General features: G+C 64.9%; 29 protein-coding genes. 25 read left to right on the plus strand and 4 right to left on the minus strand.

The features are described from left to right. Positions 1–45: 45 nt before the first annotated feature. Positions 46–873 (plus strand): MFS transporter, encoded by an 828-nt coding sequence (locus ACEN88_RS02200; RefSeq protein ID WP_413337184.1) that lies wholly within the window; start codon positions 46–48, stop codon positions 871–873. A gap of 69 nt (positions 874–942) precedes the next feature. Here ACEN88_RS02200 and ACEN88_RS02205 read toward each other — a convergent pair whose 3' ends face one another. After that, a complete protein-coding gene (locus ACEN88_RS02205) occupies positions 943–3,390 on the minus strand; it encodes a TonB-dependent receptor (RefSeq protein ID WP_413337185.1) in 2,448 nt (815 codons plus the stop codon). A gap of 255 nt (positions 3,391–3,645) precedes the next feature. Here ACEN88_RS02205 and ACEN88_RS02210 point away from each other — a divergent pair, with 255 nt between their 5' ends. From ACEN88_RS02210 to ACEN88_RS02230, 5 genes are all read left to right on the plus strand, one after another. Further along, complete coding sequence (locus ACEN88_RS02210) at positions 3,646–4,653, plus strand: LacI family DNA-binding transcriptional regulator (protein ID WP_413337186.1); 1,008 nt, start codon at positions 3,646–3,648, stop codon at positions 4,651–4,653. Between the two features lie 61 nt (positions 4,654–4,714). After that, positions 4,715–7,072: a glycoside hydrolase family 65 protein gene (locus tag ACEN88_RS02215; protein ID WP_413337187.1), complete on the plus strand. Its 2,358-nt coding sequence runs from the start codon at positions 4,715–4,717 to the stop codon at positions 7,070–7,072. After that, positions 7,069–7,713 carry a beta-phosphoglucomutase gene (gene pgmB, locus ACEN88_RS02220; protein WP_413337188.1) on the plus strand — a complete coding sequence of 215 codons (645 nt, stop codon included), beginning with the start codon at positions 7,069–7,071 and terminating at the stop codon, positions 7,711–7,713. Before ACEN88_RS02215 ends, pgmB begins: the two co-directional genes overlap by 4 nt. Before the next feature lie 33 nt (positions 7,714–7,746). Continuing rightward, positions 7,747–9,012: an MFS transporter gene (locus ACEN88_RS02225; RefSeq protein ID WP_413337189.1), complete on the plus strand. Its 1,266-nt coding sequence runs from the start codon at positions 7,747–7,749 to the stop codon at positions 9,010–9,012. 354 nt (positions 9,013–9,366) lie between these two features. After that, a complete protein-coding gene (locus ACEN88_RS02230) occupies positions 9,367–12,225 on the plus strand; it encodes a TonB-dependent receptor (protein WP_413337190.1) in 2,859 nt (952 codons plus the stop codon). Positions 12,226–12,302: 77 nt separating this feature from the next. Here the strand turns inward: ACEN88_RS02230 and ACEN88_RS02235 are convergent, their stop codons facing one another. Beyond that, the gene (locus ACEN88_RS02235; protein WP_413337191.1) at positions 12,303–14,414 is read right to left on the minus strand and encodes an EAL domain-containing protein; all 2,112 of its coding nucleotides are present in this window, start codon (positions 14,412–14,414) and stop codon (positions 12,303–12,305) included. Positions 14,415–14,523: 109 nt separating this feature from the next. Beyond that, on the minus strand, positions 14,524–15,309 hold the full coding sequence (locus ACEN88_RS02240) for a hypothetical protein (protein ID WP_413337192.1): 786 nt from the start codon (positions 15,307–15,309) through the stop codon (positions 14,524–14,526). Between the two features lie 407 nt (positions 15,310–15,716). On the opposite strand from ACEN88_RS02240, the gene ACEN88_RS02245 reads away from it, so the two are divergent. The 12 genes from ACEN88_RS02245 (at position 15,717) to ACEN88_RS02300 (ending at position 31,929) form a co-directional block, all read left to right on the plus strand. Then, a complete protein-coding gene (locus ACEN88_RS02245; RefSeq protein WP_413337193.1) occupies positions 15,717–17,069 on the plus strand; it encodes an MFS transporter in 1,353 nt (450 codons plus the stop codon). A gap of 138 nt (positions 17,070–17,207) precedes the next feature. Continuing rightward, on the plus strand, positions 17,208–18,155 hold the full coding sequence (locus ACEN88_RS02250; protein ID WP_413337194.1) for a glycoside hydrolase family 43 protein: 948 nt from the start codon (positions 17,208–17,210) through the stop codon (positions 18,153–18,155). 12 nt (positions 18,156–18,167) lie between these two features. Then, positions 18,168–19,226: an aldose epimerase family protein gene (locus ACEN88_RS02255; RefSeq protein WP_413337195.1), complete on the plus strand. Its 1,059-nt coding sequence runs from the start codon at positions 18,168–18,170 to the stop codon at positions 19,224–19,226. Between the two features lie 21 nt (positions 19,227–19,247). Next, positions 19,248–20,135, plus strand: a complete 888-nt coding sequence (locus ACEN88_RS02260; protein ID WP_413337196.1) for an SMP-30/gluconolactonase/LRE family protein — start codon at positions 19,248–19,250, stop codon at positions 20,133–20,135. Positions 20,136–20,275: 140 nt separating this feature from the next. Next, positions 20,276–22,018 (plus strand): IlvD/Edd family dehydratase, encoded by a 1,743-nt coding sequence (locus ACEN88_RS02265; RefSeq protein ID WP_371765825.1) that lies wholly within the window; start codon positions 20,276–20,278, stop codon positions 22,016–22,018. A gap of 73 nt (positions 22,019–22,091) precedes the next feature. After that, positions 22,092–23,084: an AraD1 family protein gene (araD1, locus tag ACEN88_RS02270; protein WP_413337197.1), complete on the plus strand. Its 993-nt coding sequence runs from the start codon at positions 22,092–22,094 to the stop codon at positions 23,082–23,084. After that, on the plus strand, positions 23,081–24,661 hold the full coding sequence (locus tag ACEN88_RS02275) for an aldehyde dehydrogenase (NADP(+)) (protein ID WP_413337198.1): 1,581 nt from the start codon (positions 23,081–23,083) through the stop codon (positions 24,659–24,661). The genes araD1 and ACEN88_RS02275 overlap by 4 nt, the downstream gene beginning before the upstream one ends. Positions 24,662–24,725: 64 nt before the next feature. Next, positions 24,726–25,493 carry an SDR family NAD(P)-dependent oxidoreductase gene (locus ACEN88_RS02280; RefSeq protein WP_413337199.1) on the plus strand — a complete coding sequence of 256 codons (768 nt, stop codon included), beginning with the start codon at positions 24,726–24,728 and terminating at the stop codon, positions 25,491–25,493. 170 nt (positions 25,494–25,663) lie between these two features. Continuing rightward, positions 25,664–27,217 (plus strand): alpha-N-arabinofuranosidase, encoded by a 1,554-nt coding sequence (locus ACEN88_RS02285; RefSeq protein ID WP_413337200.1) that lies wholly within the window; start codon positions 25,664–25,666, stop codon positions 27,215–27,217. 3 nt (positions 27,218–27,220) lie between these two features. Then, a complete protein-coding gene (locus ACEN88_RS02290) occupies positions 27,221–28,549 on the plus strand; it encodes a glycoside hydrolase family 43 protein (protein ID WP_413337201.1) in 1,329 nt (442 codons plus the stop codon). Between the two features lie 15 nt (positions 28,550–28,564). After that, positions 28,565–29,581, plus strand: coding sequence for an arabinan endo-1,5-alpha-L-arabinosidase (locus ACEN88_RS02295; RefSeq protein ID WP_413337202.1), 1,017 nt, complete (start codon positions 28,565–28,567; stop codon positions 29,579–29,581). Beyond that, complete coding sequence (locus ACEN88_RS02300; RefSeq protein ID WP_413337203.1) at positions 29,578–31,929, plus strand: beta-L-arabinofuranosidase domain-containing protein; 2,352 nt, start codon at positions 29,578–29,580, stop codon at positions 31,927–31,929. Before ACEN88_RS02295 ends, ACEN88_RS02300 begins: the two co-directional genes overlap by 4 nt. Positions 31,930–32,054: 125 nt before the next feature. On the opposite strand, the gene rsgA is transcribed toward ACEN88_RS02300, so the two are convergent. Then, positions 32,055–33,083, minus strand: a complete 1,029-nt coding sequence (gene rsgA / locus ACEN88_RS02305) for a ribosome small subunit-dependent GTPase A (protein ID WP_413337204.1) — start codon at positions 33,081–33,083, stop codon at positions 32,055–32,057. A gap of 371 nt (positions 33,084–33,454) precedes the next feature. Here rsgA and ACEN88_RS02310 point away from each other — a divergent pair, with 371 nt between their 5' ends. The 7 genes from ACEN88_RS02310 to ACEN88_RS02340 form a co-directional block, all read left to right on the plus strand. Continuing rightward, positions 33,455–34,417, plus strand: coding sequence for an ABC transporter substrate-binding protein (locus tag ACEN88_RS02310; protein ID WP_413337205.1), 963 nt, complete (start codon positions 33,455–33,457; stop codon positions 34,415–34,417). Between the two features lie 11 nt (positions 34,418–34,428). Continuing rightward, positions 34,429–35,946: a sugar ABC transporter ATP-binding protein gene (locus tag ACEN88_RS02315; RefSeq protein WP_413337206.1), complete on the plus strand. Its 1,518-nt coding sequence runs from the start codon at positions 34,429–34,431 to the stop codon at positions 35,944–35,946. After that, positions 35,943–36,977 carry an ABC transporter permease gene (locus ACEN88_RS02320; protein ID WP_413337207.1) on the plus strand — a complete coding sequence of 345 codons (1,035 nt, stop codon included), beginning with the start codon at positions 35,943–35,945 and terminating at the stop codon, positions 36,975–36,977. The genes ACEN88_RS02315 and ACEN88_RS02320 overlap by 4 nt, the downstream gene beginning before the upstream one ends. Further along, positions 36,974–37,957: a galactofuranose ABC transporter, permease protein YjfF gene (gene yjfF / locus ACEN88_RS02325; protein ID WP_413337208.1), complete on the plus strand. Its 984-nt coding sequence runs from the start codon at positions 36,974–36,976 to the stop codon at positions 37,955–37,957. The genes ACEN88_RS02320 and yjfF overlap by 4 nt, the downstream gene beginning before the upstream one ends. Positions 37,958–38,054: 97 nt before the next feature. Next, positions 38,055–39,008, plus strand: coding sequence for a glycoside hydrolase family 43 protein (locus ACEN88_RS02330; protein ID WP_413337209.1), 954 nt, complete (start codon positions 38,055–38,057; stop codon positions 39,006–39,008). Positions 39,009–39,061: 53 nt separating this feature from the next. After that, complete coding sequence (locus tag ACEN88_RS02335; protein WP_413337210.1) at positions 39,062–40,003, plus strand: LysR family transcriptional regulator; 942 nt, start codon at positions 39,062–39,064, stop codon at positions 40,001–40,003. Between the two features lie 154 nt (positions 40,004–40,157). Beyond that, positions 40,158–40,971 (plus strand): MCP four helix bundle domain-containing protein (locus ACEN88_RS02340; RefSeq protein WP_413337211.1); only part of this gene is annotated, 814 nt, incomplete at its 3' end.

Below are 40,971 nucleotides of genomic sequence, written 5' to 3' on the forward strand. Positions count from 1 at the left end.
GCCGGGTTTAGCCTCGGCGTTCCGGGGGGAAGATTCGGGCCCTTTTTGGTTTTTGGCCCACACACCCCGGGCCCCGCCTACGGGGGGCGGGGGTGCGCCACGCTCGGCGCCGCGGGCGGCCTTGGCTTCATGGTGGGGCCCGTCCTGGGCGGTGCCCTCGGCCAGGTGTCGCTGTCGGCGCCGCTGTATGGCGCGGCCGCCGTGGCGCTGCTGAATTGCGTGCTGGTCTGGTTCTGCATGCCGGAAAGCCATCCGCACGCGCGCCGCAGCGTACGCCTGCATTGGGGCCAGTTCAACGCCGTGGGCCAGCTGCTGCGCGCGCTGCGCGAACCGCGCCTGCGACTGCTGTTCGCGGTCGTGTTCTGCTTCGCCCTGGGCGGCACCGTGCTGCAGGCGAACCTGACGGTGCTGCTGAAGGACTTGCTGGCCTTCCAGCCGGGCAGCATCGGGCTGGTGCTGGCAGGCGTAGGCGTGATGGACATCGTCAGCCAGGGCTTCGCCGCGCCGCGGCTGCAAACCCGTTTCGGCGAGCGCCGCGTCGCCGCTGCCGGCCTCGCGATCAATGGACTCGGCCTTGCCATCGTCGCGCTGCTGCCGCTGCACGCCATCGTGCCGCTGCTCGTGGCCGGGATCGCGGTCTTTACATTCGGCGACGGCCTGTTCCAGCCATCCGCGAGCGCGTTGATCGCCAATGCCGCGCCGCCGGAACGGCAGGGCGAAGTGCAGGGCGCAAACCAGGCGCAGCAGGCCATCGCCCGGACGGTGGGACCGCTGGCGTCGGCCTGGCTGTACGGCATCGCGGCGAGTGCGCCGTATGCGGTGGCCGCGATCGTCGTGCTGGCGGCGGCTGTGGCGCTGTCGCGCGAATCCTGAAAAAAAAAGCGGGACCGAAGTCCCGCCAAGAGGGTACAGCAGAAGAGGAGGGTAAAGCTTTACGTCGATTTAAAAGCGGTAGGTCAGCGACGCCTCCCACGCGCGGCCGAAGATTGGACGCGCGTTGATCGGGCCGGTGCTGGCGCCCACGAGGCGCGAGTTACCCTCGGTCAGGCCGAGCGAATTGTTGACGTTGGTGCCCGTGACGCGGAATTCCAGCTTGTCGGACAGCTCGGCCAGGATGCCCAGGTCCAGCGTGTTATACGACGGCAGGTACTGGGTGTTCTGCTGGTCCGCCCAGCGCGCGCCGATGTGCGAGTAGGTGCCGTAGAAGCGCAGGGCATAGTCGCCGATCGGCAGGCGGTAGCTCGGCGAGAAGCGGTACTGGAACTTCGGCTGGCGCTGCACCTGGTTGCCGGCGATGGTCGGATTGTCCTTGTACGTCGAATCCTGCCAGTCGCCCGTCAGCTGCAGTTGCAGGCCCGCGATCGGACGCACCGCCAGTTCGAATTCCACGCCCTTGCCGTGCGAGCCGCTCACCGAATACAGCACGCCCGACGTCGTGATCTGCTGGAACGAGATGCCCGTGAAGTCCGTGAAGAACGCGTTCACGTAGGCGCTGTACAGCGGCGTCGCCGTCTTGTAGCCGATCTCGTACTGCGTGACTTTCGGCGTCGGGACGCGATTGCGGTCGTTCACGACATCCTGCGTGCCGGCGTTGCGCAGGTCGTCGAAGTAGATGAACGTGTGGCCCTGGTTGGCGCGCACGAACACGCTGGAATCCTTGGTCAGCTTGTACAGGCCGCCCGCGGTGAACGAGTTCGCGGTGTCGTCGCGCGACAGGCCCGTGAAGCTGCCGCTCGGCGTCGACGTGCCGTTGTTGTAGACCGTCAGCGGATTGTTGTCCGGATCGACCGAGGTCAGGTTCGAGATCGAGCCCGAGATGTGCTGCTTCTCGTGGCGCATGCCGGCGTCGACCTTGATGCGGTCGTTGATGCGCCATTCGTCGGCGATGAACACCGCCGTGTTGCGGCCGTCGTACGAGGCGATCGGGGCGTAGAACACGTTGCCGTCCGTGCCGTTCCTGGAGACGACGGCACCGTTGTTCAGCTTGACGTCGATGAGGCGCGCGTTCGGCGTCGCGGTCATCAGGTGGCTGTTGCCCAGGTACCAGACGTCGTGCGACGAATAGTTCGCGATGTAGGCGCCCGCCGTGATCGTGTTGTCATTGCCGATGTCTTTCGAGACGCGGAACTCGTCCGTGAACGAGCGCAGCTTCTTCTCGACGGCCCACAGGCCCGCCTGCACCACCTGCTGGTTCGGTGCGACCGTGCCGCCGCCGTTCGTGTACGTAATTGCGCCGCCGGTGGCAGCGACGCCGCCCGCCGCGGCCAGCACTGCTGAATTGCCGTTGGCGGAGGAGACGGCCTGGCTCACGTAGTCGGCCGCGCTCAGCGGGTTGTTACCCGTGAACATGGCGATGGTGTTCAGGTCGCCCTTGAAGTAGTTGAACTTGTTCGACACGTCCCAGCCGTTCAGCTTTTGCTGGAAGTCCGCGCCGACCAGGTTCGACGAGAGGCCGCGGCCGTCGCCCAGGTCGTACGTCAGGGTCTTGCCCGGACCGGCTTCCACCGTGAAGTTGCGCATCTCGTTGCTCATCAGCGTCCCGCGCAGCGGATCGAAGCCGGGGAACGACGAGATCGTGTGGCCGTTGTTCGACGAGATCAGCGGCACGCCCGTGTAGAACGCGTTCTTGTCCGACGTCGAGCGGGCGTAGACCGTCAATTCTCCCTGGTCCAGCTTGCGGGTCAGCGAGGCGGACAGCTGGCCGCCGTCGTCGGCCGGGAAGCCGGCGTCGCGCACGCCGTTCGTCGTGCGGTAGAAGCCGCCGATCATGCCGTACCAGCCGTCGGCGATCTTGCCGCTGTAGACGCCGTCGAAGCGGCGCAGGCTGCCGGTACCGGTCGTGAAGCGCAGGCTGCCTTCGGGCTCGTCGCCGCCTTTCTTCATGATGAAGTTCATCGTGGCGCCCGGCTGGCCGCTCGAGTAGATCGTGCTCGGACCGCCGCGCAGCACTTCCACGCGCTCGATCGTGTCATCGAGGCGGAACGCGGACGAGCCTTCGAAGAACGACAGCACGGGCACGGGGAAGATCGGGTTGCCGTTCATCTGCACGGAGACGAACGGCGAGTCGCTGCCCGACGGGAAGCCGCGCACTTCGATGTTGGCGCCGGACTGGCCGCCCGTCGCTTCGGCATACACGCCCGGGACGATCTTCAGCACGTCGGCGGTCGACGACGGTGCGGCCTGCTTCAGTTGCTCTTCGGTCGCGGTCGTGATCGAGAAGCTCGTGTCGATCTTGCGCGTGCCGGAGGCCGATGCCGTACCGGTCACGACGACTTGCTGGATTTCTTGCTGGACATTGTCCTGAGCGGCCGCATGGGACTGGGCAACGAGGGCGAGGACAGCGAGGGCAACTGCCGACAGTTGCGGGAACTGCATGGTGGTTTTCAGCATTGTTTTATTCATCTTACGCTCTCAGTGATTGGGAACCGGCTGCGGGGCGTCTCCTCCCCGATTTACTTGTCGATTGATGGTTCGACAAGGAAAGTCTGGCCATTGAAACATCGGATTGACATCGATGTCAATCAAAATGCTATCGATGTCATTTTTTGTCGACACGACAAAAAAATCTGTCATAATCCATCCCGCTCAAGTAATCTGTTACCGCTACCCCAAGCTTATTTCTCACGACCTATTGCTTACAAGACTATGGCGCAAGCGAAGAAACCCCTGGCCGGCGATACCGCCGTGACGATGGAAGACCTGGCGAAGATCGCCGGGGTCTCCACGATCACGGTGTCGCGGGCATTGCGCGACAGTCCGCTCGTGACGGAAAACACGCGGGAAAAGATTCGCAAGATCGCGCAGGAGCAGGGCTATCGCTTCAACATCAGCGCGCGCAACCTGCGCATGCGCCGGTCGTATTCCGTCGCCGTCGTCGTCGAGATGACGCCCGTGAAGGGCCGGCCGATGTCCGACCCGTATCCGCTCGAACTGTTGGGCGGCATCACGCAGGAACTCACCACCGCCGGCTACAGCGTCGTGCTCACGTCCAAGCAGCTGCTCGACACGGCCCCGGTGCAGGGCGCCGACGGCCTGATCCTGCTGGGCCAGGGCTCGCACGGCGAGGCCGTGAAAGCCTTGCAGCAGACCACGTTGCCGCTCGTCGTGTGGGGCGCGCCGGAAGAGGGCGCCACGTACACGGTCGTCGGTTCCGACAACCGCAAGGGCGGCGCCAGCGTCGCCGAGCGCTTCCTGGAGCAGGGCCGGCGCAAGCTGATCTTCGTCGGCGACGTCGACCACGCCGAGGTGCAGGAACGCTGTGCCGGCTTCATCGACGCGCTGTCCGGCCGCGCCACCGTGCACATCCTGCGCCCGAAGGCGTTCACGTTCGAAGCGGGCTTCGATTGCGTCACGTCGATCCTGAAAAAGAAGAACGGCCACAGCATCGACGGCCTGTTCGCCGCCAGCGACCTGCTGGCGATGGGCGCCATCCGCGCGCTGACGGAAGCGGGCCTGCGCGTGCCCGACGATATTTCCGTGATCGGCTACGACGACACGCCGGGCGCCGCCAGCTTCGTGCCGCCGCTCACGAGCGTCCACCAATACCTGCGCGACGGCGGTGTGCTGCTCGCGAAAAAAATGCTGGCCATGATCGAAGGCCAGCCGGCGCATTCGGAAATGCTGCCCACCACGCTGATCGTACGCCACACCTGATCACGCTACATCACCCATAAGCTTGAAGAACGCGCCCCGCGCACGAGACGAGGAAACTGAAGTGAAAGATGACATCGATAACACCAATGACATCGATAACAATAGCGCCATCGCGGCCGAGTCGTGGCGCATCCGCGAAGACGCGCTGGACCCGGCGCGTGCGTTCCTGCACGAGACCCTGTTCACCCTGGGGAATGGCTGGATCGGCATGCGCGGCACGCCGGACGAAGGCACCGTCGGCGCTGCCGGCCAGACGCTGGAAGGCACGTACCTGAACGGCTTCCACGACACCGAAGCGATCCGCTACCCGGAAAACGCGTACGGTCTCGCCCGCATCAACGAATTCATGCTGAACGTGCCGAACGCGAAGCGCATCGCGGCCGTCATCGATGGCGAACGCTTTGCGCTGGACGCCGGCAACGTGCTCGCGTGGGACCGCACGCTGGACTTCCGCACCGGCCTGCTCGAGCGCACGGTCGAGTGGGAGACCGCCACGGGCAAGCGCGTGCGCATCGCCAGCCGCCGCCTCGTGTCCCTCGCACGCAAGCACGTCGCCGCGATCGAATACGCCGTCACGCCGCTGAATTTTTCGGGGGGCGTGCGCATCGTCGCGGACATCGATGCGGACGTGACGAATCTGCAGGCCGGCGACGACCCGCGCGTCGGTTCCGCGCTGACTGGGGCGTCGCTGATCGAGACGCAGCGCGAGGTGGGCGGCGAGCCCGGCGCACACGACGTGCTGCTGCTGCAGCGCACGCGCCACAGCGGTTTTACGCTGGCCACGGCGACGGATACCGTGCCGTCCAGCGCCGCCCGCGTCGGGCAGGTCGGACTGGGCCACGCGTTCGATGCCGACGTCGCGCAGGGCGCCACGTTCACCGTGCACAAGTACGTCGCCTACGCGAGCTCGCGCGACATGGCGCAGGACGCCGTCGGCCCGCACGCGCGCGCCGAGCTGGCGCAGGCCCGCGCGGCCGGCTTCGATGCCCTGGCCGCCGAGCAGGCCGACTATCTGTCCCGCTTCTGGGAAGACGCCGACGTGGCGATCTCCGGCGACGACGCCCTGCAGCAGGGCGTGCACTTCAACCAGTTCCACCTGCTGCAATCGGTCGGCCGCGACGGCAAGACGAATATCGCGGCCAAGGGCGTGACGGGCGAAGGCTACGAAGGCCACTATTTCTGGGACACGGAAATCTACGTGTTCCCGTTCTTCCTGTATTCCCGTCCCGAGATTGCGCGCGCGCTGCTGCAGTACCGCTACAACGGCCTGCCGAAGGCACGCGAGCGCGCCCGCCAGATGGCCCATGCGAAAGGCGCGCTGTACCCGTGGCGCACGATCGCCGGCGAGGAATGCTCGGCCTACTTCCCGGCCGGGACGGCGCAATACCACATCAACGCGGACGTCGCGTACTCGATCCGTTTATACCTGCTGGCGACCGGCGACTTCGACTTCATGGCGGAGCAGGGCGCCGAGATCGTGCTGGAAACGGCGCGCATCTGGACGGGCATCGGCAGCTACGACCGCGCGCAGCGCTTCTGCATCAACGCGGTGACGGGACCGGACGAATACACGGCCATCGTCAACAACAACTACTACACGAACGCGATGGCGCGCATGCACATGACGTTCGCGGCGGACGTCGCGGAGCGCCTGCGTGCCGAACGCCCGGCGGACTACGCGCGCGTGGCGCAAGCCATCGGCCTCGAGGACGCCGAGATCCGGGCGTGGCGCGCCGCCAGCGCCGCGATGCGCCTGCCGTACGACGACGCGCTCGGCATCCACGAGCAGGACGACAGCTTCCTGTCCAAGAAACCGTGGGACTTCGCGAACACGCCGAAGGAGAATTACCCGCTGCTGCTGCACTACCACCCGCTCGTGATCTATCGCCACCAGGTGTGCAAGCAGGCGGACGTCGTGCTGGCGCTGCTGCTGCTGTCGAACCAGTTCTCGCTCGACGACAAGCGCCGCGACTTCGATTTCTATGAGCGTGTGACGACGCACGATTCCTCGCTGTCCTCGTGCATCTTCAGCATCGTCGCGAGCGAGATCGGCTACCGCGACAAGGCGTACGGCTACTTCATGGAGACGGCGCGCCTGGATCTCGACAACACGCACGCGAACACGCAATACGGCGTACACACGGCCGCGATGGCCGGCACGTGGCTCGGTGTCGCCTACGGCTTCGCCGGCATGCGCCTCGACGACGCGGGCCTGCGCTTCGCGCCGACGCTTCCCGACCGGTGGACGGGCTACCGCTTCAAGGCGCAGGTGCGCGGCGCGCTGCTGGAAGTCGCGGTCGACGGCGCCGGCACCGACTACCGCCTGCTGCGCGGCGCCAGCCTCACCTTCGCGCACGCTGGAACCACGATCGCCCTGGACGCGCAGCGCGCCCACATCCGCATGGAGAACCCACAATGACTTCAAGATTCAAAGCCGTCATCTTCGACCTCGACGGCGTCATCACCGACACGGCGCACTACCACTACCTGGCGTGGAAGCGCCTCGCGGACAGCGTCGATGCGCCGTTCGACGCAGCGTTCAACGAACAACTGAAGGGCGTCGACCGCATGGGTTCCCTGGACCTGATCCTCGCACGCGCGCCGCGCACGTACACGCTTGAAGAAAAGCGCGCGTTGGCCGATGCGAAGAACACGCATTACCAGGAACTGATCGCGACCATGACCCCGGACGATCTGCTGCCGGGCGCCCTGCGCGCGCTGGAAGAGGTGCGCGCGGCGGGACTCCGGATCGGCCTCGCGTCGGTCAGCCGCAACGCGTTCACGGTGCTGGACCGCCTGGGCATCCGCGACCGCTTCGACGACGTCGTCGACGCCGCGACCATCGTCAACGGCAAGCCCGATCCCGAGATTTTCCTGACGGCGGCCGCGCACCTGGGCGTCGATCCCAAGGATTGCCTGGGCGTGGAAGATGCCGCGGCGGGCGTCGCGTCGATCAAGGATGCGGGCATGTTCGCCGTCGGTGTCGGCAGTCCCGAGGTGCTGCATCGCGCCGACCGTGTGATACCGTCGATGGACGCGTTCCGGCTGCAGGACTACTAAAAAACATAAAACATAAAACACATTGGAGACAACATGAACCAACGACGCATCCTGCTCGCCCTGTTCATGATTTATTTCGTGTTCGCCATCCTGCTCAACAGCGTGGGGACGGTGATCCTGCAGGTCATCCACACCTACGGCGTCGACAAGGGCGCGGCGAGCGTGCTGGAAGGGTTCAAGGACCTGCCGATCGCGATCGTGTCGTTCTTCGTCGCGTCGACCCTGCCGCGCTTCGGCTACACGAAGGCGATGCTGGTGGCGCTGGCGATCGTCACCATCGCCACGCTGGCGATGCCGCTGATCCCGGCCTTCGCGACGGCGAAACTGCTGTTCCTGTGCGTGGGCGTCGCGTTCGCGCTGGTGAAGGTGTCCGTGTACTCGACCATCGGCCTCGTCGCGCGCGACCGCAAGCACCATGCCGGCATCACGAACATGCTGGAAGGCTTCTTCATGGTCGGCGTGCTGTCGGCGTACTGGATCTTCGGCTTCTTCATCGATGCCGATCATCCCGCGTCGACGAGCTGGCTGAACGTCTACTGGCTGTTGTCCGTGCTTTGCGCGGCCACGTTCGTGCTCGTGCTGGCGACGACGTTCGACGAAGCCGGCGCCGCGCCGCCGGACAGCCGCGGGCCGGCGGCCGACTTCCTGCAGATGCTGCGCCTGTTCGTGCGGCCGCTCGTGTACGTGTTCGTGCTGACGGCGTTCCTGTCCGTCCTCGTCGAGCAGGCGATCGGTTCGTGGCTCCCCACGTTCAACAACGAGATCCTGATGCTGCCCGCCACGATGAGCGTGCAGGTGACGAGCATCTTCGCGGGCTGCCTCGCGGTGGGACGCCTGCTGGCCGGCGTCGTGATGCGCCGCCTGAACTGGTATCCCGTGCTGACCGTGTGCATGCTGGCGATGGGCGCGACGGTGCTCCTTACGCTGCCGCTCACGCACGGCGTCAATCACGATCCGAACGTGACGTGGTCGACGGCGCCTGTCGCCGCGTTCCTGTTCCCGCTCATCGGCCTGTTCATGGCGCCGATCTACCCGGGCATCAATTCCGTGATGCTGAGTTCCCTGCCGCGGCACCAGCACGCACCGATGACGGGCCTGCTCGTGATCTTCTCGGCGCTCGGCGGCACCACGGGGTCATTGATCACGGGGTATGTGTTCGGCCACGTGAACGGGCACTTCGCGTTCTACCTGACGCTCGTGCCGATCGTGTTGATGGTGGTAAGCCTGTACGCGTTCAAGCGGCAGGTGGAAAAAACCGCCGGCGCCGCGTGGACGGCCCGGCCGCACGAGTTGATTTGACCCGCGTGACGGATCCGCAAGGACATGTTTGTTGCTGATCCGCTACGTTCCCACATGCATGACCCTGCTGGCGGACTCCCTCGCGCCGCCTCCTGATCGCTGCCCCATGTGCGGCTGATCGTCCCCGTTTTCCCCGCCCATTTCACTACGTTTTCCCTCTACGGAACCGGCTTTGCGCCATTTAATGGCGCGCAAAGTCGGCTCCTGATTTGTTGTCAAAAAGTTTGGTTCGATATCAAAACCGATATGGGAAACCCAGAAAAAATCATTGGATCGATCATTGCCGCGTCTCTAACATTCAAAACATGCCAGTCGAGAAGTCAATATTTCTATAACTAGAAACACAGGAGACGTATGAAATCGCAATTATCTGCACGTCCTTTGGCCCTGAAGATGTCGGTTACCGCGTTGATGGGCGCCGGACTGCTCACCAGCGCCTCCGTATGGGCGCAAGCGGCCCCCGAAAAGACCGAGCCGGTCGAGACCGTGGTCGTCACGGGCGTCAAGGCATCGCTGATCAAGAGCCTGGCCATCAAGCGCACCAACGACCAGGTCGTGGAATCGGTCGTCGCCGACGACATCGGCAAGCTGCCAGATAACAATGTCGTCGAAGCGCTGCAGCGCGTGACGGGCATCCAGGTCACCGACCGCGCCGGCGGCGAAGTCGGCACGCTGTCCATCCGTGGCATGCCCGACGTGCAGACCACCTGGAACGGCCGCACCATTTTTACCGCCTCCGGCACGCAGGTCGCGCTGCAGGACATTCCGTCGACCCTGGTGCGCCAGATCGACGTCTACAAGACACGCGACGCCAGCCAGCTGGAAACCGGGATCGCAGGCCAGATTGACGTCAAGTCGCTGCGGCCGTTCGATTTCAAGGGTTCGAAAATCTCGCTGTCGGCGCGTGAAACCTATCTCGATCCCGCGAAGAAGGGGAACCCGCAGCTCAGCGGCATGTTGAGCAACCGCTGGCAAACCGGCTTCGGCGAATTCGGCGCCCTGGTCAATCTGTCGGATACCAAGACGAAATACCGCAACGAAAGCGTGGCGCCGGGTGCGATGGTGCCGTTCGTCAGCCCCAATGCCGCGGAAGACCCCGCAGGTTATACGCCCTTGCAGCGCATCTTCGACAACAGTGTCTGGACGCCCGGTACGCGTACCGGCTTGCCGACGGCTGCGGGTTCGACGCTGAATTTCAACGGCAAGGCGTATCCGTACTACCTGTCGCGTGACGCTATTTTCCAGAACGACCTCCAGGGCGAGCGGGAGCGTCCTTCCGCCAACATCGCCTTGCAGTGGAAACCGAACAGCGATTCGATCTACACCTTCGAATCGATGTACAACGGCTATCGTAACAAGACCTTCAACAAGTTGTTGTTCAGCTTCGTCGACTGGTGGGGCGATCTCGGCGCCAACCCCGCGGGGTCGATCACGACGTTCCCGGGAACGAATATCATCCAGAGCCGTACGGTCAATAACGTCTATGGCTTCAACAGCGGCGATTACACCACCTCGGCAACCGACTCGTACGTGTATGCCCTGAACGGCAAATGGGATATTGGCGACCGCCTGAAGCTGGAAGGTGACGTGTCGTACCAGACGAGTACCTTCCACTCGGAATTCACCGCCACCCGCATCGATCGCGTTGCGCCGTCCATCAACGTCAAGTTCAATGACGGCAACAACAACACGGCGTTCCATTTCAACAACGATGCCGACCTGACCGACCCGAGCAAGTGGAATGTCGCGCAGTTCTACGATAACGCCAACCGCAACAAGGGGAGCGCCGCGACGGCCAGCCTGGCGGGCGTCTTCGATGCCGACTGGGGTGCGCTGCAGACGCTCCAGTTCGGCGCGCGCTTCGACGACCGCAAGGCGTCGGAGGCCAACCGGGCGCAATCGGCCTTCCTGGGCCGCAGCCTCGCCTCCCTGGGGCCGGAGTATTCCTCCGTCAATTCGGGCTTCGGCACGGGCATCTCGGACGTTCCGCGCTCATGGGTGGAGGCCAATGCCTACTACATCCGTGACCATATCGATGACTGGCGCAAGCTTTATAACTCGGTCGATGCGAACTTCCAGACGACGGATAAACTGAGCCTGCAGAAGACGTTCGACGTCGATGAAAAGACGACCAACCTGTTCCTGATGGGGAATACCCAGAACGACCTGTTCGGCCATAGCCTGCGCGGCAATTTCGGCGTGCGCTACGTCAAGGTCAAGACCGACATGAACTTCTACAAGGTCGATGCCACCACCAAGGCGGTCACGGCGTCCAGCGCCAGCAAGTCGACCAGCAAGTTCCTGCCGAGCATGACCCTGATTTACGACCCATCCAAGGACGTCGTGCTGCGCTTCAACTATGGTGAAACCCTGCGCCGCCCGAGCTTCGGTGATCTGAATCCCGTCTATCAACTCGGTGATGACGTCTCGAGGGTCGGTTATGGCTCGGGCAGCGGCGGCAATCCCGACCTGAAACCGACACACTCCAAGAACCTCGATCTGACGGCTGAGTGGTATTTCCAGAAGGACAGTGCAATCTACGGCACGCTGTTCAAGCGCAAGATCGACGGCCTGATCGTGAATACGCGTCGCAAGGTCCACGTCGATCCGGCGGACGACCCGTTCCGCAACTCGACCGGAGGCGGCGACCATACGAACGGCTATGACTACGTCATCAGCTCGCCGGCGAATGCATCCAACGGCACCATGAAGGGCGCCGAGCTCGGCCTGATCTACTTCCCGAAGTGGCTGCCGAGCGCGCTGGACGGCTTCGGCATCCAGGCCAGCTATACGCGACTCACCTCGTCGCAGAACGTGCCCGAGGTTAATGATGCCGGCGAAATCGTCTCGCAGCTCGAGACACCGTTCTTCGGCGTCTCCAACAAGTCCTACAACGCCACGCTGGCGTACGAAAAGGGCCCGGTCAGCGCGCGCTTGTCCCAGGTCTGGCGCTCGGGCTTCCTGGCCTCCAACGAAGCCGCGTTGTTTGCCAATCCGATCGGTATCTGGCGTCATCCGGAGAAGAGCGTCGACATGCAGATCTCCTACAAGATCAACGACAACACGACGCTCGATATCAGTGGTGTCAACCTGACCAACGAAGTGCAGCAGGCGTACTACCACTTCGGCACCGCGGGTAACGCGCAGCTGACCAATTTCGGTACGCTCCAGATCGGACGTTCGGTCGCGGTCGGCCTGCGCTGGAAGCTGTAAGGCCCTGGGGTCGAACGACCCCGCCAGCCAGACAGGGCGTTGCTTGGTTCACACCAGCAACGCCCTTTTCCATGGTCCTACGGCTTGCATCCTGGATCGGCCTGGTCTGGCGCCGCGGTCTGCGCCAGCAGCAGCGCCCGGAAATCGTCCGACCGCATCGGCTTGCCGATCAAATAGCCCTGCAGCACGTCGCATCCGGTCGAGCGGATCGCTTCCTTCTGCAGCTCCGTCTCGATTCCCTCGCAGATCACGTCCAGCTTGAGCGACTTGGCAAAGGCGATGACGCCGTTGACGATGTCCAGGCAGCGCCGGTCCTGTTCGATCTCGCGCACGAACGAGCGGTCGATCTTGATCGCGGTGATCGGCAAGGTGCGCAAGTAAGACAGGTTCGAATAGCCGGTGCCGAAGTCGTCGAGGGCGATGCGGAAACCGTCGCGCTGCAGTGAGCGCAGCACCGACGCCGCCTTGTCGATGTCCTGCATCAGCATGCTCTCGGTGACTTCGAGCTTGATGCACTCGGGGTCCAGGTCGTAGCGGTTGACGAGGTTCTTCAGCAGCGGCGGCAGGTTTTCGTCCGTCAGCTGGCGCGGCGAGACGTTCACCGCCATGCGCAGCCGGTAGCCCAGCAATTCCCATTCGCGCGCCTGGCGGCACGCTTCTTCGCACACCCAGGCGCCGACGGACGTGATGGCGGGCGAGCCTTCCAGCATCGGCAGGAACAGGTCGGGGGCGAGCAGCCCGAGGCGCGGATGTTCCCAGCGCAGCAGCGCCTCCGCACCGACGACGGCGCCGTTCACGGCGCTCACCTGCGGCTGGTAGAACAGCACGAACTGGCGGCGTTCGAGGGCGGAGAACACGTCCTGGCGCAGTTCCAGGCGCTGCTTGAGCAGGTGGCGCGCGGCCGTCGAGAAGATGGCGTACGTGTGGCGGCCATTGTCCTTGGCCTCGTACATCGCGGCGTCCGCGTTGTTGAGCAGCTCGTCGGCCGAATACTCGCGGCCGTTGCCGATCGCGATGCCGATGCTGCCGCCCACCGTCACGTAATGGCCGTCGACGGCGATGGGGGTCGCGAGGTGCCGCAGGACGGCCGCGGCCACACCCTTCGCGCCGTCGGCGTTCATGCCTTCGAGGACGACCACGAACTCGTCGCCGCTGATGCGCGCGACCGTGATGCCGGCGCCGGCGAGGCTGCCCAGGCGCCGTCCGATTTCCTGCAAGGCCATGTCGCCCGCGCTGTGGCCGTGGGCGTCGTTGACTTCCTTGAAGTGGTCGAGGTCGACGAACAGGACGCCGACCGGGCGCTCGTCCTCGACCGAACGTGCCAGGGCCTCGTCGAGCGCGCGCAGGCAACTGAGGCGGTTGTGCAGGCCCGTCAGGCTGTCGTGCGTGGCCAGGTGCAGCAGCCGCGTCTCCGCTTCCTTGCGCTCGGTGACGTCGGCGAAGAATGCGGTGACGCCTTCGCGCGACGGGTACACGCGCAATTCGAGCCAGATGCCCAGCGGCGCGTAGAAGTTCTCGCAACGGGCGACTTCGCGGTCGTGCATCGCGTGCTGGTAGGCGTCGTAGAACGGGCCGCCGACGGATTCCGGGAACTCGTCCCACATGTTCTTGCCGATGAGGTCGTCCTGGCTACGGTCGATCCAGGCCGCGCCGCGCGCGTTGATGTACGTGAAGCGCCATTCGCGGTCGAGCGATACGCAGCCGTCGGAGATGCTCTCCAGGACGGTGCTCAGGCGTTCGCGCGCCTGCACGGCGGCCTGCTGGGCTTCGACGACTTCCGTCACATCCTGCAGGAAGGCGACGAAGTGGGTGGGCGTGTTCCCGTTCTCGCGCACGGGAAACAGGTGCATGCGGCACCAGAACGGGGTGCTGTCCTTGCGGTAGTTGCGCAGCAGCGCCGTGCAGATCTCGGCGCGCTCGACGCAGTGGCGGATCAGCGCGATCTCGGGCTGGTCGCGGTCGTCGCGCTGCAGGAAGCGGCAGTTGCGGCCGACGACTTCGTACAGCGCGTAACCCGTCATCCGTTCGAACGCGGGGTTGACGTACGCGATGGGATTGTCCGGCAGGCTGGCGTCGGAAATGATGATGCCCGTGTTGCTCGCCTCGATCAGTCGCTTGAAGAACGGCACCGGCAACTGTTCGATCTTGTCGAGGAGGGAGCGGACTTCTTCAGGAGAACAATTCTGCATGATCGTCTACCTTGGCGCTGGACGTTATCAGTGTAACGCCGCCTGAGGCCGGCATGCAGCACGAAAGACAGCGGTGTCCGCATCGAGTTGCCTGGCGGACGCAGCCGGTTCAATCCACGCCCAGCGCCGCCATTTTCGCCCGCAGCGCCAGCCGGTCCGCATCGATCTGCGCGCCGTTCGTCTGGCGCGACAGGGCGGCCTTGTCCTTGCGGCCGAGGAAGTAGGCGATGCGCTCGGCGTTGGCGCCGGACGGGTGCGGGATGCCGTGCAGGATCCGGTCCGCATCCAGCACGCCGCGCGCCGCCAGCCAGTCGAGCGCGAGGCCGACTTTCGGGCCCAGCGGTACGTACACCGCATCGGGCAGCGACGCCGCTTCGGCCGCGAAATAGTCGAGGAGCTGGGCCTGCAGCAGCGGCGTCGTCAGCATGTTCGGCGCCGCGCCGTTGTAATTCTTGTCATTAACGAAGACGGGATGGCGCAGCACGGCCGTCACGTGCATCAGGTGCGCGTGCGCGCCGAACAGCGACGCGCAACTGGCGATGCCGAGCCAGCGCTGCAGGCCCACGTGGTCGAGCAGGGCGACGAGGTTCGGCCGGATCGCGCCGGAAAACGCGCCGGTGTACTTGGCCGCGCGCAGAATCTCATCCTCTGCGGCACCTTGCGCCAGCAGGCGCCGCGCCTCGCGCACGGCGTTCTTCCATTGCACGAAGCCGGGCGAGATGCCGACGAGGACGAGCCGGGCCCCGTGGTTCACGTAATCGAACGGGATGTAGTGCGCGCTGATGTTGCCCGTGCGCGCCAGCAGGAAGCCGGCCGGGATCTGCGCGGGCGTGCCTGCGAGGTCCGGATCGGTGTCCAGGATGAGGTCGCGGAACGTGGAAAAGGTCGCCTGCATGAAATTGCAAAAAGTTCGGATGCCTCGCATTGTGCCACGTGAATCGTTCTCACTTCCTTTTAATGCGGCTTACCCATACGAAAAACGATATTGAAGTTGCCGAAAAATTGATTGGATCGTTCTCGATGTTGCGCCTAACATTACCGATAAGCATGCCAGTTCAGAAGGCTTCCCCAGCTTTCAGAAACATAACAATACTTACAAAGTCATAGGAGACGTATGGAACCCATCGCATCGGGCCGATCGGCGCCCGCTACCCGCGCGGCTGCCGTGCGCCGTCATGACCGTGTCGTCGGCTTTGCCCTCCGTTGGAAACACTGATTCAGGTTTCTAATCACTAGGCAATAATCAGGGTGCTGCGCGGAAGGAATCCGGGTAGCACCTTCGTCGTTTGGAAAGAGGTCCGTATGCATACCCAGAAACTCTCCACGCTCGAAAAAGTGGGCTTTGGCGCCGGTGACATGGCGCTCAACGTGGTGATCTCATCGATGATGCTGATCATCACTTTTTTCTATACGGACGTCTATGGACTCAAGACGACCGACCTCGCGCTGCTGTTCGTGCTCGTCAAGATCGTGGGCGCGATTTCCGACCTGATCGTCGGCCAGATGACGGACAGTTTCCTGTCCCGCTGGGGCCGCTACCGGCCGTATTTCCTGTTCCTCGCGATCCCGTACGGCCTATCCGTGTACGCCGTGTTCAGCACGCCGGACTGGAATTACGACGCCAAGCTCGTGTGGGCCTATTCCACCTACATCATCATGACGCTGATGACGTCGGGCGTGGGCGTGCCGTACATCTCGCTGATCAGCGGCCTGACGAGCGACCCGCAGGAGCGCCTGTCGGCCAACGGCTACCGCCTGTTCCTCGCGAAGGTCGGCGCGTTCATGGTCACGATCGTCGTGCCGATCCTCGCGCAGCGCTGGGGCAACGGCAACCAGGCCGCCGGCTACCAGGCGGCGATGGCCCTGATGGCGGTGCTGGGCGTCGTGCTGTTCCTGTTCACGTTCTTCACGACGACCGAACGCGTCGTCTACAAGACGAAGCGCCAGCCGCTGCTGGAACAGATCGCGGTGCTGGCGCAGAACGACCAGTGGCTGATCCTGTGCGCGGTCTGCGTGACGGGCACCATCGGCTACGTGATCCGCGGCTCCGTCGCCATTTATTACGCCAAGTATTATCTGCACGGCGACACGGAGACCGTGTCCGCCTTCCTGTCGACGGGTGTCGCGGCCGCGATCATTGCGATGGTCGTGTCGACGTGGGTGACCAAGTTCTATTGCAAGGTCAAACTGTTCCGCTACACGCAGCTGATGGTGGCGGTGCTGTCGGTGATGATTTATTTCCTGGTCAAGCCGGGCGACACGGCACTGGCCTTCTTCCTGTACTTCCTGCTGTCGCTCGTCGTCGACCTGCACGCACCGGTGTTCTGGTCCGCGATCGCCGAGACCATCGACTATGGCCAAGTGAAAACGGGCAAGCGCGTGTCGGGCTTCGCGTTCGGCGGCATCTCGGTCGCGCAGAAGGCCGGCATGGGACTCGCGGGCGGCATGGTGGGCCTGCTGCTGAATTATTTCCACTACCAGCCGAACCAGGAACAGAGCGCGCTGGCGCTGCAGGGCATCGCCCTGATGCTGTCCGTGATTCCCGGCTTCTTCCATTTCCTGATGGGGGCGCTGATGTTCAAGTACCGCATCAGTGATGAGTATTACTCTACCGTCAAGGAAGATTTGCGGGCGAGCCAGGCCGCGGCGGGCTGATTTTTTGAACGTCATCCCCGCGAAAGCGGGGATCCATGCTGAGTGTGCGATTGAGCCATCCTCGGCGATTCTGCGAAGTCTCCATGGATTCCCGCCTTCGCGGGAATGACGGTTTTTAATGTAAAGATGAGAATTGCTATGGAAACCGTTCTTAAACCTCTGATCGAACAACGCGCCGACCCATATATCTACAAGCACACGGACGGCTATTACTACTTCACCGCCTCGGTCCCGCAATACGACCGCATCGAACTGCGCCGCGCAAGGACGATCGCGGAACTGGCCGCCGCACCCACCGTCGACGCGTGGGTCAAGCCGGACACGGGCCCGTACAGCGAGCTGATCTGGGCGCCCGAGCTGCACTTCAACATGGGCGCGTGGTACGTCTATTTCGCCGCCGCGCCGAGCCGCGAGATCAAGTACAAGCTGTTCCAGCACCGCATGTACGCGATCCGCAATACCAACGCGAATCCGCTCGAAGGCACGTGGGAATTCATGGGCCAGGTCGACACGGGCATCGACACGTTCTGCCTGGACGCGACCACGTTCAACCACAACGGCGTGTTGTACTACCTGTGGGCGCAGAAGGATAACGAGATCGAAGGCAATTCGAACCTGTACATCGCGAAGATGAAGACGCCGTGGCAGATCGAAGGCAAGCCCGTGCTGCTGTCGAAGCCCGAACACGATTGGGAAATCCGCGGTTTCTGGGTCAACGAAGGCCCGTCCGTCCTGCGCCGCAACGGCAAGATTTTTATTTCGTATTCGGCCAGCGCCACCGACGAGAATTACGCGATGGGCCTGTTGTGGGCCGACGAGAATGCGGACCTGCTCGATCCGGCCGTATGGACAAAGTCGCGCGAGCCCGTGTTCCGTACATGCTACGATCACGGCATCTACGGACCCGGCCACAATAGCTTTACCTATGCTGAAGATGGCGACACCGTCATGCTCGTCTACCACGCGCGCACTTATACGGAAATCGTCGGCGATCCGTTGTGGAACCCGGACCGCCATACCTTCGTCAAACCGCTGCGTTGGGACGAGAACGGCATGCCGGTATTCGGGCGGCCATCTACCCTCTGAGGAAACAACAACGTGCAAAACGGAATTACCCAAGCGCCGTTCGGGACCTTGCCCGACGGTCGGCAAGTCAACCAGTACACGCTCAAGAACAATAACGGCATGGTCGTCAAGGTGCTGGACTTCGGCGGCATCATCACCGAGATCCACGTCCCGGACCGCGACGGCGTCTTTGCCGACGTCGCCCTCGGCTTCGAAACGCTCGAGCCCTATGTCAAGGACAGCCCGTATTTCGGCGCGCTGATCGGCCGCTACGGCAACCGCATCGGCAAGGGCCGCTTCACGCTCGACGGCAAGGAGGTCCAGCTGACGACCAACAACGGCAACAACCACCTGCATGGCGGCGATCCGGGCTACGACAAGGTGTTGTGGACGGCCGCTGTCGAAGGCGACAGCCTCGTCCTGCGCTACCACAGCCCGGACGGCGAGCAGGGTTATCCCGGCAATCTCGACGCCATCGCCACGTATGTGCTGACCGACGACAACGAGATCGTCGTGCGCTTCCACGCCGTGACCGACCAGCCGACGCCCGTCAACCTCACCCAGCACAGCTATTTCAACCTGGCCGGAGCAGGGCAGGGCGACATCCTCGCCCATGAGATCACGATCGACGCGGATAAATTCGTGCCCATCGATGCGGAATCGATCCCGTTCGGCGAACTGGCCCCCGTGACGGGCACGCCGTTCGATTTCCGCAAGCCGCGCGCGATCGGCGAGCGCATCACGCAACCGGACAAGCAACTGCGCCACGGTACCGGCTACGACCATTGCTGGGTGCTGAACAAGCACCTGGGCGACAAGAGCCTGAAGCGCGCCGTCCACGTGGTCGAGCCCACGACGGGCCGCGTGCTCGAACTGTTCACGCAGGAACCGGGCGTGCAGTTCTACAGCGGTAACTTCCTCGACGGCTCGCTGAGCGGCAAGGGCCATCCCTGGATTTTCCGCAGCGGCTTCTGCATCGAGCCGGAACACTACCCGGATTCGCCGAACCAGCCGACGTACCCGAACACGATCCTGCGTCCGGGCGAGGTCTATGAAACGGAATCGCGCTTCCGCTTCTCGGTGGCGCAATAAGTCAATCAGGAGAGACGCTACATGATGGAACTGGTGGTGGATGGCCGGAACGTACTCGGCGAGGGAATCATCTGGGACGACAAGGACGCGCGCCTGTTCTGGACCGATATCGAAGGCAGCGAACTGTGGTCGCACGCCCCCGCGACGGGCGCGTTGCAGCGCTGGCCGCTGCCCGAGCGCCTGTGCTCGATGGCGCTGACGCACGACGACGGCCGCCTGCTGCTGGGCCTCGCCTCCGGCCTGGCGTTCTTCGATCTCGCCAGCGGAGAACTCGACCGCATCTGCGACGTCGAGGCAGACCTGCCCACCACGCGTCTCAATGACGGCCGCACCGACCGCCAGGGCCGCTTCGTTTTCGGCGTGTTCAACCAGGCCGAGAACCCGAAGGAGCCGATCGGCGGCTTCTACCGGCTGAACCACGACCTGTCGCTGGAGCGCCTGCCGCTGGGCGGCGTCGCCATCGCCAACAGCATCTGCTTCAGCCCGGACGGCCGCACGATGTATTACGCGGACTCGGGCACGCGCGAGATCCGTTGCTGCGACTACGACCCGGACACCGGCGCAGTGGCTAACCTGCGCGAATTCGCGGCGGCCGACGCGGCCCCGGGCGATCCGGACGGCTCGACGATCGATGCGGACGGCTATCTGTGGAGCACGCGCTGGGGCGCGGGGCAGGTCGTGCGCTTCGCCCCGGATGGTACCGTCGATCGCGTATTGACGTTGCCGGCGCCGCAACCGACGTGTCCGGCGTTCGGCGGCCGCAACCTGGACGTCTTGTATGTCACTTCCGCAACAGTTGGCCTGCGCGCCGGCCAACTGGCGGATGCACCAAAATCGGGCGGTGTGTTTGCAAAATCGCTAACAATTAAGGGCTTGGCAGAGGTTAAATTCGCTGGCCGGAGCCGATAGCGGTAACAGCGATGTCGATAACGATATCGATTGCTGCTAAAAATTGATTGGAAAGTTATCTTAGCGGCCTTTAGACTTCCTTCATCGCTGAGCTGGACGACGACAAGGGTCGCTCAGATTACAAAAACGACGGAGGAAGAATGTCCGAGACAAAAAAGAAGCCCACCCTGCGTTCAGCAGCGTGGTTCGGTACCCAGGACAAGAACGGCTTCATGTACCGGAGCTGGATGAAGAACCAGGGTATCCCCGATCATGAATTCCAGGGCAAGCCGATCATCGGCATCTGTAACACCTGGTCCGAACTCACGCCCTGCAACGCCCATTTCCGCAAGCTGGCCGAGCACGTCAAGCGCGGCATCCTGGAGGCGGGCGGCTTCCCGGTCGAATTCCCCGTCTTCTCGAACGGCGAGTCGAACCTGCGCCCGACCGCCATGCTGACCCGTAACCTGGCCAGCATGGACGTCGAAGAATCCATTCGCGGCAACCCGATGGACGGCGTCGTCCTCCTGGTCGGCTGCGACAAGACCACGCCGGCCCTGCTGATGGGCGCCGCGAGCGTCGACATTCCGGCCATCGTCGTCACCGGCGGCCCGATGCTGAACGGTAAGCTGAACGGACAGGACATCGGCTCCGGCACCGCCGTCTGGAAACTGCACGAGCAGGCCAAGGGCGGCCAGATCTCGATGCACGACTTCCTCGCCGCCGAAGCCGGCCATGCGCGCTCGGCCGGCACCTGCAACACGATGGGCACCGCGTCGACGATGGCCTGCATGGCCGAATCGCTCGGCGTCTCGCTGCCGCACAATGCCGCGATCCCCGCCGTCGACGCGCGCCGCTACGTGCTGGCGCACATGTCGGGCATGCGCATCGTCGAGATGGTCAACGAAGACCTCAAGCTGTCGAAGATCCTCAAGCGCGAGAACTTCGAGAACGCGATCCGCACGAACGCCGCGATCGGCGGCTCGACCAACGCCGTGATCCACCTGAAAGCCATCGCCGGCCGCATGGGCGTGCCGCTGGAACTGGAAGACTGGACCGCCGTCGGCAAGGGCACCCCGACCATCGTCGACCTGCAGCCGTCCGGCCGCTTCCTGATGGAAGAGTTCTATTACGCCGGCGGCCTGCCGGGCGTGCTGCGCCGCCTGGGCGAAAGCAACCTGCTGCCGCACAAGGACGCGCTGACCGTGAACGGCAAGACGATCTGGGAAAACGTCCAGGACGCGCCGATCTACAACGACGAAGTGATCCGCAAGATCGACAACCCGCTGATCGACGACGGCGGCATCTGCATCCTGCGCGGCAACCTGGCCCCGCGCGGCGCCGTGCTGAAACCGTCGGCCGCCTCGCCGCACCTGATGAAGCACCGCGGCAAGGCCGTCGTGTTCGAGGACTTCGATCACTACAAGGCGCGCATCGTCGATCCGGACCTGGACGTCGACGAGAACTCGATCCTCGTGATGAAGAACTGCGGTCCGAAGGGTTACCCGGGCATGGCCGAAGTGGGCAACATGGGGCTGCCGCCGAAGCTGCTGGCGAAGGGCATCACCGACATGGTCCGCATCTCCGACGCGCGCATGAGCGGCACCGCCTACGGCACCGTCGTGCTGCACGTGGCGCCGGAAGCGATGGCCGGCGGTCCGCTGGGCATCGTCAAGGACGGCGACTTCATCGAACTCGATTGCAAGGCCGGCCGCCTGCACCTGGACGTGCCGGAAGACGAGATCAAGACCCGTCTCGCCGACCGCGCCGAGAACCAGAAGGAAGCGCCGCGCACCGGTTACGCGGGCCTGTACCTGGATCACGTGCTGCAGGCGGACGAGGGCTGCGACTTCGACTTCCTCGTCGGCTGCCGCGGTTCGGCCGTGCCCAAGCATTCCCATTGATTGATCGACGTTGGACGCGTGAACGGTTTGGCCGTTCCCGCGTCCTGTTCATTCTGAACGAACGGATTCCACCATGCTGCTCATCCAATACAAATCCGCCACCGGCGACCGCCGCGTCGGCATCCTGAACGGCGACGCCGTCACCGCCATCACCGGCTACGCCACCACGCTGGAACTCGCCAAGGCCGCGATCGCGCAAGGCAAGTCGCTCGCCGCGCTGGCCGACGCATCCGCCACCGGCGACAAAGAATCCTATGAAGCGATCGCGCAGGCAGGCCGCGTGCTGGCCCCGATCGACCACCCGGACGCCGCGCACACCTACGTCACCGGCACGGGCCTGACGCACCTGGGCAGCGCCGACGCGCGCGACGCCATGCACAAGAAGATCGGCGGCGACGTCGAGTCGCTGTCGGACTCCATGAAGATGTTCCGCATGGGCGTCGAAGGCGGCAAGCCGGAAGCGGGCAAGGCCGGCGTGCAGCCGGAATGGTTCTACAAAGGCGACGGCTCGATCGTGCGCGCCAGCGGCCAGGACATGGAAATGCCGGACTTCTCTCTGGACGGCGGCGAAGAGCCGGAGATCGCCGGCCTGTACGTGATCGGCGACGACGGCCAGCCGTACCGCGTCGGTTTCGCGATCGGCAACGAGTTCTCGGACCACGTGACGGAACGCCAGAACTACCTGTACCTCGCGCACTCGAAGCTGCGCAACTGCGGCGTCGGCCCGGCGCTGCTGGTCGGCGAACTGCCGGCCCACGTCGAAGGCGTGTCGCGCATCCGCGCCGCCGACGGTTCCGTGCGCTGGGAAAAAGCGTTCGTGTCGGGTGAGCAGAACATGTCGCACACCATCGGCAACCTGGAATACCATCACTTCAAGTACGGCCTGTTCAACCGCCCGGGCGACGTGCACATCCACTTCTTCGGCACCGCGACCCTGAGCTTCGCCGACAATATCAGCGTGCAGGCCGGCGAGACGTTCGAAGTCGAGTCGCCGCAATTCGGCCCTGCGCTGCGCAACAAGCTCGCCGTCCAGTCCACCCAATTCGCGAAAGTAAAGACCTTATGACCATCGCACAGATCACGGGCGAAGCCCTCATCGGCGGCGTCGCCCAGCGCGGCGCCGGCGGCTCGTTCAAAGCCTGGAACCCGGGCGCGCGCACGCATATCGAACCCGCATTCAACATGGTCGACATCGCCCAGATCGACCAGGCCTGCGGCCTGGCCGGCAAGGCGTTCGACATCTTCCGCAACACGACCGACGAAGAGCGTGCCGCGTTCCTCGACACGGTCGCCGAGCAGATCATGGCCCTGGGCGATGCCCTGGTCGAGCGCGCGATGGCGGAAACCGGCCTGCCGCGCGGCCGCATCGAAGGCGAGCGTGGCCGCACCTGCACCCAGCTGAAACTGTTCGCCAGCCTGCTGCGCGAAGGTTCGTGGCAGGATCCGCGCATCGACCCGGCCCTGCCGCAGCGCACGCCGCCGCGTCCCGACCTGCGCAGCCGCCTGATCGGCGTCGGTCCCGTCGCCGTGTTTGCCGCATCGAACTTCCCGCTCGCGTTCTCCGTCGCCGGCGGCGACACGGCATCGGCCTTCGCGGCCGGCTGCCCGGTCGTGCTGAAGGCCCACTCGGCCCACCCGGGCACGTCGGAACTGGTGGCGCGCGCCGTCGTGAAAGCCGTCGAACTGTGCGGCCTGCCGGCCGGCACGTTCGCGCTGCTGACCGGCACGGGCAACGGCATCGGCCAGGCGCTCGTCGCGCATCCGGCCATCCAGGCCGTCGGCTTCACCGGTTCGCGTTCGGGCGGCACCGCACTGATGGCCGTCGCAGCCGGCCGCCAGCAGCCGATCCCGGTCTACGCCGAGATGAGCAGCATCAACCCGGTGTTCCTGCTGCCGCAGGCGCTGGAACAGCACGCCGAGCGCATCGGCCGCGAATTCGCCGCGTCGCTCACGCTGGGCGTCGGCCAGTTCTGCACCAACCCTGGCCTCGTGCTGGCGATCGACGGTCCGGGCCTGTCCACGTTCTGCGCATCGGCGACGGCCGCGCTGAACGACACGCAGCCCGCCACGATGCTGTCGGCCGGTATCGCGTCGAGCTTCCGCCGCGGCGTGGGCGCGTTGGCCAGCAACGAAGCGGTGACCACGCTGCTGCGCCTGGAGCACGAGGAGAACCAGGGCCACGCCGCGCTGTTCCGCGTGGAAGGCGACGCCTTCCTGGCCCGCAAGGAGCTGCACGAAGAAGTGTTCGGCCCGGCCTCGCTGCTGGTCGTGTGCAAGGACGTCGAGCAGATGCGCGCCATCGTCGAGCACCTGGAAGGCCAGCTGACGGCCGCGATCCACCTGGAAGAGGGCGACATCGCGGCGGCGCGGGTCCTGCTGCCGACGCTGGAGCGCAAGGTCGGCCGCATCCTGGCCAACGGCTTCGGCACCGGCGTGGAAGTGGCGCATGCGATGGTGCACGGCGGTCCGTTCCCGGCCACGGCCGACGGCCGCAGCACCTCGGTGGGCACGGGCGCGATCTTCCGCTTCCTGCGCCCCGTGGCGTACCAGAACCTGCCGCAGGCACTGCTGCCGGCGGTGCTGCGCGACGAGAACCCGCGCGGCATCTGGCGCCGCCGCGACGGCGCGCTGGGCAAGGAATAAGTACGAAAGATGGCGGCGCCGGGGGTATCCTGGCGCCGCTTACAATAAGATTTAGGAGACGACGATGGGTACTTTAGCCAAGTACGGTAGCCTCGAAGGCAAACGGGTATTCGTGACGGGCGGCGGCAGCGGGATCGGTGAAGCGATCGTCGCCGCGCTGGTGGAGCAGGGCGCGCTGGTCGGCTTCGTCGACATCATGCGCGACGCCAGCGAGGCGCTGGTGGCGCGACTCGCTGCGGCGGGCCACAAGGCGCCGATCTACCGTTACTGCGACATCACCGACATCCCGAGCCTGCAGGCCGTGATGGCCGAGATGGCCGCCAAGCTGGGCGACTTCGACGTCATCGTCAACAACGCCGCCAACGACCAGCGCCACCAGATCGGCGAGGTGTCGGTCGAGTACTGGGACGAGCGCATCGCCATCAACCAGCGTCCGATGTTCTTCACCGTGCAGGCGGCGCTGGAAGGCATGAAGCGCCGCGGCGGCGGCTCCGTCATCAACTTCAGTTCGATGTCGTGGCACGCCAAGAACCCGAACTACCCGATTTATGCGACCACGAAGGCATCCGTGATCGGCCTGACGCGCTGCCTCGCGCGCGACCTCGGACAATTCAACATCCGCGTCAACACCGTGACGCCGGGCTGGGTGATGACCCAGCGCCAGATCGACCTGTGGCTGGACGAGGCGGGCGAGGCCGAGATCGCCCGCTCGCAATGCCTGCCGGGCAAGCTGATGCCCGAGGATATCGCCGCGATGGTGCTGTTCCTGTCCGCCGACGACAGCAAGATGTGCACGGGGCAGGAATTCATCGTCGATGCCGGGTGGGTGTGACGGATATACCGTCGCATTTCCGATCCCGCCGCTACCTTCAAGACCGTCATTCCCGCGCACGCGGGAATCCATACTGGGACTCTCCGGCACGTGTCCTATGGATTCCCGCTTCCGCGGGAATGACGGCTGTTAATGCAATCACCTTAACGACCAAAACAAACGGAGACCACATGAAGGCATTCCAACCCAAAGTCCTCGCCCTCGGCCTTGCCGCCGCATTCTGCGCCGGCGCCGCGTTCGCCCAGGTGAACGTCACCGTCGACGCGTCCAAGCCGGGCGCGGTGATCGACAAGGACGTCTACGGCCAGTTCGCCGAGCACCTCGGCACCGGCATCTACGGCGGCCTGTGGGTTGGCCCGGATTCGAAGATCCCGAACACCAAAGGGTGGCGCAACGACGTCGTGGGCGCGCTGAAGGACATGCACGTGCCGCTGGTCCGCTGGCCGGGCGGCTGCTTCGCCGACGAATACCACTGGCGCGAAGGCATCGGCCCGCGCAACAAGCGTCCGGTGAAGGTCAACACGAACTGGGGCGGCGTCCCGGAAAACAATGCGGTCGGTACGCATGAATTCTTCGACCTCGTCGAGATGCTGGGCGCGGACGCCTACGTCAACGGCAACCTGGGCACCGGTACCCCGCAGGAAGCGGCCGAGTGGATCGAATACATGACGTCGGAAGGCAAGTCGACGCTGGCCGAACTGCGCGCGAAGAACGGCCACCCGGCGCCGTTCAAGGTCGCCTATTTCGCGATCGGCAACGAGTCGTGGGGCTGCGGCGGCAACATGCGTCCCGAGTACTACGCCGACCTGTACCGCCAATGGAATACCTTCCTGAAGGCGCCGCAGCACCTGCGTCCGAAGATGATCGCCAGCGGCGGCACCGGCGACGACACGGCATGGACCGACGTCCTGTCGCGCGACCTGAAGGGCCGCACGGACGGCATCAGCTTCCACTACTACACGCTGCCGACCGGTAAATGGGAAGTGAAGGGCGCCGCCACCGGCTTCCCGGAATCGGAATGGTTCTCGACGATGTCGCAGACGCTGCGCATGGATGACTTCATCCGCAAGAACGTCGCGATCCTCGACAAGAACGACCCGGAGAAGAAGATCGGCTTCGACGTGGACGAGTGGGGCACCTGGTACGACGTCGAGAAGGGCACCAACCCGGGCTTCCTGTTCCAGCGTAATACGATCCGCGACGCCGTCGTGGCCGCGCTCAACTTCAACATCTTCCATGCCCACGCCGACCGCGTACGCATGACGAACATCGCGCAGATGGTCAACGTGCTGCAGGCCATGATCATCACCGACAACGAGAAGATGCTGCTGACGCCGACGTACTACGCCTTCAAGATGTACGTGCCGTTCCAGGGCGCGACGTCGCTGCCGGTGTCGCTGTCGAACAACACGACCTACGGCTCGAACGGCCAGGGCGTGCCGGGCATCAGCGCGTCGGCCGCGAAGGCCAAGGACGGCAAGACCTACGTCGCCCTCGTCAACACGAACCCGCATGACGCCACCGACGTCGTCCTGAACGTCGCCGGCCAGAACGTCGGCGCCGTGCGCGGCCAGCTGCTGACGGCCGATGCGATGGACGCCCACAACACCTTCGAGCGCAAGGACGCCGTGAAGCCCGTGCCGTTCAGCGCCAACGCCAGCGGCGGCAAGCTGACGATCAAGGTGCCGGCCAAGTCGGTGCTGGTGGTGGCCGTGGAAGGCTGACGCATGGCGCACGCATTCACTCCGCGTGCGCTGGCTGCCGCGGTCGCGGCCGCGAAGACGACGGACCTGATGAACTGGACGAAGATCGCCGACGGCGTCAACGACGCCAACCCGCTGTTCACGAAAGTAACGGCGGCGCTGGCCGATACGTTCGCGTGGGCCCAGGTGACGGACCTGTGGGCGCCCGACGTCATCCAGCTGGACGACGGCAAGTTCTACATGTACTACGACGCGTGCAAGGGCGATTCGCCCCGCTCGGCGCTGGGCGTGGCCGTGGCCGACAAGGTCGATGGCCCGTACGTCAACAAGCAGGTGTTCCTGAAATCCGGCATGTGGGGCGAGGCGAGCCCGGACGGCACGGTGTACGACGCGCTGAAGCATCCGAACGTCGTCGACCCGAACGTGTTCCGCGACGCGGCCGGCAAGCCGTGGATGATCTACGGCTCCTACTCCGGCGGCATCTTCATCATGGCGATGGACCCGGCCACCGGCCTGCCCGTCGCCGGGCAGGGCTACGGCAAGCACCTCATGGGCGGCAACCACGCGCGCATCGAAGGCGCATACGTGATGTACAGTCCGGCCACGAAGTACTACTACCTGTTCACGTCGTTCGGCGGACTGGATGCGGCCGGCGGCTACAACCTGCGCGTGGCACGTGCGACGAGCCCGGACGGCCCGTACCTGGACGCCTCCGGCAAGGACATGGCCGAGGTGAAGTCGGATCCGACGAAACCCCTGTTCGACGACGCGAGCATCGCGCCGTTCGGCCAGAAGCTCGTGGGCAGCCACCAGTTCGCGCTGGCGGCCGGAGAATCCGGCACGCCGCTCGGCTACGTGTCGCCCGGCCACAATTCGGCCCGCTACGAAGCGGCGACGAACCAGTACTTCCTGATCTTCCACACCCGCTTCCCGGGCCAGGGCGAGTATCACGAAGTGCGCGTGCACGAAATGTTCATCAACGAGGACGGCTGGCCGGTGGCGGCGCCGCTGCGCTACGTGCCGCTGGCGAAGAGCGCGACGCCGATCGCACCGACCGTCACCGGCGCGGACACCGCGGGCGCATACAAGATGGTCAACCACGGCAAGGACATCTCGGCCACCGTGAAGCCGTCCGTCGCGATCCGGCTCGACGCCGCCGGCACGGTGACGGGCGGCGCGAGCGGCACGTGGACGCACAAGGGCAACAACAACGTGGCCATCGTGATCGACGGCGTCACGTACAGCGGCGTGCTGTCGCGCCAGTGGAACCCGAACGCGAACGCGTTTGCCGTGACCTTCACGGCGCAGTCGAAGACCGGCGTGTCGCTGTGGGGCATCCGCACGGGCCCGTAATCGAAAGGAGCAGGCATGCGTAAAGCAGTGGTACTCGGCGTCGGCGCGGTGGCGCTGGCCGCGGCGTGGATGGCGCAGGCGTCGCAGGTCGGCGTGCACGACCCCGTGATGGCCAGGGACGGCAGCACCTACTACCTGTACAGCACGGGCCCCGGGATCACGTTCTATTCGTCGTCCGACATGCTGCACTGGAAGCCGGAAGGCCGCGTGTTCGCGGGCGAGCCCACGTGGGCGAAGCGCGCCGCGCCCACGTTCAACGACCATATCTGGGCGCCGGACATCCACCAGCACAACGGCCGCTGGCTGCTGTACTACTCGGTGTCCGGCTTCGGCAAGAACACGTCGGGCATCGGCGTCACGACCAATGCCACGCTCGACCCGCGCGCGCCGAACTACCGCTGGGAAGACCAGGGCATGATGGTGCAGTCGGTGCCGGGCCGCGACCTGTGGAACGCCATCGACCCGAACGTCGTCGAGGACGACAAGGGCCAGGGCTGGATGAGCTTCGGCTCGTTCTGGGGCGGCATCAAGCTCGTGAAGCTGGACGACAGCTGGACGAAGCTCGCCGAACCGCAGGAATGGCACACGATCGCGCGCCGCGAGCGTCCCGCGTTCACGCCGGACGAGGACGCGGCGCCGGCCGAGATCGAAGGACCGTTCATCTTCAGGAAGAACGGTTATTACTACCTGTTCGTCTCGTGGGGCCTGTGCTGCCGGGGGCCGAAGAGCACGTACCACGTCGTCGTGGGCCGCGCGCAGGACGTGAAGGGACCGTACCTCGACCGCCAGGGCAAGGATATGGCGAAAGGCGGCGGCTCGCTCGTCGTCAAGGGCGACAAGGACTGGCAGGGGCTCGGCCACAACAGCGCCTACACGTTCGACGGCAAGGACTACCTCGTGCTGCACGCCTACGAGACGGCCGACAAGTACAAGCAGAAGCTGAAAGTGATGGACATCCGCTGGGACAAGGACGGTTGGCCCACGGTCGATCCCAAAGACCTCAACAAGTATGTGAGCGAAGAACTGAAATGAAGCTGACACGCATCGCCGCGCTATTGTTCACCCTGGGCGCGACGTGCGCCCAGGCCGCCGACCTGTTCCCGCTGCAGGCCGTGCGCCTGGGGCCCAGCCCCTTCCTCGACGCCCAGGCGACGGACCTGAACTACCTGATGGCGATGGAGCCGGACCGCCTGCTGGCGCCATTCCTGCGCGAAGCGGGGCTCACGCCGAAGCAGCCCAGCTACGGCAACTGGGAATCGTCGGGACTGGACGGCCACATGGGCGGGCACTACCTGTCGGCGCTGGCATTGATGTATGCGTCGACCGGCGATGCCGAAGTCAAGAAGCGCCTCGACTACTTCGTCGCGGAGCTGAAGCGCGCGCAGACGGCCAACGGCGACGGCTATGTCGGCGGCGTGCCCGGTGGCCGCGCCGCGTGGCGCGATGTCGCCGCGGGCAAGCTCCATGCGGACAACTTCTCCGTCAACGGCAAGTGGGTTCCGTGGTACAACCTGCACAAGGTCTACGCGGGCCTGCGCGACGCGTACCGCTATGCCGGCAACGAGGATGCGAAGGCGATGTTGATCGCCATGGCCGACTGGGCCCTGCGCCTGACGAGCCGCCTGACGGACGAGCAGATGCAGCAGATGCTGAAGGCCGAACACGGCGGCATGAACGAGGTGCTCGCCGACGTCGCCCAGATGACGGGGGACCAGCGCTACATGGACCTGGCGCTGAGGTTCTCGCACCAGGCCATCCTGCAGCCGCTGGAGAAGCACGAGGACAAGCTGACGGGCCTGCACGCGAACACGCAGATCCCGAAAGTCATCGGCTTCAAGCGCATCGGCGACCTCACGGGCCGCAAGGACATGGCGGATGCCGCCGCGTTCTTCTGGCAGACCGTCGTCGACCACCGCACGGTGGCCATCGGCGGCAACAGCGTCAGGGAGCACTTCCATGACGACAAGGACTTCAGCCCCATGATCAACGAGGTCGAGGGGCCGGAGACCTGCAACACGTACAACATGCTGAAGCTGACGGAGATGCTGTTCGAGACCTCGGACAAGGCAGCGTACGCCGACTACTACGAGCGTGCGCTGTACAACCACATCCTCGCGTCCGAACGTCCTGGCACGGGCGGCTTCGTCTACTTCACGCCGATGCGCCCGAACCACTACCGCGTGTACTCGCAGGTGGACCAGGCGATGTGGTGCTGCGTGGGCTCCGGCATCGAGAGCCACGCGAAGTACGGCGAATTCATCTATGCCCATGAGGGCGATGCGTTGTTCGTGAACCTGTTCATCCCGTCGACGCTCGACTGGCGCGAGAAGAACGTCAAGGTCACGCAGGCGAACAACTTCCCCGACCAGGCCAGCACGCGCATGACTGTCGACGGCGATGCCAGGTTCGCGCTGAAGATCCGCTATCCGGCCTGGGTCGCGCCGGGCAAGCTGGGCGTGAAGGTGAACGGCAAGGCCGTGAAGGTGAATGCGCAGCCGGGCAGCTACGTCAGTATCGAGCGCACGTGGAAGAAGGGCGACCGCGTCGACGTGAGCCTGCCGATGACGATGCGGCTCGAGCAGATGCCGGACAAGTCGAATTACTACGCGGTGCTGTACGGCCCCATCGTGCTGGCCGCGAAGACGAATCCGTTCCCGACCGAGCACCTGAACTTCCTCGCGGACGATTCGCGCATGGGCCACAGCCCGTCCGGCCAGGTGTGCCCGCTGGAGGCGGCGCCGACCTTCGTCTCGGACAGCAAGGATTTCACCCGGCGCTTCAAGCCGGTAAAAGGCAAGCCGCTGACGTTCACGGCGCCCGGCGTCGTGCAGGGCGGGGCGGGGTCGTCGACGGAATTCATCCCGTTCTTTCGCCTGCACGACTCGCGCTACATGATCTACTGGCAGCAGAGCACCCCGGCCGAATTCGCCCGCATGAAGGAAGAGAATGCTGCGAACGAAGCGGAGCGCCTCGCGCTGGACGCCCAGACCATCGACCAGGTGGCGCCGGGCGAGCAGCAGCCGGAATCGGACCACGGCTTCAAGGGCGAGGGTGCCGACGCGGGCCTGAACAACGGCCGCCACTGGCGCCATGCGACGAAGTGGTTCAGCTACCAGTTGAACGATCCCAAGCACGAAGCGAAGGCGCTGCGCCTCACGTTCGCGCGCGGGGACGCGGGCCGCAGGTTCGACATCGTCGTCGACGGCCAGCGCATCGCCGAAGTGGAACTGGCGGCCGGCGAGGACCAGGAGTTCTACACGCGCGACTTCGCGCTGCCGCCCGCGCTGGTGCAGGGCGCGAACGGCAAGCTCGAAGTCAAGTTCGTCGCGAAGGAAGGCTCGATGGCGGGTGGGTTGTACGGGCTGCGATTGATGCGCTGACTCAAAAAGCACTACGTTGAGCTAAAAACCGTCATTCCCGCGCAGGCGGGAATCCAAGCTCTGCACGCGTCGCGATAACGCGTGCAAATTGGGTCCCCGCCTGCGCGGGGACGACGTTTCAGACGTTAACGTTTAGCCTGCGCCCGCGCCCTCACCATCTTGTTCAACACCTTCCACCGCGCCCGCTCCGCGATGCGATCCAGCGGCGTCGCCGCCGCATGCCGCACCTCGCGCAACAGCTTGTGGTAGTTGCGCAGCCGGTCCGCATCCACGACGCCGCGCACCGCGCATCCCGGCTCCTCCACGTGCGTGCAGTCATGGAAACGGCAGTGCGCCGCCAGCGTCTCGATGTCGTCGAACGCCGCGTTGACGTCGTCCTCGTCGGCGTCCGGCTGCCAGCTGCGCAGGCCCGGCGTGTCGATCACGCAGGCGCCGCCCGCGCACAGGTGCAGCGAGCGTGACGTCGTCGTGTGGCGGCCGCGGTCGTCGCCCTTGCGCACGCCGCCCGTCTGCTGCTGCGCGCCGGTCAGGGTGTTCGTGAGCGTCGACTTGCCCACGCCGGACGTGCCGAGCAGGACGAGCGTCTGGCCTTCTCCGGTCCATGGTGCCAGCGCGTCTGCGGCGCCGGCTTCCTGCGGATGCACGCGCACCACCGGCACCGCCGCCGGCAGGCGCGCGTCCACTTGCGCCGCTTTCGTGTCCGCGTCGGGCACGAGATCGCCCTTCGTCAGCACGATCACGGGCGCCACGTCACAGGATCTGGCCACCATCAGGTAGCGCTCCAGCCGGCGCAGATTGAAATCGCCGTCGAGGCCCATCACCAGGAGGGCCGTGTCGACGTTGGCCGCCAGCCGCTGGCGCGTGCCGTGGGCGTCGCGCCGTGCCAGCTGATTCAGCGGGTCGACGAGTGTGTGGACCCACGCTTCGTTTTGCTCGTTAAGGTCGAACAGTACCCAGTCGCCGACGGCAAGCGGCGCGTCGAGGGATGGATGCGGGCGGGCGGGGAATTCACGCTGGCCGTCGTGCAGGATGAGGGCGGTGCGGTGCACGCTCGCCACGCGCGCGGGTAGTCCGCGGTCGTGCGGGGCGAGGCGTGCGGCGATGGAGTTGGTGAGTCCGATACGGCGCAGTGCCGCGATATCGAAGTCGATCATGGTCGTTGTGTTCCTGTTGCGAAGCGCGCGGACGCGCGGGCACGCTGCCGCACGCAATACGATGCGGCGGCAACGATGGATTTGGTCAGGGAAGGTCGGCGCGGCTGGCGCGCCCATTCGCAACGACGATGAGCGACGACGGTGATCGGCGAAGAAAGGCGGTCAGGCGGCCGACGGGAGGGCAATATCCGGCTGGTTCATGGGGCGCTCCTCGTCAGTGAATGAAAAGGCAAGTATAGCGCGGCGGCCCGGCCATGCAACCGACATTTGTATTGATGCCGAAATGGATATGTCTACCGTCAAAAAAATGATTGGATAGATATGTCAGTTCTGTCATAGTATCCGTGCACAACAATTCCGGAGACTAAGTGATGATCATCACCCGCAGAACCCTCCTGGGCGCCGCTGCCGCCATCGCGTGCGCCGCCGCCATCCCGGCTTTCGCCGCCAAACCCCTCACGATCGGCTTCTCGCAGGTCGGCGCCGAAAGCGAATGGCGCACTGCGAATACCGCCTCGATCAAGGACGCCGCCAAGAAGGCCGGCGTCAACCTGAAATTCGCCGACGCCCAGCAGCAGCAGCAGAACCAGGTCAAGGCCATCCGCTCGTTCATCGCCCAGCGCGTCGACGTGATCGCGTTCTCGCCGGTCGTGGAAACCGGCTGGGAGACCGTGCTGCGCGAAGCGAAGAACGCCAAAATCCCCGTGATCCTGACCGACCGCGCCGTCAAGGTCACCGATCCGTCGCTGTTCGTCAGCTTCATCGGTTCCGACTTCGTGGAAGAGGGCCGCCGCGCCGGCCGCTGGCTGCTGGACTACGCCAAGAAGAATGGCGACAAGCCGCTGAACATCGTCGAGCTGCAGGGCACGACCGGTGCCGCGCCGGCGATCGACCGCAAGAACGGTTTTGCGGAAGTCATCGGCACGAATCCGAAGCTGAAGGTCATCCGCTCGCAGACCGCCGACTTCACCCGCGCCAAGGGCAAGGAAGTCATGGAAGCCTTCCTGAAGTCGGAAGGCAAGAAGATCAACGTGCTGTACGCGCACAATGACGACATGGCCATCGGCGCCATCCAGGCCATCGAGGAAGCGGGCCTGAAGCCGGGCAAGGACATCATCATCATCTCGATCGACGGCGTGAAAGGCGCGTTCGAAGCCATGAAGGCCGGCAAACTGAATGTGACGGTCGAGTGCAATCCGCTGCTCGGTCCGACGCTGATCCAGACGGCGCAGGACGTCGTGGCCGGCAAGCCGGTCCCGAAACGCATCGTCGTCAACGAGGGCGTGTTCCCGGCTGAGGTGGCGGCGAAGGAACTCCCGAACCGCAAATACTGATCGGGCGGGGCATGATCGATTCGAAGCAGCCGGTGCTGGAAGTCACCGGCATCCATAAAGCCTTCCCGGGTGTGAAGGCGCTGTCCGATGCCGGACTGCGCCTGTTCCCCGGCGAAGTCCACACGCTGATGGGCCAGAACGGCGCGGGCAAGTCCACGCTGATCAAGGTCCTCACCGGCGTCTACCAGCCGGACGCTGGCAGCATCGTGCTGGAGGGCCGGGCCATCCAGCCGCGCTCCACGCAGGATGCGCAGAACCTCGGCATCAGCACCGTCTACCAGGAAGTCAATCTGTGCCCGAACCTGTCGGTCGCGGAGAACATCTTCATCGGCCGCTATCCGCGCCGCTTCGGCATGGTCGACTGGCGCTCGATGCGGTCGCAGGCCATGGCGCTGCTCGCGCGCCTCGAGATCCACGTCGACGTCAGCAAGCCGCTCGCCGATTACCCGCTCGCGATCCAGCAGATGGTCGCCATCGCCCGTGCGCTGAACACGGAATCGCGCGTGCTGATCCTCGACGAACCCACGTCCAGCCTGGACGAGGCGGAAGTGCAGATGCTGTTCTCGGTGCTGCGCCGCCTGCGCGAAGAGGGCATGGCGATCCTGTTCGTCACGCACTTCCTCGACCAGACGTACGCGATCTCGGACCGCATCACCGTGATGCGCAACGGCGAGCGCGAAGGCGAGTACGCGTGCGCGGACCTGTCGCGCCTTGCCCTCGTCAACAAGATGATCGGCGCGCCGGCCGACGCGGAACACGCGACCGAGACGGCGGCCACCGGTGAAGCCAATGCACACGGCGAAGTCTTCCTGCGCGCCCGCGGCATCGCGCGCAAGGGCGTGCTGTCGCCGGTCGACCTGGAAATCCGCCGCGGCGAATTGCTGGGCCTTGCCGGCCTGCTGGGCTCCGGCCGCACGGAGACGGCGCGATTGCTGTTCGGCGCCGACAAGCTTGATGCCGGCAGCTTCGACATCGACGGCAGGCAGGTGAGCTTCTCGAACCCGCGCGACGCGATTCGCGAGGGCATCGGCTTCTGCTCGGAAGACCGCAAGCACGAAGGCGCGATCCTCGCGCTGTCCGTGCGCGAAAACCTGATCCTCGCGCTGCAGGCGCGACAAGGCATCTTCCGCGCCATTCCATTCAAGCGCCAGCAGCAGCTGGCGACCGACTACGTCAAGTGGCTGGGCATCAAGACGGCCAGCATCGAGACGCCGATCGGCACGCTCTCCGGCGGCAACCAGCAGAAGGTCTTGCTGGCGCGCTGGCTCGCGACCGATCCGCGCCTGATGATCCTCGACGAACCGACGCGCGGCATCGACGTGCGCGCCAAGCAGGAAATCATGGATTACGTCAGTAACCTGTGCCGCAAGGGCATGTCCATTCTCTTCATCTCGTCCGAGCTGCCGGAAGTGCTGCGCGTGTCCGACCGCATGGTCGTCATGCGTGACCGCAAGGCGTGCGGCGAATACCGGCGCGGTGAACTGGACGAGACGTCCGTGCTGCACGTGATCGCAGGGGAGACGGCATGAGCACGACCGGCGCTACCGTCAAACCGTCCGCGCAGGCAGGGGCATCGCGCACCGCCTGGCTGCAGCACCCGCTCGTGCGGCCGCTGGGCGCGCTCGTCGCGCTGCTGCTCGTCGACGCGTTCCTCGTGCCCGGCTTCTTCCACCTCGAGGTCAAGGAAGGCCACCTGTACGGCGCGATCATCGACATCCTCAACCGCGCCGCGCCGCTGATGCTGGCGGCGCTCGGCATGACCCTCGTCATCGCCACGCGCGGCATCGACATCTCCGTGGGCGCCGTCGTCGCCCTGTCCGGCACCGTGTCCGCGATGCTGATCGGCGGCAGCGAGCCCACGACGCCGATGGCGCTCGCACTGGCGGCGTCGCTGGGTGTCGCGCTGCTGTGCGGCCTGTGGAACGGCGTCCTCGTCGCCGGCATCAAGCTGCAGCCGATCGTCGCCACGCTGATCCTGATGGTGGCGGGCCGCGGCCTCGCGCAGCTGCTGACGGACGGCCAGATCGTCACCGTGTACTACGAGCCGTTCTTCTTCCTGGGCAGCGGCTATCTCGCCGGCCTGCCGTTCTCGCTGTTCGTCGTCGCTGCGGTGTTCGCGGTGACGCTGCTGCTGGTGAAGAAGACGGCCCTCGGCCTGTTCATCCAGGCGGTCGGCATCAATCCGGTGGCGGCGCGTCTCGCGGGCCTGCGCACGGCCACCTTGATCACCTTCGTGTACGTGTTCTGCAGCGCCTGCGCGGGCCTGGCCGGCATGCTGATCACGTCGAACATCAAGAGCGCGGACGCGAACAACGCGGGCCTGCTGCTGGAGCTGGACGCGATCCTCGCCGTCACGCTGGGCGGCACGTCGCTGGCCGGCGGCAAATTCAGCCTCGTGGGCAGCATGATCGGCGCGCTGATCATCCAGACCCTGACCTACACGATCTACTCGCTGGGCGTGCCGCCCGAAGTGAACATGGTCGTCAAATCCATCGTCGTCTTCGTCGTCTGCATCTCGCAGTCGAGCGAATTCAAGAACATCCTGCGGAGGTCCGCATGAGCGCGGTCGCAACCGGTTCCCGCGGCGTCACCAGTGCGCCGTGGTTCACGTCCCTCGTCACCGTGATCCTGCTGGTCGCGATGATGGGCATCGGCGGGTCCGTTTATCCGGGCTTCCTGTCGCTGCAGGTGATCTTCAATCTCCTGATCGACAACGCGTTCCTGCTCGTGATCGCGGTGGGCATGGGCTTCGTGATCCTGGCGGGCGGCATCGACCTGTCCGTCGGTTCCGTGCTGGCGCTGTCGACGATGATCTCGGCCTGGCTGCTGCAGCACGCCCACTGGCCGCCGGCCGCCGTCATCGCGCTCGTGCTGCTGCTGGGCGCGTGCTTCGGCGGCGCGATGGGCGCGATCATCCACCTGTTCAAGCTGCAGCCGTTCATCGTCACCCTGGCCGGCATGTTCCTGGCGCGCGGCCTGTGCTACCTGATCAGCGTCGAGTCGATCACGATCGATGACCCGCTGTTCACGGCGATGTCGCAGACGCAGGTGCCCATCCTCGACGGCTTCCTGTCGCCGGGCGCCATCATCGCGCTGGTCGTGCTGCTGGTCGCCATCTGGCTCGCGCACTTCACCGCGTTCGGCCGTGCCGTGTACGCCGTCGGCGGCAACGAGCAATCGGCCGCGATGATGGGCCTGAACGTGGGCCGCACCAAGGTTCTCGTGTATGCGCTGTCGGGCTTCTGCGCGGCGCTGGGCGGCGTGCTGTTCGCCTTCTACATGCTGTCCGGCTATGGCCTGCACGGCCAGGGCACGGAGCTCGATGCCATCGCCGCCGTCGTCATCGGCGGGACGCTCCTCACCGGCGGCTACGGCTACATCGCCGGCGCATTGTCGGGCGTGCTGGTGCTGGGTGCCATCCAGACGCTGATCGCCTTCGACGGCACGCTCAGCTCGTGGTGGACCAAGATCGTCATCGGCGCGCTGCTGTTCGTCTTCTGCGTCGTGCAGAGGGTGATGGGCGGCCGCGCCAAGCAATAACAAGTCACGTTGCCACGGCGCTGAACTTGCGCCCCCGCCGCGGCGGGGGCGACGTGGGCTTATTGCCCACCGAATAAACATAAAAACTGGAGACTACATGCTCAAGCCACTGATCGCCGCGACGCTGCTCGCGACGACGGCACTCGCCGGTGCCGCCAACCCCATCACCAGCAAGATCTTCACCGCGGACCCCGCTGCCCTCGTCGACAACGGCCGCGTCTATCTGTACGTGGGCCGCGACGAAGCCCCCGTCGGCGGCAAGGATTACCTGATGAACGAGTGGAAGGTGTTCTCCAGCTGCGACATGCAGAACTGGACCGAGCATCCGGCCGGCGTGCCGTTTTCCATTTTCAAATGGGCGGCCAAGGATGCCTGGGCCACCGACGTCGCCAAGCGCAACGGCAAGTACTACCTGTACGTGACGGTCGAGCACAAGACTGTCCCGGGCAAGGCGATCGGCGTGGCCGTGTCCGACAGCCCGACGGGCCCGTTCGTCGACGCGCGCGGCACGGCCCTGGTCACGAACGACATGACGCACGAAACGCCGATCAGCTGGGACGACATCGACCCGGGGGTCTTCGTCGACGACGACGGCCAGGCCTATCTGTACTGGGGCAATACCGTCATGAAGTACGCGAAGCTGAAACCGAACATGATCGAGCTGGACGGCCCGATCCACACGGTGGGCCTGGAAGCGTTCACCGAAGCGTCGTACCTGCACAAGCACGCCGGCAAATACTACCTGTCGTACTCGCGCAAGTGGCCGGAAGAGACCGTGTACATGACGGGCCCGACGGCTACGGGGCCGTGGTCCTTCGGCGGCGTGATCATGGAAAAGAACGAGAACGTCGGCACGATCCACCACGCGATCTTCGATTTCAACGGCAAGTCCTACATCGCATATCACAACGGCAAGCTGCCGACTGGTGGCGAGTTCCGCCGCTCGGTCGCCGTCGAGGAATTGCACTATGGTCCGGACGGCAAGATCCTGCCCGTGCCCCAGACAGTACAAGGTCCTGCCGCCAATCCGTCGGCAGCCTGCAAGCGATAAAAGTTCTGCGTAAAACTACGCAGAACCGATATCGATAATGATATGATTGTCTGATGGACACGACCAATCCGAACTGGTTTCTCAAGGCCCGCCTCAAGACGCGTCAACTGCTACTCTTGATCGCGCTGGACGACTACCGCAACATCCACCGCGCGGCCGACGAGCTGCACATGACGCAGCCGGCCGCCTCCAAGCAGATCAAGGATCTGGAGGAGATGCTGGACGTCAAGCTGTTCGAACGCCTCCCGCGCGGGATGGAGCCGACGATCTACGGCGAAACGATGATCCGCCACGCGCGCATGGCCCTGACGAGCCTGGCGCTGGCGCACGACGACATCGTCACGCTGAAGGCCGGCCTCACGGGCCAGGCCGAGGTTGGCGTGATCATGACGCCCGCGATGGCGCTCCTGCCGCGCGCCATCGCCCGCGTCAAGGAAGAAGCGCCGCTGCTGCGCATCGGCGTGCAGCTGGAAACCAGTAACCTGCTGCTGGACAAGCTGCAGCATGGCATGCTGGACTTCATGATCGGCCGCATCTTCGACACCGGCGACACCTCCGGCCTGATCTACGAAGAGCTGACCGAGGAACCGGCCTGCGCGGTCGTGCGCCCCGGCCATCCGCTGCTGGAGCGCAAGAACCTCACCTTGCAGGACATCGCGCCGCTGCCGTGGATCGTGCCGCCGCACGGCAGTATCCTGCGCTACCGCTTCGACATGATGTTCCGCCGCGCCGGCCTGGTGCCGCCCGCGAACGTGGTCGACACGACGGCGATGCTGATGATCACGGCGCTGCTGCAGCAGACGGATTCGCTGCACGTGATGCCGATCGAGGTGGCGCAATACTATGCGTCGCTGAACGTGATGCGCATCCTGCCCATCGAGATCCCGTGCAAGATGGATGCGTTCGGCATCATCCGCCACCAGGACCATCTGCTGTCGCCGGGTGCCGACCTGCTGTTGCGTGCCGTGCGGGCTGCCGCAAAAGAGATTTATTGAATCCAATGCACCAAAACGTTGCGTGCAAACTTCATCATTTAAATATATTGCCCTGATTTAACATCTCGACATCGACTCAAATCTTTCTGTACCGTAACATTTCTGGGATGTGGGAAACCAGCAAAACGGGACATCCGTGCGGAAAGAGAGAACGATGAACATTCGAAATTTAAAAATTGGCAAGCGCCTCGCGCTGGGCTTCGGCTTCCTGTGCGTGGCGCTGGTCTTCATGGTCGGGCAGGGCACGATCATGCTGGGCCGGGTCAATGACGGCACCGACGAGATCGTCAACAAGCGGCTGCCGCGCATGGAACTGACGTCGCGCATGCTGAGCGACGTGAACGACATCGCCATCGCGCTGCGCAACATGATGCTGGACGACAGCGCCGACGACCGCGCGAAGCAGGTCGCCAGCATCACCGCCATGCGCAAGGACCTCGACAGCCTGCTGGCGCAGCTCGACGGCCTGCTGCGCGCTCCCAGGTCCCGCACCTTGCTGGCGCAGGAAGTCGAACTCAATGCGAAGTACACGCAGGGGCAGGTCGACCTGATCCGCCTGATCGAGAGCGGCGACGACGCGGGCGCGCGCGCCTACCTGAAGACGAAGCTGCGCCCCGTGCTGGCGGACTACAAGGCCGTGATCGGCCAGCAGATCCAGGTCCAGGCCGGCCTCGCCAACGACACGGCCCGGGAAGCCCAGGCCATGTACACGAACACGCGCACCTTGATGATCGTGCTGGGCGCCGTCATGCTGGCGCTCGCCTGCGCGCTGGCCTGGTGGATCAGTGCCTCGATCACGCGGCCGCTGCGCCGTGCGCTGGACGTGGCGACCGCCGTCGCCGGCGGCGACCTGACGTCGCGCGTGGACGTCGACAGCACCTGCGAAGTGGGCCAGCTGCTGGGCGCCCTGAAGCGCATGAACGAGAACCTGGTGGCCCCCGTCGGCACCGTGCGCGGCGGCACCGCCG

Source organism: Massilia sp. CT11-108 (assembly GCF_047302915.1).
GTDB lineage: Bacteria > Pseudomonadota > Gammaproteobacteria > Burkholderiales > Burkholderiaceae_D > Telluria > Telluria orientalis.

Excerpts from the sequence above, each read along its gene's own strand:
- ACEN88_RS02205 (WP_413337185.1), bottom strand. The coding sequence starts at position 3,390 with ATGCTGAAAACCACCATGCAGTTCCCGCAACTGTCGGCAGTTGCCCTC.
- ACEN88_RS02210 (WP_413337186.1), top strand. The coding sequence starts at position 3,646 with ATGGCGCAAGCGAAGAAACCCCTGGCCGGCGATACCGCCGTGACGATG.
- pgmB (WP_413337188.1), top strand. The coding sequence starts at position 7,069 with ATGACTTCAAGATTCAAAGCCGTCATCTTCGACCTCGACGGCGTCATC.
- ACEN88_RS02225 (WP_413337189.1), top strand. The coding sequence starts at position 7,747 with ATGAACCAACGACGCATCCTGCTCGCCCTGTTCATGATTTATTTCGTG.
- ACEN88_RS02230 (WP_413337190.1), top strand. The coding sequence starts at position 9,367 with ATGAAATCGCAATTATCTGCACGTCCTTTGGCCCTGAAGATGTCGGTT.
- ACEN88_RS02235 (WP_413337191.1), bottom strand. The coding sequence starts at position 14,414 with ATGCAGAATTGTTCTCCTGAAGAAGTCCGCTCCCTCCTCGACAAGATC.
- ACEN88_RS02240 (WP_413337192.1), bottom strand. The coding sequence starts at position 15,309 with ATGCAGGCGACCTTTTCCACGTTCCGCGACCTCATCCTGGACACCGAT.
- ACEN88_RS02245 (WP_413337193.1), top strand. The coding sequence starts at position 15,717 with ATGCATACCCAGAAACTCTCCACGCTCGAAAAAGTGGGCTTTGGCGCC.
- ACEN88_RS02250 (WP_413337194.1), top strand. The coding sequence starts at position 17,208 with ATGGAAACCGTTCTTAAACCTCTGATCGAACAACGCGCCGACCCATAT.
- ACEN88_RS02260 (WP_413337196.1), top strand. The coding sequence starts at position 19,248 with ATGATGGAACTGGTGGTGGATGGCCGGAACGTACTCGGCGAGGGAATC.
- ACEN88_RS02265 (WP_371765825.1), top strand. The coding sequence starts at position 20,276 with ATGTCCGAGACAAAAAAGAAGCCCACCCTGCGTTCAGCAGCGTGGTTC.
- araD1 (WP_413337197.1), top strand. The coding sequence starts at position 22,092 with ATGCTGCTCATCCAATACAAATCCGCCACCGGCGACCGCCGCGTCGGC.
- ACEN88_RS02275 (WP_413337198.1), top strand. The coding sequence starts at position 23,081 with ATGACCATCGCACAGATCACGGGCGAAGCCCTCATCGGCGGCGTCGCC.
- ACEN88_RS02280 (WP_413337199.1), top strand. The coding sequence starts at position 24,726 with ATGGGTACTTTAGCCAAGTACGGTAGCCTCGAAGGCAAACGGGTATTC.
- ACEN88_RS02285 (WP_413337200.1), top strand. The coding sequence starts at position 25,664 with ATGAAGGCATTCCAACCCAAAGTCCTCGCCCTCGGCCTTGCCGCCGCA.
- ACEN88_RS02290 (WP_413337201.1), top strand. The coding sequence starts at position 27,221 with ATGGCGCACGCATTCACTCCGCGTGCGCTGGCTGCCGCGGTCGCGGCC.
- ACEN88_RS02295 (WP_413337202.1), top strand. The coding sequence starts at position 28,565 with ATGCGTAAAGCAGTGGTACTCGGCGTCGGCGCGGTGGCGCTGGCCGCG.
- ACEN88_RS02300 (WP_413337203.1), top strand. The coding sequence starts at position 29,578 with ATGAAGCTGACACGCATCGCCGCGCTATTGTTCACCCTGGGCGCGACG.
- rsgA (WP_413337204.1), bottom strand. The coding sequence starts at position 33,083 with ATGATCGACTTCGATATCGCGGCACTGCGCCGTATCGGACTCACCAAC.
- ACEN88_RS02310 (WP_413337205.1), top strand. The coding sequence starts at position 33,455 with ATGATCATCACCCGCAGAACCCTCCTGGGCGCCGCTGCCGCCATCGCG.
- ACEN88_RS02315 (WP_413337206.1), top strand. The coding sequence starts at position 34,429 with ATGATCGATTCGAAGCAGCCGGTGCTGGAAGTCACCGGCATCCATAAA.
- ACEN88_RS02320 (WP_413337207.1), top strand. The coding sequence starts at position 35,943 with ATGAGCACGACCGGCGCTACCGTCAAACCGTCCGCGCAGGCAGGGGCA.
- yjfF (WP_413337208.1), top strand. The coding sequence starts at position 36,974 with ATGAGCGCGGTCGCAACCGGTTCCCGCGGCGTCACCAGTGCGCCGTGG.
- ACEN88_RS02330 (WP_413337209.1), top strand. The coding sequence starts at position 38,055 with ATGCTCAAGCCACTGATCGCCGCGACGCTGCTCGCGACGACGGCACTC.
- ACEN88_RS02335 (WP_413337210.1), top strand. The coding sequence starts at position 39,062 with ATGGACACGACCAATCCGAACTGGTTTCTCAAGGCCCGCCTCAAGACG.